This is a genomic window from Nitrincola tapanii, from assembly GCF_008368715.1.
GTDB classification, from domain to species: domain Bacteria; phylum Pseudomonadota; class Gammaproteobacteria; order Pseudomonadales; family Balneatricaceae; genus Nitrincola; species Nitrincola tapanii.
On the sequence record NZ_SMRS01000005.1, the window covers coordinates 173,015 to 230,685 of the forward strand.

General features: G+C 51.7%; 53 protein-coding genes (2 of these 53 running past the window's edge). 42 read left to right on the top strand and 11 right to left on the bottom strand.

Annotated features, from left to right (window positions below; all coding sequences use genetic code 11):
- Positions 1 to 155, top strand: the 3' portion of a protein-coding gene (gene orn / locus E1H14_RS07940) for an oligoribonuclease (protein WP_149390918.1). 388 nt of this gene lie to the left of the window's left edge; only the last 155 of its 543 coding nucleotides appear in the window; its start codon lies off the left edge, out of view; its stop codon occupies positions 153 to 155.
- Here orn and queG read toward each other — a convergent pair.
- The gene (gene queG / locus E1H14_RS07945; RefSeq protein WP_149390919.1) at positions 109 to 1,221 is read right to left on the bottom strand and encodes a tRNA epoxyqueuosine(34) reductase QueG; all 1,113 of its coding nucleotides are present in this window, start codon (positions 1,219 to 1,221) and stop codon (positions 109 to 111) included. The genes orn and queG overlap by 47 nt on opposite strands.
- Positions 1,222 to 1,358: 137 nt before the next feature.
- On the opposite strand from queG, the gene E1H14_RS07950 reads away from it, so the two are divergent.
- The 11 genes from E1H14_RS07950 to E1H14_RS08000 all read left to right on the top strand — a co-directional run bounded on the left by E1H14_RS07950 (position 1,359) and on the right by E1H14_RS08000 (position 14,074).
- Entirely contained in the window at positions 1,359 to 2,876 is a 1,518-nt protein-coding gene (locus tag E1H14_RS07950) for an NAD(P)H-hydrate dehydratase (protein WP_149390920.1), read from the top strand.
- Positions 2,873 to 3,355 (top strand): tRNA (adenosine(37)-N6)-threonylcarbamoyltransferase complex ATPase subunit type 1 TsaE, encoded by a 483-nt coding sequence (tsaE, locus tag E1H14_RS07955; protein WP_149390921.1) that lies wholly within the window; start codon positions 2,873 to 2,875, stop codon positions 3,353 to 3,355. Before E1H14_RS07950 ends, tsaE begins: the two co-directional genes overlap by 4 nt.
- A 54-nt stretch (positions 3,356 to 3,409) precedes the next feature.
- Positions 3,410 to 4,846, top strand: a complete 1,437-nt coding sequence (locus tag E1H14_RS07960; protein WP_327436777.1) for an N-acetylmuramoyl-L-alanine amidase — start codon at positions 3,410 to 3,412, stop codon at positions 4,844 to 4,846.
- 24 nt (positions 4,847 to 4,870) lie between these two features.
- Positions 4,871 to 6,724, top strand: coding sequence for a DNA mismatch repair endonuclease MutL (gene mutL, locus E1H14_RS07965; protein ID WP_149390923.1), 1,854 nt, complete (start codon positions 4,871 to 4,873; stop codon positions 6,722 to 6,724).
- Entirely contained in the window at positions 6,725 to 7,651 is a 927-nt protein-coding gene (gene miaA / locus E1H14_RS07970; RefSeq protein WP_149390924.1) for a tRNA (adenosine(37)-N6)-dimethylallyltransferase MiaA, read from the top strand.
- A gap of 126 nt (positions 7,652 to 7,777) precedes the next feature.
- Positions 7,778 to 8,017, top strand: coding sequence for an RNA chaperone Hfq (gene hfq / locus E1H14_RS07975; RefSeq protein ID WP_149390925.1), 240 nt, complete (start codon positions 7,778 to 7,780; stop codon positions 8,015 to 8,017).
- Positions 8,018 to 8,026: 9 nt separating this feature from the next.
- Positions 8,027 to 9,331: a ribosome rescue GTPase HflX gene (hflX, locus tag E1H14_RS07980; protein WP_149390926.1), complete on the top strand. Its 1,305-nt coding sequence runs from the start codon at positions 8,027 to 8,029 to the stop codon at positions 9,329 to 9,331.
- 65 nt (positions 9,332 to 9,396) lie between these two features.
- On the top strand, positions 9,397 to 10,599 hold the full coding sequence (gene hflK / locus E1H14_RS07985) for an FtsH protease activity modulator HflK (RefSeq protein ID WP_149390927.1): 1,203 nt from the start codon (positions 9,397 to 9,399) through the stop codon (positions 10,597 to 10,599).
- Entirely contained in the window at positions 10,600 to 11,472 is an 873-nt protein-coding gene (gene hflC / locus E1H14_RS07990; RefSeq protein ID WP_149390928.1) for a protease modulator HflC, read from the top strand.
- A 98-nt stretch (positions 11,473 to 11,570) separates the two neighbouring features.
- The gene (locus tag E1H14_RS07995) at positions 11,571 to 12,743 is read left to right on the top strand and encodes an ATP phosphoribosyltransferase regulatory subunit (protein WP_149390929.1); all 1,173 of its coding nucleotides are present in this window, start codon (positions 11,571 to 11,573) and stop codon (positions 12,741 to 12,743) included.
- A gap of 38 nt (positions 12,744 to 12,781) precedes the next feature.
- Complete coding sequence (locus E1H14_RS08000; protein WP_149390930.1) at positions 12,782 to 14,074, top strand: adenylosuccinate synthase; 1,293 nt, start codon at positions 12,782 to 12,784, stop codon at positions 14,072 to 14,074.
- Positions 14,075 to 14,302: 228 nt separating this feature from the next.
- Here the strand turns inward: E1H14_RS08000 and E1H14_RS08005 are convergent, their stop codons facing one another.
- Positions 14,303 to 15,103: an inositol monophosphatase family protein gene (locus tag E1H14_RS08005; protein WP_149390931.1), complete on the bottom strand. Its 801-nt coding sequence runs from the start codon at positions 15,101 to 15,103 to the stop codon at positions 14,303 to 14,305.
- Between the two features lie 132 nt (positions 15,104 to 15,235).
- Here E1H14_RS08005 and trmJ point away from each other — a divergent pair, with 132 nt between their 5' ends.
- The 11 genes from trmJ to E1H14_RS08060 all read left to right on the top strand — a co-directional run bounded on the left by trmJ (position 15,236) and on the right by E1H14_RS08060 (position 24,739).
- Positions 15,236 to 16,009 carry a tRNA (cytosine(32)/uridine(32)-2'-O)-methyltransferase TrmJ gene (gene trmJ, locus E1H14_RS08010; protein WP_149390932.1) on the top strand — a complete coding sequence of 258 codons (774 nt, stop codon included), beginning with the start codon at positions 15,236 to 15,238 and terminating at the stop codon, positions 16,007 to 16,009.
- Positions 16,002 to 16,829: a serine O-acetyltransferase gene (gene cysE, locus E1H14_RS08015; RefSeq protein WP_235017423.1), complete on the top strand. Its 828-nt coding sequence runs from the start codon at positions 16,002 to 16,004 to the stop codon at positions 16,827 to 16,829. The genes trmJ and cysE overlap by 8 nt, the downstream gene beginning before the upstream one ends.
- A gap of 82 nt (positions 16,830 to 16,911) precedes the next feature.
- Positions 16,912 to 17,412, top strand: coding sequence for a Fe-S cluster assembly transcriptional regulator IscR (iscR, locus tag E1H14_RS08020; protein ID WP_149390934.1), 501 nt, complete (start codon positions 16,912 to 16,914; stop codon positions 17,410 to 17,412).
- Between the two features lie 32 nt (positions 17,413 to 17,444).
- Positions 17,445 to 18,602: an IscS subfamily cysteine desulfurase gene (locus E1H14_RS08025; protein ID WP_149391007.1), complete on the top strand. Its 1,158-nt coding sequence runs from the start codon at positions 17,445 to 17,447 to the stop codon at positions 18,600 to 18,602.
- Positions 18,603 to 18,631: 29 nt separating this feature from the next.
- Positions 18,632 to 20,068, top strand: a complete 1,437-nt coding sequence (sufB, locus tag E1H14_RS08030) for a Fe-S cluster assembly protein SufB (protein WP_149390935.1) — start codon at positions 18,632 to 18,634, stop codon at positions 20,066 to 20,068.
- Positions 20,069 to 20,106: 38 nt separating this feature from the next.
- Positions 20,107 to 20,856 carry a Fe-S cluster assembly ATPase SufC gene (sufC, locus tag E1H14_RS08035; protein WP_149390936.1) on the top strand — a complete coding sequence of 250 codons (750 nt, stop codon included), beginning with the start codon at positions 20,107 to 20,109 and terminating at the stop codon, positions 20,854 to 20,856.
- A complete protein-coding gene (sufD, locus tag E1H14_RS08040) occupies positions 20,856 to 22,151 on the top strand; it encodes a Fe-S cluster assembly protein SufD (protein ID WP_149390937.1) in 1,296 nt (431 codons plus the stop codon). The genes sufC and sufD overlap by 1 nt, the downstream gene beginning before the upstream one ends.
- Complete coding sequence (locus tag E1H14_RS08045) at positions 22,144 to 23,391, top strand: cysteine desulfurase (protein ID WP_149390938.1); 1,248 nt, start codon at positions 22,144 to 22,146, stop codon at positions 23,389 to 23,391. Before sufD ends, E1H14_RS08045 begins: the two co-directional genes overlap by 8 nt.
- A 20-nt stretch (positions 23,392 to 23,411) precedes the next feature.
- A complete protein-coding gene (locus E1H14_RS08050; RefSeq protein WP_149390939.1) occupies positions 23,412 to 23,771 on the top strand; it encodes a HesB/IscA family protein in 360 nt (119 codons plus the stop codon).
- A 14-nt stretch (positions 23,772 to 23,785) separates the two neighbouring features.
- On the top strand, positions 23,786 to 24,307 hold the full coding sequence (gene sufT / locus E1H14_RS08055; RefSeq protein ID WP_149390940.1) for a putative Fe-S cluster assembly protein SufT: 522 nt from the start codon (positions 23,786 to 23,788) through the stop codon (positions 24,305 to 24,307).
- A gap of 12 nt (positions 24,308 to 24,319) precedes the next feature.
- Entirely contained in the window at positions 24,320 to 24,739 is a 420-nt protein-coding gene (locus tag E1H14_RS08060) for a SufE family protein (RefSeq protein ID WP_149390941.1), read from the top strand.
- Positions 24,740 to 24,769: 30 nt separating this feature from the next.
- On the opposite strand, the gene E1H14_RS08065 is transcribed toward E1H14_RS08060, so the two are convergent.
- Positions 24,770 to 25,048: an EscU/YscU/HrcU family type III secretion system export apparatus switch protein gene (locus tag E1H14_RS08065; protein ID WP_149390942.1), complete on the bottom strand. Its 279-nt coding sequence runs from the start codon at positions 25,046 to 25,048 to the stop codon at positions 24,770 to 24,772.
- Positions 25,048 to 27,279, bottom strand: a complete 2,232-nt coding sequence (locus E1H14_RS08070; RefSeq protein WP_149390943.1) for a flagellar hook-length control protein FliK — start codon at positions 27,277 to 27,279, stop codon at positions 25,048 to 25,050. The genes E1H14_RS08065 and E1H14_RS08070 overlap by 1 nt, the downstream gene beginning before the upstream one ends.
- A 177-nt stretch (positions 27,280 to 27,456) precedes the next feature.
- On the opposite strand from E1H14_RS08070, the gene ccmA reads away from it, so the two are divergent.
- The 11 genes from ccmA (at position 27,457) to ligA (ending at position 38,689) form a co-directional block, all read left to right on the top strand.
- Positions 27,457 to 28,095 (top strand): cytochrome c biogenesis heme-transporting ATPase CcmA, encoded by a 639-nt coding sequence (gene ccmA / locus E1H14_RS08075; protein WP_149390944.1) that lies wholly within the window; start codon positions 27,457 to 27,459, stop codon positions 28,093 to 28,095.
- Positions 28,092 to 28,829 (top strand): heme exporter protein CcmB, encoded by a 738-nt coding sequence (ccmB, locus tag E1H14_RS08080; protein WP_149390945.1) that lies wholly within the window; start codon positions 28,092 to 28,094, stop codon positions 28,827 to 28,829. The genes ccmA and ccmB overlap by 4 nt, the downstream gene beginning before the upstream one ends.
- Before the next feature lie 6 nt (positions 28,830 to 28,835).
- Positions 28,836 to 29,597, top strand: coding sequence for a heme ABC transporter permease (locus E1H14_RS08085; protein WP_327436778.1), 762 nt, complete (start codon positions 28,836 to 28,838; stop codon positions 29,595 to 29,597).
- Between the two features lies 1 nt (position 29,598).
- Positions 29,599 to 29,778 carry a heme exporter protein CcmD gene (gene ccmD, locus E1H14_RS08090; RefSeq protein ID WP_149390946.1) on the top strand — a complete coding sequence of 60 codons (180 nt, stop codon included), beginning with the start codon at positions 29,599 to 29,601 and terminating at the stop codon, positions 29,776 to 29,778.
- Positions 29,775 to 30,236: a cytochrome c maturation protein CcmE gene (ccmE, locus tag E1H14_RS08095; protein WP_149390947.1), complete on the top strand. Its 462-nt coding sequence runs from the start codon at positions 29,775 to 29,777 to the stop codon at positions 30,234 to 30,236. The genes ccmD and ccmE overlap by 4 nt, the downstream gene beginning before the upstream one ends.
- Before the next feature lie 2 nt (positions 30,237 to 30,238).
- Complete coding sequence (locus E1H14_RS08100) at positions 30,239 to 32,218, top strand: heme lyase CcmF/NrfE family subunit (RefSeq protein WP_149390948.1); 1,980 nt, start codon at positions 30,239 to 30,241, stop codon at positions 32,216 to 32,218.
- 13 nt (positions 32,219 to 32,231) lie between these two features.
- Positions 32,232 to 32,774 (top strand): DsbE family thiol:disulfide interchange protein, encoded by a 543-nt coding sequence (locus E1H14_RS08105; protein ID WP_200834064.1) that lies wholly within the window; start codon positions 32,232 to 32,234, stop codon positions 32,772 to 32,774.
- Positions 32,771 to 33,277 (top strand): cytochrome c-type biogenesis protein, encoded by a 507-nt coding sequence (locus tag E1H14_RS08110; protein ID WP_149390949.1) that lies wholly within the window; start codon positions 32,771 to 32,773, stop codon positions 33,275 to 33,277. The genes E1H14_RS08105 and E1H14_RS08110 overlap by 4 nt, the downstream gene beginning before the upstream one ends.
- On the top strand, positions 33,274 to 34,545 hold the full coding sequence (gene ccmI, locus E1H14_RS08115) for a c-type cytochrome biogenesis protein CcmI (RefSeq protein ID WP_149390950.1): 1,272 nt from the start codon (positions 33,274 to 33,276) through the stop codon (positions 34,543 to 34,545). Before E1H14_RS08110 ends, ccmI begins: the two co-directional genes overlap by 4 nt.
- 73 nt (positions 34,546 to 34,618) lie before the next feature.
- On the top strand, positions 34,619 to 36,307 hold the full coding sequence (zipA, locus tag E1H14_RS08120; RefSeq protein ID WP_149390951.1) for a cell division protein ZipA: 1,689 nt from the start codon (positions 34,619 to 34,621) through the stop codon (positions 36,305 to 36,307).
- Between the two features lie 27 nt (positions 36,308 to 36,334).
- Entirely contained in the window at positions 36,335 to 38,689 is a 2,355-nt protein-coding gene (ligA, locus tag E1H14_RS08125) for an NAD-dependent DNA ligase LigA (RefSeq protein ID WP_200834065.1), read from the top strand.
- 19 nt (positions 38,690 to 38,708) lie between these two features.
- Here ligA and E1H14_RS08130 read toward each other — a convergent pair whose 3' ends face one another.
- Genes E1H14_RS08130 through ampD form a run of 3 tightly spaced genes read right to left on the bottom strand, consistent with a single transcriptional unit; the run spans position 38,709 to position 41,895 of the window.
- Complete coding sequence (locus E1H14_RS08130) at positions 38,709 to 39,350, bottom strand: CBS domain-containing protein (RefSeq protein WP_149390953.1); 642 nt, start codon at positions 39,348 to 39,350, stop codon at positions 38,709 to 38,711.
- Positions 39,351 to 39,402: 52 nt separating this feature from the next.
- A complete protein-coding gene (gene mnmC / locus E1H14_RS08135) occupies positions 39,403 to 41,325 on the bottom strand; it encodes a bifunctional tRNA (5-methylaminomethyl-2-thiouridine)(34)-methyltransferase MnmD/FAD-dependent 5-carboxymethylaminomethyl-2-thiouridine(34) oxidoreductase MnmC (RefSeq protein ID WP_149390954.1) in 1,923 nt (640 codons plus the stop codon).
- Between the two features lie 18 nt (positions 41,326 to 41,343).
- Entirely contained in the window at positions 41,344 to 41,895 is a 552-nt protein-coding gene (gene ampD / locus E1H14_RS08140; protein WP_235017424.1) for a 1,6-anhydro-N-acetylmuramyl-L-alanine amidase AmpD, read from the bottom strand.
- A gap of 63 nt (positions 41,896 to 41,958) precedes the next feature.
- On the opposite strand from ampD, the gene nadC reads away from it, so the two are divergent.
- Positions 41,959 to 42,804 carry a carboxylating nicotinate-nucleotide diphosphorylase gene (gene nadC / locus E1H14_RS08145; protein WP_149390955.1) on the top strand — a complete coding sequence of 282 codons (846 nt, stop codon included), beginning with the start codon at positions 41,959 to 41,961 and terminating at the stop codon, positions 42,802 to 42,804.
- Positions 42,805 to 42,900: 96 nt separating this feature from the next.
- Here the strand turns inward: nadC and E1H14_RS08150 are convergent, their stop codons facing one another.
- Positions 42,901 to 44,745 carry a flagellar brake protein gene (locus E1H14_RS08150; RefSeq protein ID WP_149390956.1) on the bottom strand — a complete coding sequence of 615 codons (1,845 nt, stop codon included), beginning with the start codon at positions 44,743 to 44,745 and terminating at the stop codon, positions 42,901 to 42,903.
- A 175-nt stretch (positions 44,746 to 44,920) separates the two neighbouring features.
- On the opposite strand from E1H14_RS08150, the gene E1H14_RS08155 reads away from it, so the two are divergent.
- The 7 genes from E1H14_RS08155 to eutC all read left to right on the top strand — a co-directional run bounded on the left by E1H14_RS08155 (position 44,921) and on the right by eutC (position 54,828).
- Positions 44,921 to 46,777: an ATP-binding protein gene (locus E1H14_RS08155; protein ID WP_149390957.1), complete on the top strand. Its 1,857-nt coding sequence runs from the start codon at positions 44,921 to 44,923 to the stop codon at positions 46,775 to 46,777.
- A 33-nt stretch (positions 46,778 to 46,810) separates the two neighbouring features.
- The gene (locus E1H14_RS08160; protein WP_200834066.1) at positions 46,811 to 48,160 is read left to right on the top strand and encodes a sigma-54-dependent transcriptional regulator; all 1,350 of its coding nucleotides are present in this window, start codon (positions 46,811 to 46,813) and stop codon (positions 48,158 to 48,160) included.
- A 295-nt stretch (positions 48,161 to 48,455) separates the two neighbouring features.
- Complete coding sequence (locus E1H14_RS08165; protein WP_149390958.1) at positions 48,456 to 50,660, top strand: TRAP transporter permease; 2,205 nt, start codon at positions 48,456 to 48,458, stop codon at positions 50,658 to 50,660.
- Positions 50,661 to 50,672: 12 nt separating this feature from the next.
- Positions 50,673 to 51,125, top strand: a complete 453-nt coding sequence (locus tag E1H14_RS08170) for a universal stress protein (RefSeq protein WP_149390959.1) — start codon at positions 50,673 to 50,675, stop codon at positions 51,123 to 51,125.
- Positions 51,126 to 51,254: 129 nt separating this feature from the next.
- Entirely contained in the window at positions 51,255 to 52,280 is a 1,026-nt protein-coding gene (locus tag E1H14_RS08175) for a TAXI family TRAP transporter solute-binding subunit (protein WP_200834067.1), read from the top strand.
- Between the two features lie 331 nt (positions 52,281 to 52,611).
- The gene (locus E1H14_RS08180; RefSeq protein WP_149390960.1) at positions 52,612 to 53,997 is read left to right on the top strand and encodes an ethanolamine ammonia-lyase subunit EutB; all 1,386 of its coding nucleotides are present in this window, start codon (positions 52,612 to 52,614) and stop codon (positions 53,995 to 53,997) included.
- A gap of 12 nt (positions 53,998 to 54,009) precedes the next feature.
- A complete protein-coding gene (gene eutC / locus E1H14_RS08185; RefSeq protein ID WP_149390961.1) occupies positions 54,010 to 54,828 on the top strand; it encodes an ethanolamine ammonia-lyase subunit EutC in 819 nt (272 codons plus the stop codon).
- A 132-nt stretch (positions 54,829 to 54,960) separates the two neighbouring features.
- On the opposite strand, the gene E1H14_RS08190 is transcribed toward eutC, so the two are convergent.
- The 3 genes from E1H14_RS08190 to E1H14_RS08200 all read right to left on the bottom strand — a co-directional run.
- Positions 54,961 to 55,560 carry a 3'-5' exonuclease gene (locus E1H14_RS08190; RefSeq protein ID WP_149390962.1) on the bottom strand — a complete coding sequence of 200 codons (600 nt, stop codon included), beginning with the start codon at positions 55,558 to 55,560 and terminating at the stop codon, positions 54,961 to 54,963.
- Positions 55,561 to 56,237: 677 nt separating this feature from the next.
- Positions 56,238 to 57,251, bottom strand: coding sequence for an Rpn family recombination-promoting nuclease/putative transposase (locus E1H14_RS08195; RefSeq protein ID WP_149390963.1), 1,014 nt, complete (start codon positions 57,249 to 57,251; stop codon positions 56,238 to 56,240).
- 242 nt (positions 57,252 to 57,493) lie between these two features.
- On the bottom strand, positions 57,494 to 57,671 hold the 3' portion of the coding sequence (locus E1H14_RS08200; RefSeq protein WP_149390964.1) for a hypothetical protein. 101 nt of this gene lie beyond the right edge of the window; only the last 178 of its 279 coding nucleotides appear in the window; the start codon falls outside the window, past its right edge; the stop codon is at positions 57,494 to 57,496.

Genomic DNA, 57,671 nt, shown 5'->3' on the forward strand with positions numbered 1-57,671 from the left:
ATCTAGATGTGAGCACATTAAAAGAGCTGGCTAAACGCTGGAAGCCAAGCATCATGGACGGTTTAAAGAAAAAAGGTTCACATCTGGCTTTGGATGATATTCGTGATTCTATTGAGGAGTTACGTTATTACCGTCGTCATTTCCTGCGTCTCTAACCTTGTTGCTGAGTTGATCCAGCGCCCAGTGAATATGTTCACGCACCAGTTCGGAACAGGTGTCTAAGCGTTTTCTGAGCGCTTCTACAACCTGCTGGCCGCCGCGGCTGTTGCCGAGCGCAACCGCAAGATTGCGTTGCCAACCCTGGTAGCCGGTGCGGCGAATGGCAGAGCCCTCGGTATGTTTGAGGAAGGTCGGTTCATCCCACTCCCATAACGTCAGAAGATCAATGTCATCGAGTTGATGGCGTGGATGAAAGTCAGATTCAGAACTGTGCTGTGCAAAGCGATTCCACGGACAGACCAGTTGGCAGTCATCGCAGCCAAAGATACGATTGCCCATTTTGGCACGTAGCGGTTCAGGGATGCTGCCAGGATGCTCAATAGTGAGATAAGAGATGCAGCGGCGTGCATCCAGTACATAGGGCTCAGGGAAAGCTTGAGTAGGGCAGATATCTAAACAGGCTCGGCACTGACCACAGTGGCCGCGTGTCTGTGGCGGATCGATGGGTAGGGGAAGATCAATAAATAGCTCCGCCAAGAAAAACCAAGATCCGGCCTGGCGATTGAGTAGTAGTGTATGTTTGCCGATCCAGCCCAGTCCTGCATTGCGAGCGATTGGGCGTTCTAGTACCGGTGCGCTGTCGACAAAAGGACGAAAGGAGATGGGGAGGCCTTCTTGCGCAATACGTTCAGCTAATTGACGCAAACGCTGGCGCAAGAGTTTGTGATAATCGCGTCCGAGTGTATAACGAGCGATATAGGCTTTACTCGGTTGTTGTAACAGGCTGAGGGTTTCAATGCCTGGGGTGAGGTAGTCCATCCGCAGGCTGAGGATGCGTTGTGTGCCTGGATGCAATTGTTCAGGATGCAATCTAAGCTCATGGTTCTGCTCAAACCAGCGCATCTCACCATGCATACCTTGCTCCACCCAGCGTGTGAGCGCAGGGCCTTCTGCTGCGACCTGAGTGTGGGTGATGGCGCACTGCTGAAAACCCAACTCCTGTGCCCAGGTTTTGATTTTTTGCGCCAGATCAAACAAGTATTCAGGTGAGAGGTCAGACATGGAAAAATCTGTTTGCCCTTGCCAGTTAAGTGTCAAAATAAAAAATGAACCTATGAGGTGTAGGTCGAGCTTGCTTGCCCTTAGCACACCCAGATCGCGCAGAAAATTGATTGAGTATGCGCTCAAGGAGTTAAAGTATGGCCGTCAATCGACAGCTTTTACCCACCGCATTATACACCGCTGAGGCTTGTCGTGCCTTGGATCGTGCCGCCATCGAACGTTTCCAGATTCCGGGCTTTCGTTTGATGCAGCGTGCGGGTCACGCCGTATTTTCGGAAATTTGCCAGCGCTGGCCAGAGGCTAGAAGCTTGACGCTACTCTGTGGGCGCGGCAACAACGGGGGGGATGGTCTGATTGTCGCTGGATTGGCCCTGCAGCAGGGTTGGCAGGTGCAGGTCGTAACCTTGTTAGAAACCTTTGAGTATGCGGATTCACTGCAAGGTGAGGCGTTGGAAGCTTGGCGTTGGGCCAGTTCTGTGGGGGTCGTGGCGCAGACTTGGCATAGTGGATGTGAGTTCAGCGGTGAGTTGATTGTGGATGCGCTCCTGGGGATAGGGCTAACGGGCGAGGTGCAAGGCACGGCACGAGAGGCCATACAGCGCATGAACGCCGTTTCGCGCCCAGTGATTGCTGTGGATATTCCATCGGGTCTGTGTGCCGATACGGGAGGCGTGTTAGGGGTTGCAGTAAAAGCCAGTTTGACACTCACCTTTATCGGTCTAAAACCCGGGTTGTTGATGCATCAGGGTGTTGATCATGTCGGGCAGCTGCTATTTGATGCTTTGCATCTACCTGATGAACTCTATGAAGATATTCCAGTCAGTGCTTTTCGCACCGACATGGAAGATTTAGCGCACACGCTTTTGCCGCGAGCGGCTTCAGCACACAAAGGAAATTTTGGCCATCTGCTGGTTGTGGGTGGCGATTATGGTTTGGGCGGTGCAGCGCTCTTGGCTGCAGAGGCTGCGTGTCGAAGTGGTGCCGGATTAGTCTCTCTAGCCACACGTCCGGAGCATGTGTGGGCATCCTTAGCGCGTCGGCCTGAAGTCATGGCGCGTGCGGTAAGTTCGGGGCAGGATCTAGAACCTCTGCTCGCCTTACCGAGTGTGCTGCTTATAGGGCCCGGTTTGGGACGAGGGGCTTGGGCTGATCAGATGATGCAAAAAGCGCTGACCTTCCAAAAGTCTATGTTGTTTGATGCCGATGCGCTGAGACGTTTGCCGGAGAGGGAGGTTTTTGCCTCTTCTCGGCGCTGGGTGATGACCCCGCATCCAGGCGAAGCGGCTGAGTTGCTGGGGATGAGTGTGGAAGCGGTGCAGGCGGATCGTTTTGCCGCGGTGCGTGAGTTGCAAAGACGCTTTGGTGGCGTGGTGGTGTTGAAGGGCGCGGGCAGCCTGACCTTTGATGGGGATGCGATGCATTTATGTTCTGCCGGGAATCCTGGAATGGCTGTGGGCGGCATGGGCGATGTACTTTCCGGTATCATTGCGGCGCTGATGGCACAGGGGTGTAAACCCATTGATGCCGCACGGTTGGGGGTATTTGCACATGCTGCGGCCGGGGATCTCTGTGCGCTGGATGCGGGGCAGAGAGGTTTGCTGCCGAGCGATCTCATCGCTAAAATTCGTGAACTTTTAAATGCAGGGCTATCATGATCGATACGTCAATTGAGCAGTATATTGCCGCGGATACCGAAGCGACCGAAGCGTTTGGACGTCTGTTGGCGGAGTCGGCATCCGCCGGTGCATTCATCTTCCTGCACGGTGACTTGGGAATGGGTAAAACCACGCTCTGTCGTGGCGTACTGCAAGCTCTGGGGCATAAGGGAGCGGTGAAAAGTCCGACCTATACCCTGGTTGAGCCTTATGAGTTGGCGACACAGCAAGTGTATCACTTTGATCTTTATCGCTTGGGGGATCCGGAAGAGCTGGAGTTTTTGGGGATTCGCGACTATCTGGGTGCCGAGGCGCTATGTTTGATTGAGTGGCCGGAAAAGGGTCGAGGTTGGCTGCCAACGGCAGATTTGGAAATTACTTTGTCCCCGTATGCTGAGGGACGTTTGATAAAATGGTCAAAAAACACTCAAAAAGGGTGTATGATTGCCGATAGAATCAGCAATAAATTGAACGGGTAAGCGCAGAAAGTGAATGTAAAGATTCGATATCTGTTAGGGTGCATAAGTCTGGCGGTGAGTCTGCTTTTGCTCGCCTTGCCGGCCTGGGCGGATATAGTCGGTGCGCGCACTTGGCTAGCGCCGGATAATACACGTTTGGTGTTCGATCTGAGTGGGCCGGTAAAGCATAAATTGTTTACCCTGCCTAATCCGGATCGTATTGTGCTGGATATCGAAAAAGCCTCATTGAAAACGACGCTAAATGGTTTGCAGGTCGACAATAGCCCGATTCAAGGGATTCGTCACAGTAATAATAATGGAACCCTGCGAGTGGTTCTGGATCTGCGTGATCCCCTGACTCCAAGTAGTTTTACGCTCCCACCGAATGATCAATATGGCCATCGCTTAGTGGTGGATCTGCCGACTCCGCAACGCCTTGCGACACCACCGGCACAAGCTCAAGCCCAGGCCTCGATGCCCAGTGATGAACGTCCGGCTAATGCTGCCAATGCTCAGGCAGCGAACTCAAGTGGTAGTAGCACGCCGGTCGTTGCATCTGCTTCAGCCCCTACGCAAACACCAGCGCCGGCAAAAAATAATGCGGCACCCGCGGGTTTGCGTGACATTATTATCGCGATCGATCCGGGTCATGGGGGGGAGGATCCCGGTGCTATCGGACCAACTAAAACACGTGAGAAAGATATTGTTCTTGCTATCGGGCGCGAGTTAAAGCGGATTATCGATGCAGAGCAGGGCTATCGTGCAGTGATGATCCGTGATGGTGATTACTTCATCAGCCTGCGTGATCGAACCGCTAAGGCGCGTCGTGCAAATGCGGATCTCTTTGTCTCCATTCATGCTGACGGTTGGACCAGTCCGAGTGCCCGTGGCGCTTCGGTTTGGGTGTTGTCTGAGCGTGGTGCCAGTAGTGAGATGGGTCGTTGGCTCGCCAGTCGCGAGAATCAATCTGATCTGATCGGGGGAGTGGGCAGCGTCAGCCTAGAAGATAAAGATGCGGTCTTGGCCAGTGTGCTCTTGGATATGTCGATGACTGCCAGCCGTACGGGCAGTCGTGATGTGGCCAGTGTAATCCATAAGAACATTGGTCAGTTTGCGCGGATGCACAAGCCAGATGTTGAGATGGCCGCATTTCAGGTATTGCGCTCTCCAGATATGCCTTCGATCTTAGTCGAAACCGGTTTTATTACCAATCCCCAAGAGGAAGCTCAGCTAAAAAGTAGGGATTATCAGGTGAAAATGGCGCAAGCGATTCACCGTGGAATTACCAGTTACTTTTGGCAACGGCCACCGGATAAAACTTGGGTGGCCTGGCGCAAATCTCAAGGTCAGGTGTTAGCGGGCGTGGACCGTACGCATCGTGTACAACCAGGGGATACTCTCTCTATTATTGCAGTACGTAACGGTGTGAGTGTTGCGGCGCTGCGTCAAGCTAATCGGCTCAACGGTGATCAGATACGTGTCGGGCAGGTCCTGCGTATTCCAGCCAGTTGATCGCCTGTGACGGAATGCCTCTGAGTGAAAACGCCTTCTCCTATACGTTTATTGTCGGCGCAACTGGCGAACCAGATAGCGGCCGGTGAGGTCGTTGAACGACCGGCATCTGTTGTTAAAGAACTTCTGGAAAATAGCTTAGATGCGGGAGCCACCCGGATTGATCTTGAGGTGGAACAGGGCGGCGTACGTCTGATTCGCCTGCGTGATAACGGTGTGGGGATCGCGCGTGAAGATTTGGCCTTGGCGCTGAGCCGGCATGCGACCTCAAAAATACAGGTATTGGATGACCTGGAAGCGGTGAGCAGTTTGGGATTTCGGGGTGAAGCGCTGGCCAGTATCAGTTCTGTGGCACGCTTAACCTTGACCTCGCGCACGCCTGAGCAGTCGGAGGCTTGGTCAGTGCGAGTCGAGGGGCGAGATATGGAACCCAGCCTTCAGCCTGCTGCTCATCCCCAGGGCACCAGTGTTGAGGTTAAAGACCTGTTTTTTAATACCCCAGCACGGCGGAAGTTCTTAAAAACGGAAAAAACTGAGTTTGCTCATCTCGAGGAGGTGGTCAAACGTTTAGCACTGAGCCGTTTTGATGTGGGGTTTTCGTTGATGCATAACGGTAAAACACTCTATCAGCTCAAACCTGCGCTGACTGAGATGGAGAAGGAGCGCCGTCTGTCTCAGTTATTGGGTGGGCACTTCCTAGAACATGCGCTGGTGATTGATATGCAGGCGGAGGCTTCAGGATTGCGCCTGTCGGGTTGGATGAGTCGTCCCACACATTCACGCAGTCAGCCCGATCAACAGTATTTTTTTGTGAATGGTCGGATTATTCGTGACAAGGTGGTAAACCACGCGGTGCGTCAAGCCTATCAAGATGTTTTGTTTAATGGCCGACATCCTGCCTTTGTGCTGTTTTTTGAACTGGACCCGGCGACCGTGGATGTGAATGTGCACCCGACCAAGCATGAGGTGCGTTTTCGTGAGAGCCGCTTGGTACATGACTTTATTTACCGTTCATTGTATCGCGTGATTGCAGATCTGCGGCCGCAGGATCAGGTGGTGTCTGCGAGTCTGCCGCTGCAAACCTTGCCTGGAGCGTCCCTAGATAGTCCTGTCTCCGCGCCGACATCGATGCCGATTCAGCAGCAGCCGATGCGTTTTGCCGCTTTGAATTCGAGTTCGGCGTCTGAGCCACGCAGTGGCCAGGCAGTGCATGAACAGATTCAGCGTTATGCGCAGCTTTACCCGAGTACAGCCTCTGTGACGCAAAGTGCTGAAGTGACGGTGAGTGCTGAGATCCCGCCATTAGGATTTGCTTTGGCACAACTCCACGGGATCTATATTTTGGCGCAAAATGCACAGGGCCTGATTTTGGTAGATATGCATGCAGCACATGAGCGCATCGTTTATGAGCGGATGAAGCAGCGTTTGGTCAATGAACGCTTGCGCAGTCAGCCTTTGTTGGTGCCTTTGAGTCTTCAGGTCAGCGCGACGGAAGTTGAGCTGGCGGAGCAGCATCAGCCACTCTTTCAGCGTTTGGGATTTCAGTTGGCTGTTTTGGGTGAAGAGACGCTTGCTGTGCGTGAGGTGCCGGTTTACTTGGCACACTCTGATATAGACGCTTTGCTGCGCGATGTGCTCTCTGATCTGCGCGAACAGGGCCAAAGTTTGCGTATTGAGCAACACATCGATGCTCTTTTGGGGACTTTGGCTTGCCACGCGGCGGTACGCGCCAATCGGCAGCTGACGCAGGCGGAAATGAATGCTTTGCTGCGCGATATGGAATCGACTGAACGCAGTGGTCAATGTAATCATGGTCGCCCGACTTGGGTGGCGGTGAGTTTGTCTGAGCTGGATAAGCTTTTTTTACGAGGACAGTAGGTGTCAAACCAGGAAAAACCGCTCGCCATTTTTTTGATGGGCCCTACCGCATCTGGGAAAACCGATCTGGCCCTCGCGCTGGCCGATCATCTGCCAGTGGACCTGATCAGTGTTGATTCGGCTCTTGTTTATCGAGATATGGATATTGGCACAGCAAAACCGGATGCGCAGACGCTTGCGGCCTATCCACATGCCTTAATTGATATTCGTGATCCCAGCGAGACTTATTCGGCCGCTGATTTTTGTCAGGATGCTCAGGGCTTGATCCAGAAAACGCTGGCGCAAGGGCGTATCCCGCTCTTAGTGGGCGGTACTATGATGTATTTCAATGCCTTGCAGCAGGGGATGGCTGATCTACCCCAGGCAGATGCCCAGGTCAGACAAACTTTGTTGGATAAAGCGGAACAAGAAGGTGATGCGCAGGTCTATGCTGAGCTGCAAGCGGTCGATGCGATGACTGCGCAGCGCTTGCAGCCAAGTGATCGTCAACGTGTGCATCGAGCTTTAGAGGTTTATTATTTAACCGGCATCCCTCTGAGTCAGCATTTTGCTCAGCAGCAAGAGCAGACATTGCCTTTTCGAGTTCTTGCGCTGGGTTTGTTGCCGGATAACAGAGCCTGGTTGCATCAGCGTATTGAACAGCGCTTTGATCTGATGCTCGAGCAGGGATTCGAAGAGGAGGTCAAACACTTGTATCAGCGCGGAGATTTGCATCTGGGGATGCCCTCTATTCGTTGCGTAGGTTATCGCCAGATGTGGCAGTATTTGCAGGGTGAACTGAGTTTCGATGAAATGCGCTATAAGGGAATCGTCGCGACTCGGCAATTGGCGAAGCGACAGTATACTTGGTTGCGAGGTTGGCCAGAATTGCAGGTTTTGCAGGGCAGTCCTGAGAATAACCTGAAGAACGCCTTGCAGTTAGTCTAGGCAGGCGTTGTATAATAAAATGGATTGTGCTTAAAAAAGACGACTTTAGTCTTAGGGTGAAAACGCTGAGTGCAATTCGACAACAATTATATTAACTGACTGATTTTTTCAGTGAAGGAGTTAGCAATGTCAAAAGGGCAATCGTTACAAGACCCTTATCTGAACGTACTGCGCAAGGAGCGGGTTCCGGTTTCCATCTTTTTGGTGAACGGTATCAAACTGCAAGGACAGATTGAATCCTTCGATCAGTTCGTCATACTGCTGAAAAATACAGTAAGTCAGATGGTCTATAAGCATGCCATCTCTACCGTTGTGCCATCGCGTCCGGTTAAATTGCCGATGCCGGAAGATAAACCTGAAGAGTGAGTAGTCTGATTGTTTTTTGATCGCCCCGAGTCTGGTGAACGTGCCATCCTGGTACATATTGATCTGGCCTCGGAGGCCAATTCTGAAAACCCGCGTGAACTCGAAGAGCTTGCTTTATCGGCAGGCGCTGATCCGGTTTGTTTTTTAACAGGTAGCCGCTCAGATCCAAGTCCAAAATTTTTTCTAGGTAAAGGAAAGGTCGAGGAGTTGGCTGAGTTGGTGCGCCTGTATGAAGCGGAAGTAGTGATCTTTAATCACGCCCTAAGCCCAGCGCAAGAGCGCAATCTGGAGCGCGAGATTCAGTGTCGTGTGCTCGATCGTACCGGTTTGATCCTAGATATATTTGCTCAGCGTGCGCGCACCCATGAGGGTAAGCTGCAGGTCGAGTTGGCTCAGCTTGAGCATATGTCGACGCGTTTGGTACGCGGTTGGACGCACTTAGAGCGTCAGAAGGGGGGCATAGGTCTGCGCGGCCCCGGTGAGACTCAGCTGGAAACCGACCGTCGTTTATTGCGTGCGCGGATTAAAGCGATTCTGAAACGTTTAGATAAAGTGCGTAAGCAGCGTGATCAGGGACGACGTGCGCGTAAGCGCGCTGAAGTGCCGACTGTATCTCTGGTTGGTTACACCAACGCAGGTAAGTCGACGCTGTTTAATAGTCTGACGTCAGCTCAGGTGTATGCGGCTGATCAGCTGTTTGCAACGCTCGATCCCACGCTGCGCAAAATACAGCTCGATGACGCAGGGCCTGCAATTCTGGCCGATACTGTGGGCTTTATTCGCCATTTACCGCATAAATTGGTTGAGGCTTTTCGAGCGACTCTACAGGAAACATCTGAGGCGACCTTGCTTTTGCATGTGATCGATGCAGCAGATGAAGAGCGTCAAGAGCATATCGAACAGGTGAATGATGTCCTAACTGAAATCGGTGCGGATGAAATTCCTTGTTTGCTGGTCTACAACAAAATTGATCTGTTGGAAGGTTTGGCGCCGCGTATCGATCGCGATGATCAGGGAATTCCGGAACGTGTTTGGTTGTCTGCGCACACCGGCGCTGGAACCGAGTTGCTCTTACAGGCAATTAACGAGCGTCTGGCAGAGGATGTGTTTGAGGATACCTTGCATCTAGGTCCGTCTGATGGCTCCTTAAGAGCGCAGCTTTATGCACGTCAGGCTGTGGTAAATGAACACTTTGATGAAGATGGGCGTATCTCATTGCATGTGCGCTTGCAGACAAAAGACTTCCGTCAACTATTGAGTCGATTGCAGATTCCTTCGGAACGATATTTGCCTGCTGTGGTCGATTTCGACTAGCAGTTGCAAGGGGCGTTTGCGCTCCCTAAAATTTCACCCCTAAAAATTGATAAGCGGAGAGCACTATGGCCTGGAATGAGCCTGGCGGGAATGGCAAAAACCATGACCCCTGGAGTGGCGGCGGTGACAAAAATCCCGGCGGTGGTAAACGTGGTGGCGAACAGGGTCCACCGGACCTAGATGAGGCGTTACAAAAGCTTCAGGATCGTCTGAATGGCCTATTTGGTGGCAAGGGTTCTGGTGGTAGCTCAGGTGGCGCTTCAGGTGGCCACAAGGGTAGCTTCAGTTTGGTCGGTATCGTTGCGGTCTTGGCCTTAGTGGTCTGGGGCGCGATGGGCTTTTACACCGTCGATCAACAAGAGCGTGGTGTCGTGTTGCGCTTAGGTAAATTCCATTCAACGGTCAATCCGGGTCTGCAGTGGAATCCGCCTCTGATCGATGAGGTGACCAAGGTGAATGTCACACGTGTGCGTATTCACGATCACCGTGCTTTGATGCTGACCGAAGATGAGAACATCGTAGATGTGGATATCAGTGTGCAGTATATCGCTGAAAATCCAGAGTTCTTTATGCTGCGTGTGCGCAGTCCTGAAGAGAGTTTAGCTCAGGCGTCGGAAGCGGCCTTGCGTCAGGTAGTCGGCGGATCAGAAATGAACTCGATTCTGACAGAAGGGCGTCAGGTGATGGCGATTGCTGTACAAGAGCGCCTGCAGCGTCACATGGATACCTATGAAACGGGTCTTCGTATCGCAGGTGTGAACGTGCGAAATGCCCAGGCACCGAGCCAGGTTCAGGATGCATTTGATGATGTGATCAAAGCGCGTGAGGATGAACAGCGTTCTAAGAACGAAGCTGAAGCCTATGCCAACAGTGTGGTACCTGAAGCACGTGGTATCGCTCAGCGTATGCTGGAAGAGTCCAACGCTTATCGTGAAGAAGTGGTGGCACGTGCCAACGGTGAAAGTCAGCGTTTCTTAGCCTTGCTGTCTGAGTACAAAACTCAGCCGGAAGTGATGCGCGAGCGTCTCTATATCGACATGATGCAGGCTGTCTTGTCTAACAACCCGAAAGTGTTGATGGATATGGAAGGTGGCAACAACATGATGTTCCTGCCTTTGGATAAACTGATGGAAGGTCGTGCAAGCAATCCAGCCGCCGGTAGCAGTCGTTCTAGTAGTGATGCGAACCTGCGTCAGCTCAATGATCAGATGGCCGATCAGTTGCGTTCACGCAGTTCACAGCCCAGTAATCTGAGGGAGGGTCGATAAATGAAACCTAATTCAGTTGTGGTGCTGATCGTTGCTCTGATTGCTGTCTGGTTAGTATCTGAAAGTGTATATATCGTGAAGGAAACCGAGCGTGCGGTAAAACTGCGCTTTGGTGAAATTGTTGAACCGGATATTCAGCCGGGTCTGCACTTTAAGATTCCTTTTGTGAATACGGTGCGTAAGTTCGAAGCGCGTTTGATTACGATGGACTCACGTCCGCAGGCTTTCTTAACCTTGGAAGCTAAGCGTTTGATCGTGGACTCCTTCATCAAATGGCGTATCAAGGACGTTGAACGTTACTACACCGCGACCTCAGGGGATGAGAATCGTGCCAACAGCCTGCTGGCATCTCGTATCGAAACTAATCTGCGTAACCAGTTTGGTGAGCGTACCTTAAACCAAGTGGTTTCTGGTGAGCGTGAAGAGTTGATGGATCGCGTGAATCGCAGTCTGAGCCAGGTGGCGGAGCGTGAGTTGGGGATTGAGATCGTTGATATCCGTATCAAGCGAATTGACCTGCCAACAGAAGTTTCGGCTTCGGTTTATGATCGTATGCGTTCTGAGCGTCTGCGTTTGGCGCGTGAGCTACGAGCGCGTGGTTTGGAACTGGCAGAAGGGATTCGTGCGGATGCGGATCGTCAAAGAACCGTTATCACCGCAAATGCCTTTAGTGCTGCGGAAATTATTCGAGGTGAAGGTGATGCAGAGGCGGCAGCGATCTACGCGCAGGCTTTTGGTCAAGACCCTGAATTCTATTCCTTCTTCCGTAGCCTAAACGCTTATCGTGAAGCCTTCCGAGGTACGGGCGATGTGCTGGTGTTGGAACCTAATAGCGAATTCTTCCGCTATTTAAAGGATCCGATCCGACGTTAAGCCCTGAGCATAAAAGCAGGTGCCCAAGCGGCCTGCTTTTATGCTAAAATCGCGTAACCGGGTTGAGCCCGGTTTTTTTGTGACAAGAGGAATCGTGCATGGCGTTGGCCGATAGATGGTTGCTGCCCGAAGGTATCAAAGAGCTTCTACCTCCAGAAGCACGACAGGCGGAGTTGATGCGTCGTCGTTTGCTGGATTTGTACAACACTTGGGGCTATGACCTGGTCATGCCGCCATTGGTAGAGCATCTGGAGTCCCTGTTGACAGGAACCGGCCATGATCTCGATCTGAATACGTTTAAACTGACAGATCGTATGAGTGGGCACACCTTGGGTGTGCGTGCCGATATTACGCCGCAAGTGGCGCGTATCGATGCGCACCGTTTGCGTACACAAGGGCCAAGCCGCTTATGTTATTGCGGTTCTGTGCTGCATACTCATCCAGCCAATATGCTCGCCAGCCGTAATCCGTTGCAGATTGGTGCGGAGTTGTATGGGCATGCGGGTGTTGAGAGTGACGCTGAAGTCATCTCTTTGATGCTTGAAACCCTTCTCTCGGTTGGTATTCAAGGGTCTTTAACCCTTGATCTAGGCCATGTCGGTGTTTTTCGCGCCTTAACTCGGCGTGCCGGTTTGAGTGGTGAGCAGAGGAGTGCGTTTATCGATCTTCTGCAGCGTAAGGCTTTGCCGGAAATTACGCCCTTTGTCGCAGGATTAGGGTTGGATGCACAGTTGAGTGCTCAGCTCATCCAGTTAGCGCGCCTAAACGGTACGCTGGCGTGTTTGGATGAGGCCTTAGAACTGTTCTGTGATACACCGGAAGCGGTCGCTGCAATCAAATACCTGCAAGCGCTGGCTGCGCGTTTGGCGCAGCGCCATCCCGGTTTGGGCTTTTATTTTGATTTATCTGAGCTGCGCGGCTATCACTATCATACGGGTGTGGTGTTTGCGGCTTATACGCCTGCTTACGGGCAAGCCTTGGCAAAAGGCGGTCGTTACGACGAGATAGGCCAGGATTTTGGTCGTGCACGTCCTGCGACCGGCTTTAGTGCCGACCTGAATACTCTTTTGGATGTTGCCGGCCTGCGTGCCGAATTGGAATCCGCAGTTTTGGCGCCCGATCAGCAGGATGCGTCTTTGCAAGCTAAAATCACTGAGCTGCGCAATCAAGGTCAGCGTGTGATTCAGGCTTTGGATAATGAAACGCTGCCAGCCGGTTGTGATCGCCGATTGGTATTACGCAATCAGGAGTGGGTTCTTGCCCCTCTTTGATCCGTTTAACTCTTATTTAATAAGCACTTGAGACAGCAATGGGTAAGAACGTCGTTGTACTGGGCACCCAGTGGGGTGATGAAGGAAAAGGCAAGATCGTAGATCTGCTCACCGAAAAAATTGCAGCCGTCGTGCGCTTCCAGGGCGGCCACAACGCGGGTCATACACTGGTGATCGATGGTAAGAAAACCGTCCTCCACTTGATTCCCTCAGGTATTTTGCGTGAAAACGTGCTGTGTCTGATTGGTAATGGTGTGGTTCTGTCTCCTGAGGCCTTGCTGAAAGAGATCGCGCAGCTGGAAAGTAACGGTATTCCAGTCAGTGAGCGTTTGCGTTTGAGTCCGGCTTGTCCGCTGATTCTGCCATGTCATGTGGCCTTGGATCAGGCGCGAGAACTGGCGCGTGGTAATGCCAAGATTGGTACCACAGGGCGCGGAATAGGTCCGGCCTATGAAGACAAAGTGGCTCGCCGTGGTTTACGTCTGGGGGATATTCGTGATCCTCAGCGTTTTGCGACCAAGTTAAAAGAGGTGATCGCTTATCACAACTTTATGCTGCAGGAATACTACAAAGTTGATCCCGTCGACTTTGATCAGGTTTTGGCTGAATGCATGAAGATGGCTGAAACCTTGCTACCGATGATCGCTGATGTGACAGCTATTCTGCATGATCTGCGTCGCCAGGGTGCCAGCATCATGTTTGAAGGCGCGCAAGGTTCTCTGTTGGATATCGACCACGGTACCTATCCTTATGTGACCTCTTCGAATACCACTGCTGGCGGTACTTCCACAGGTAGCGGTTTTGGTCCCTTATATCTGGATTATATTCTCGGTATTACCAAGGCCTACACTACACGTGTAGGGGGTGGTCCTTTCCCGACTGAGTTACATTGTGATACGGGTAAGCGTTTGGCTGAGCGGGGTCATGAGTTTGGTTCAACCACAGGGCGTGCACGTCGTTGTGGGTGGTTTGATGCGGTGGCGCTGCGTCATGCGATCGAGATCAACTCAATATCCGGTATCTGTTTGACTAAGCTGGATGTTTTGGACGGCCTGGATGAAATCAATATCTGTATCGGTTATCAGGATCAGCAGGGTCAGCCTTTGACTTCTTTGAGTGGTAGCGAAGATTACGAAGCAGTGGTGCCTGTATATGAAACGGTACCTGGCTGGCAGGAATCTACGATCGGTGCACAGTCACTTGAAGCGCTGCCTGAAAATGCCCGTGCCTATATCCGTCGTTTGGAAGAGTTAATGGCCACACCTGTGGATATTATTTCGACAGGTCCAGACCGTAACGAAACGATCGTTCTGCGCGATCCGTTTAACTGATTTGATCAATCGAGTGGCTCGGCCCGATTGCTGAATATCAGCAGTCGGGTTCGCAGTCAGATTCGCAGTCAGATTCTGAACCGCACTGTTTAGATGATAGAAAGTTTCTGATCAAGACAGTATTGGATTCAGCGCATACGAGTCTAGGCAAAGATTACGCACAAAAAAGCCCCGGTTCACTCTGCTTGGCAGAGCTTCCCGGGGCTTTTTTGTTGATTTTTTTCTGGATTAAAGCAGGGGCTGCAGTGTTTTGAGCAGAGCTTTAAAGATTTTCGGATTACCTGCGACCAGTTGGCCTGTTCTCAGATGCTGGTTGCCACCACGGAAATCACCAACTAAACCGCCGGCTTCTTGAATCAGTAAAATGCCTGCTTCTTGTTCCCATTCGTTTAATCCGGCCTGGAAAAAACCATCGAGGCGACCGGCTGCGGTATAGGCTAAATCCAAAAGCGTTGAGCCGCTGCTGAAGGTGTTGCCTGAGCTCTGAATGACTTCTGCAATCATGCGCTGATGCTGGGCAAAGACTTCTTGCTGGCCTCGGCGGTGGTGATAACCACTCGCAATCAGAGCGCCATTTAAGTTTTTCAGGGGGCTGACGCGCAAGCGACGACCATTGAGTTGTGCGCCGTTACCGCGACTGGCTGTGAACTCTTCGCCGGTGATCGGGTTGATGATGAGGGCGTGCTCAAGGCGCCCTTGAATACGGCCGGTTAAGCTAAGTGCAAAAATCGGCAGGCCATTTGAGAAGTTTTCTAGGCTGTCGAGCGGATTGATTTGCCACTCGCAAGGGTTGGGGCCTTCGCCAATCGCCTTGTGTAATCCACTGAATTCGCCGCGCAGCGTGTGGTGCGGATAGGCCTTTTGCAGGGTGTGGACGATGGTGCGTTCTGCAGCAGTGCAGGTTTCCGCAATAAATTCGGCAACGCCGCTTTGTTCAGATTTAATCAGATCCAAGCGCTCCACGGCGCGAGTGACCTGTTCCCCGGCAAGACGGGCAGCACGAAGTGCGATATTAACTATCGGTTGCATCAGTAGACGTCCACAAATTGTTCAAGAGCAAACGCATATTATACTGAACTGCTGAGGTGTTATCCATGAATGCACCTTAAATTCAATATCTGCTACTATTACCGACTTTATTTTTGCCGGTTCCGAGGCAGTATGCTCGAAAATATACGCATAGTTCTGGTTAATACCACGCACCCAGGCAATATTGGGGCGGTGGCGCGTGCGATGAAAAACATGGGCCTCAGTGATTTGTGTCTGGTGGCGCCCAAGCTCTTCCCACATGAAGAGGCGGTGGCACGTGCGTCCGGTGCAACAGATATTCTAGAAGCGGCCCATCAAGTGGATTGCTTGGAGCAAGCGATTGCCGATTGTGATCTGGTGGTAGGGACGAGTGCTCGCGGGCGCCATATACCTTGGCCGCTGTTATCGCCACGCGAATTAGGTGGTGTGGCGACGAGCTTGCAGCCCGGAAAGCGCTTGGCGGTCGTTTTTGGTCGTGAAGACCGGGGGCTGACGAATGAAGAGCTGCATCTTTGTCATCATCACGTCCATATTCCCACTAATCCTGAATTTAGCTCTTTAAATGTGGCCGCTGCTGTTCAGGTGATTGCCTATGAGTTGCGTGTTGCGTTGGTGGAGCAGGTGACGACACAACCACCACAATGGGGCGCGCAGTGGGACATAGATCTAGCCAATTCCGACGAGTTAGAGCGTATGTTTGCGCACTGGGAAAAAACACTCGTGGCAACAGAGTTTCTTGATCCAGAGAATCCACGTCAACTAATGGCGCGACTGCGTCGCTTATTTTTGCGAGCCTTGCCCGACAAGGTAGAAGTGAATGTGATGCGGGGTTTCTTGCGAACCGTGGATGAGAAGCTTGCGGCCAGTCAGAGTGCGCAGTCTAAGGGAGGTCAAGCCGATGTTTGAGCGTATGCGTGAAGATATTCGCTCCGTTTACCATCGTGATCCAGCAGCCCGCAACGCCTTTGAAATCATGACGGCCTATCCAGGTCTGCACGCTGTCTGGTGGCATCGCTTGGCGCATGCTCTTTGGTTACGTGGTTTTAAGTGGCTGGCGCGAATGGTCGCTAATCTGTCACGTCTGATGACCGGCATTGAAATACATCCGGGTGCCCAAATTGGTCGACGTTTTTTTATCGATCATGGGATGGGAGTCGTGATCGGTGAAACCGCAGTCGTTGGTGACGATGTTACGCTTTACCATGGTGTGACCCTGGGGGGAACTAGTTGGAACAAGGGTAAGCGTCATCCAACACTAGAAGATGGTGTGGTGTGTGGTGCGGGCGCCAAAATACTGGGGCCGATCACCATTTCAGCGGGCGCGCGCGTCGGCTCCAATGCCGTGGTGACTAAGGATGTGCCTGCGGGGGCAACCGTTATCGGGATTCCAGGGCGTGTGGTGAAACGTAGTGAAGAGCCGAGCGAGGCGCAGTGTGAAGAGGTACGTCGTAAGATGGCGGATAAGGTCGGTTTTGATGCCTATGCAGTGAGTAGTGAGGTGTCCGACCCCGTTGCACATGCTATCCGCTGCTTATTGGATCACCTACACGCGATGGATAAAAAGGTCGATACGATGAGTCAGGTGTTGTGTCAGTTGCGTCCTGAGTATTGTGATGAGCGCTTGCCCAAATTGAAAGATGAGGACTTCGAAGCGGCGGTAGATGAAGTGAGTGATCCGGCCCCAGAAACTGATGCGTTGGTGGCACGATCTGAAAAGGTTGAGTAAGTTAGTAGGTTAAATAGTTGACTGTTTTTATCGGGTTTAGCATAATTCCCTTTCTAAGCTTGTGCGATCTAAGAGGTGAGTGATGCGATTAACAACCAAAGGACGTTACGCAGTGACGGCGATGCTCGATCTGGCCTTGCATGAAGGCAAGGGGCCTATCAGTCTTGCAGATATATCTGAGCGACAGGGGATCTCTCTGTCTTATCTTGAACAGCTTTTTGCCCGTTTGCGTCGTAATGACCTTGTGTCCAGCGTGCGTGGTCCAGGCGGTGGCTATCAATTAAAGCGCAGTCAGGCTGAAATCAGTGTGGCTGAAGTCGTCGACGCGGTGAATGAAACAGTGGATGCCACGGGCTGTAATAGTCGTGGTGACTGTCAAAGTGGTGAAGTCTGCCTGACACATCATCTTTGGTGTGATTTGAGTAAGCAGATTCACAATTTTTTAAGTGGAATCACCCTGGCAGATCTTGTGCAACGCCAGGATGTGAAGCGCGTAGCGAGTCGTCAAGATCAACGCCATCTTGAGCAGATGATTGCCAGCAGCCGTGAACCTAATCTTAAAGTCGCGAACGGTGTGGGCTAAGCGCCTCGGGAAAATAAGAACGTAAGGCTATGATTAAACGCCCCATTTACCTTGATTATGCCGCAACAACGCCGGTCGATCCGGTGGTAGCTGATGCCATGATGGCTTGCCTAACGTTGGATGGCAACTTTGCTAATCCTGCGTCACGCTCACATCTTTATGGTTGGAAAGCTGAAGAGGCGGTTGAGCTGGGTCGTCAACAAGTTGCCGATCTGATTGCTGCGGATCCACGTGAGATCGTTTGGACCTCGGGTGCGACAGAAGCGAATAATCTGGCCATTAAGGGTATCGCCCAAGCGCATGCAAAACGTGGCCGCCACCTCATCACCTCAAAGATTGAACACAAAGCGGTCCTGGATTGTTTTCGTTATCTGGAAACTCAGGGTTTTGAAGTGACCTGGCTGCAGCCGGATGCCGAGGGTGTGATCGCGGTGTCGCAGTTAGAGGCGGCTTGGCGTGAAGACACTCTGTTAGTGTCCTTGATGCATGTGAACAATGAGCTGGGTAGCATCAATGATATAGCAGAGCTTGGCGCTTGGTGTCGTCAACGTGGTGTCTTTTTTCATGTGGATGCGGCACAAAGTTTTGGCAAGTTGGCGATCGATCTGCGAGAGCTGCCGGTTGATCTAATGTCTTTCTCCGCCCATAAAATCTATGGCCCTAAGGGTGTTGGAGCACTTTATGTTCGTCAACAGCCGCGTGTGCGCTTAGAGGCGCAGATACATGGTGGTGGTCATGAGCGTGGTATGCGCTCAGGGACTTTACCCACGCATCAGATCGTGGGGATGGGAAAAGCGGCACAGATTGCCGGCCAAGTCAGGGTGGAGGAGCAGGCACGGATTGCCGCTTTGCGTCACAGGTTTTGGGCGGGTATCCGTGATCTGGCGGCCGTGCGCTTAAATGCCGCAGAAGACAAAGTGTTGCCTGGAATCTTGAACCTTGCGGTGGCCGGTTGTGAAGGTGAGCATCTATTGATGGCGCTGAATCAGTTGGCCCTGTCTACCGGTTCGGCCTGTACATCGGCCAGCCTGGAACCAAGTTATGTGTTACGTGCCATTGGACTGGATGATGCCCTAGCACATGCTTCTTTGCGTATGAGTTTTGGGCGTTTTACAACGGAAGAAGAGATAGATTTTGCGATCACCCATTTTCGTCAAGTGGTGACGCAGCTTAGCCGTGTCACGGCTTGAGCGAAGCATTTAAGAGCAGGGGTAGGGTTATGTCTGAACAGGTAGAAAAATTAATCAGGAAAGAGTACTCAGCCGGTTTCCATACCGACATAGAGTCCGAAACTTTGCCACCTGGTCTCAATGAAGAGGTCATACGTTTTATTTCAGCTAAAAAAGGTGAGCCGGAGTGGTTGCTGGAGTGGCGTTTAAAAGCATTTAAAGTTTGGCAATCGATGCAAGAGCCCGATTGGGCGCATGTGACTTACCCTAAGATCGATTTTCAGGCCATCTCCTATTATTCGGCACCAAAAAGCTTAGCGGATCGTCCCAAAAGCCTGGATGAAGTGGATCCCGATTTGATCGAAACTTACAACAAGTTGGGTATCCCTCTGCATGAGCAGGAGATGCTGGCCGGTGTTGCGGTGGATGCTGTATTTGATTCGGTTTCTGTGGTCACAACCTTCCGTGAAAAGCTGGAAGAGGCGGGTGTTATCTTCTGCCCGATCAGCGAAGCTGTGCACAAGTATCCTGATCTGGTGAAAAAATATCTGGGTTCCGTGGTGCCTCAGCGTGATAACTATTATGCCGCCTTGAACTCTGCTGTCTTCTCAGATGGTTCGTTTGTTTACATCCCCAAAGGGGTGCGCTCACCCATGGAGCTGTCGACCTATTTCCGTATCAATGAAATGAACACGGGACAGTTTGAGCGTACTTTGATTATTGCGGATGAAGGTGCTTACGTCAGTTATCTAGAGGGCTGTACCGCTCCGCAGCGCGACGAAAATCAGCTGCATGCTGCGGTGGTGGAATTGGTCGCGCTGGATAATGCAGAAATTAAATACTCGACCGTACAGAACTGGTACCCAGGGAATGAAGAAGGTAAGGGTGGCATTTATAACTTCGTGACGAAGCGAGGTATTTGTCATACACGCGCTAAAATCTCCTGGACGCAGGTTGAAACCGGTTCTGCCGTGACCTGGAAGTACCCCAGTTGCATTCTGAAAGGCGATTACAGCATCGGTGAGTTTTACTCCGTGGCGCTGACCAATAACTTCCAGCAGGCCGATACCGGAACCAAGATGATTCATCTCGGTAAACACACCAAATCGACCATCATTTCCAAAGGGATTTCGGCCGGTCAGAGTCAGAATGCCTACCGAGGTTTGGTACGTATGGGACCTACTGCCGAAGGCGCACGTAATTACACGCAGTGTGATTCGCTGCTGATTGGTGATCGTTGTGGTGCGCATACCTTCCCTTATATTGAAAGCGCACACCCGACGGCAGTGGTGGAGCATGAAGCCACCACATCGAAGGTGAGTGATGATCAGATGTTCCTCTGCCAGCAGCGCGGTTTGGATGCCGAAAAAGCAGTCTCTATGATCGTGAATGGTTTCTGCCGAGAGGTGTTTAAGCAATTACCGATGGAGTTTGCGGTGGAAGCCGGCAAATTGCTGGAAGTGAGTCTTGAAGGCTCCGTAGGTTAAGGCCTGCTAACAGATATTTTGAGATGGATAATATTAAGATGTTAAAAATTAAAGACCTGTGTGCAAGCGTTGAAGAGAAAGCGATCCTGCGTAGTCTGAATCTCGAAATTAAGCCGGGTGAAATTCACGCGATCATGGGCCCAAATGGTGCCGGTAAAAGTACCCTGGGTAACGTTTTAGCAGGCCGTCCCGGTTATGAAGTCACCTCGGGTAGTGTGGAACTCAAGGGTCAGGATCTGCTGGAGATGGATCCGGAAGTGCGTGCCCGTGAAGGGTTGTTCTTGGCATTTCAGTATCCAGTCGAAATTCCAGGTGTGAGTAATATGGAACTGCTGAAAGCGGCGGTAGATGCCAAGCGTCAGCATGAAGGCAAGTCTGAACTCTCAGCGATTGAGTTTATGAAGATGGCGCGTGAAGCTTGCAAAGCCGTGAGTCTGGATCAGAGTTTTCTAAAGCGCGGCGTGAACGAAGGCTTCTCCGGTGGTGAGAAAAAGCGTAATGAGATCATGCAGATGATGCTGCTGGAGCCATCGCTTTGTATCTTAGATGAAACCGACTCAGGTCTCGATATTGATGCCTTGCAAGTGGTAGCGAATGGCGTCAATGCCATGCGCAGTGAAGAACGCAGCTTTATTGTGGTCACGCATTATCAGCGTCTACTGGATTATATTGTGCCGGATTTTGTGCACGTTCTGGCGCATGGCCGTATTGTTAAATCCGGTGATAAGTCTTTGGCTTTGGAACTGGAAGCTAAGGGTTACAGCTGGCTTGAACAAGAGGTGCTCTGATGAGTGAATTTCAAATCCAGAGTGTCGCGTTAGCGAGTCAGCAGACCGCTCCCGCTTGGTTGTCTCATTTGCGTCAGCAGCAAACCGAAACTTGGCAGGCAGCCGCTTGGCCTGGTCGTAAGACGGAAGCTTGGCGTTATACCTCGTTGGCACCCTTAGAGAATCAGACTTGGCAGCTGGCACAGGCTTGCAGTGCTGAACTGCCGGATGACCTTGTTTTATCCGATGCGCTGCGTGTTGTCTTTGTGAATGGACACTTCTCGGCACAACTGTCCGATCCACTCCCTCAGGGTGTGACGCCTTTTAGCCGCGCGCAGCCTGAAGAGCAGGTACTTATTCTGGCCGGGCTCAATCAAACCCTGGTGGCAGATAAGCATCTGTTTGCATCCCTCAATGGTGCTTTGCTTAACGATGGTCTTTGGTTGCATCTTGAGCCAGGCCAGCGTTTGGCCCAGCCTATCTATCTTCTGCATCTGCAGACAGCGCAGCAGGAGGGTGAACTGGCTCCTGTGCGCATACTGGTGCAGTTGGGACAGTCTGCTGAAGCCACCTTGCTGGAAGACTACCGTGTCCAGGCACCTGGCATCAGTGCGGTCTCTGCCGTGACAGAGTTGCAGTTGGGTGCGAATGCCTCCTTGCAGCATTATCGTTTGAACCTAGAGGAGGAAAACCATCTTCACCTGGGTTCGGTACATGCCACGCTGGCTGCTGATGCCCGCTTGCAAGGTTTTACCCTAGCCAGCGGAAGTCGCCTTAAGCGTTTAGATTATCACCTACGCCATCTTGGCCAGGGAGCCGATCTGAAACTCCAGGGGATCTATCTGCCCAGGGGTAATCAACGCATCGATTACCATACAGAGGTTGAGCATGTGGTGCCGCATTGCACCACAGATGAAGTGTTTCGTGGTGTGATTGCCGACACGGCAAAGGCCTGTTTTAACGGTCGTATCCATATCCATCCGCAGGCGCAGAAAACCTTGGCTGAAATGAGTAACCGTAATCTACTCACTTCCCCCCGTGCCGAGATCAATACTAAACCGGAGTTGGAAATCTACGCAGATGATGTGAAGTGTGCACATGGTGCCACGGTCAGTCAGCTGAACGATGAAGCACTCTTTTATATGACCAGTCGAGGTATTTCCGCTGCCGAAGCACGTGTGATGCTGAGCTTTGGTTTTGTCAATGAATTGGTAGAGGGTTTGGCACTGGAAGAGCTGCGTGTTTGGTTGCGTCCAAAAATTGCGGCCATTTTTGCTCAGACCTCGTCCTTAACACGGCATCTGATCCATGACTGAGTTAGCGCCCATCGCAAGCCGTTTTGATGTTGAGAAAGTCCGTGCAGACTTTCCCATACTGCATCAAAAAATCAACGGTCAGCCGTTGGTGTATCTGGATAATGGTGCCACCACGCAAAAGCCACAATGTGTGATTGATGCGCTGGTGCATTTTTACAGCTGCGATAACAGCAATGTGCACCGGGGTGCACACACCTTGAGTGATCGTGCGACGGAAAAGTTTGAAGCCGCACGGCAGCGGGTGGCCGATTTTATTGGCTCACCGAGTGCACGGCAGGTGATCTGGACACGTGGTACTACGGAGAGCATCAATCTGGTGGCAGCCAGTTGGGGACGCTCTCAGTTACAAGCAGGGGATCGTATTCTGGTGTCGCAGCTTGAACACCATTCCAATATTGTGCCTTGGCAGCTCATTGCGGCAGAGAAGGGGGCGCAGGTTGAACCTATCCCTCTAACTTCTGCCGGTCAGGTGGATTTGGCGGCTTTTGCACAGATGCTGGATGCGCGCGTGAAAATGGTTTCCGTGGCTCAGGTTTCCAATGCTTTGGGAACCATTAATCCGGTGCAAGAGATGATTACTTTAGCACATCAGGTCGGTGCCAAGGTGATGCTGGATGGTGCTCAAGCTATCAGCCATGGACTGACTCAAGTTCAGGCATTGGGCTGTGATTTTTATGCTTTTTCAGGCCATAAACTCTTTGGTCCGACAGGCATTGGCGTGCTTTGGGGTAAGGCGGAACTGCTCGAAGCCATGCCGCCTTGGATGGGTGGCGGAGAGATGATTGAGAGTGTCAGCTTTGCCGGCACAACCTTTAATCAGATTCCGTTTAAATTTGAAGCCGGTACCCCCAATATTGCCGACGCGATAGGTTTAGCCGCGGCGATCGAATACCTGCAAAGCTTGGATAGTGAAGCGCTTCAAGCACATGAGCAGGATCTACTGGCCTATGCTCAAGCCCGAGCGGCTGAGTGTGCAGGCATGCGGGTGATTGGTACCGCAGCAGAAAAAGTCAGTGTGCTGAGCTTTACCCTGGAAGGAGTGAATCCAGCCGATCTAGGCATGTTGCTCGATCAACAAGGGATTGCCGTACGTACAGGCAGTCATTGTGCTCAACCGGTGATGGAGTTCCTGGGTTTGGCCGAGGGGACAGTGCGCGCCAGTTTCAGCTTCTACAATACGCGTGAAGAGATAGATCGCTTGTTTGCAGCGATTGAGAAAGCGCGTGAATTTCTTCTTTAAGTCTTTGCGAGGTAGGCATCATGTCCGTTGAAGCCTTTGATCCGACTCAGCAGGTCGTAGAAGTGCTCCCCGCTGCGCTCAAACATTTTCGTCAGCAGCTGCAAGGCCATCCATCCGCGCAAGCGGTTCGATTAAGTGTAAAACCCAGCGGTTGTTCGGGTTATATGTATGTACTGGATTTTGTTGAGCGTGCAGAAGAGGGCGATCTGCAGTGTCAACTCGATGCAGAGGTGGCTTTGTTGATCGATCGTAACAGCCTGTCGATTGTACGCGGCACGAGCATCGATTACGTGCGTGAAGGGATTAACCGCCAAGTGAAATTTATCAATCCGAACGCCACCAGCGAATGCGGTTGTGGCGAAAGCTTTACAGTGAGCTAAGCATGGAAAGACGAATGCTGGTGACACAAACGGATTGTCCGGCACGTATTGTACCGGCTGGAACGCCTGTCACGATTCCTAAGGATACCTTTGTCACCCTGACCCAGTCTCTGGGAGGTAACTATACCCTAACTTGGCACGGCCAAATGGTACGTGTTGATGGTACCGATGCAGCGGCCTTGGGCTTGGAACCCGAGCGATTAGAGTTCCCAGAGCCGGAATCCGACCAGATTCTGGAAGAGCAGGTTTGGGATGCATTACGCACCATCTATGATCCAGAAATACCGGTGGATCTGGTGAATTTAGGATTAATCTATTCTGTTCAATTGAATCAGCAGACCAAGCGCGTCGATATACAAATGACGCTCACCGCACCTGGCTGTGGCATGGGGCCCGTGCTGGTTGGGGATGTTGAGTATCGTGTCGCCAAGGTGCCCAATGTTCAGGACGTAAAGGTTGAACTGATTTTTGATCCCCCCTGGCAACGTGACATGATGAGCGAAGAAGCGCAGTTGGCAACGGGCATGTTTTACTGATTTGAGGTGGCTATGACGGATTTTGGTGTAGAGGTAACGGCTGACGAGATCGTTGAAAATCTAGGTTTCTTTGATTCCTGGGAGGATCGTTACCGTTACATTATTGATTTAGGTAAAGAGCTGCCGCCATTGGATTCCGCCTTCCAGGTTGAGGCCTATCAGGTAAAAGGTTGTCAGAGTTTGGTCTGGGTTGTGCCTGAATTTCATGAAGGGCTGCTGCATTTTCAGGCAGATAGTAACTCGCATATTGTGAAAGGGTTATTGGCAGTGGTTTTAGCGGCTTACAACGCCAAAGCACCGAGTGAAATTCTGGCGTTCAACATTGAAGACTATTTTACTCAGCTGAATCTGATTAAACACCTGAGCCCCAGCCGGGGTAACGGTTTGCGTGCGATGGTACAACGTATCCGTGATTTGGCGGCGCAGGTATAAAGCAGTTTTACTCCCTTCTAAGCCCTGAGATCAGGGCTTTTTCTCCTCTTTTTTCAAGTTGTAAGCAAAGGCAATCACTTCGGCAATAGCCTTGTAGAGGGCTTCAGGAATCTCTTCGCCGAGTTCTAAGCGGATGAGTACCTCTAATAACTCTGGGCTTTCGTGAATATGCACATCATGCTCTCTTGCCAGAGCAATGATTTGTTCAGCAATCAGTCCCTTACCCTTGGCAACGATTTTGGGTGCACCGCCCTGGGCGGTGTCATATTTCAGCGCGACAGCGCCGGCGGGTGGGTCGGTTTTATTCATTAGGTATGCAGATCTACTAAACGTTTATTTAAGGGTAACAGATCGGGTTGTTGACGTTTGCCTAGATGTGCATGCATCAATTCGATTTTAAAGCCTTTGTCGGTTAACTCTTGGCCAAAGCTCTGCAAACGCTCACGAATTAAGGCTAAGGTGGGGGCTTGCTCAGCCCAGAAACGTGCCGTTAATTCCCATTCAGCTTTTAAGCTCACTTCCGCATCCAAGGAGCCTTGCTCCTCCAACTCAAAATGCAGGCGTACATGCCAAAGTGTCACACTTTGTCCTTGTTCATCGCGATGACGCTCTTCAGTGATACGCAGCTCAGCATTCTCCAAATGGTTGCCCTGCTGAATGGGCAGGTCTAGGCGATAGTGGCGCTCCTGTCCGCCATCGGGCAGATCGCGCCAACGCTGGAGGCTGCTAATCTGGGCTGCTGTACTTCGGGCGAGTAAGGCACGTACCAACTGGTTGAGTTCTTCACGCGCAACACTCGGTAGTTGATCACCGATCTTTAACAGTTGTCCCAGTTGTTGCTTTAAGTCCGGTTTGTCGAGTTTGCCAGGATTTTGCAAGAGACGTGCTTCACTCAACAGACCGCCTTGTTGCAGATTGCGTGCGATGGCGGCAGGGGCTTCCTGGCTCCCAGGCTTAACACTAAATAGGCGTAACATCGATTCCACCATTTGATTGAGGGCAGAGTTACGTAGGCTGTCGGCACGAGAGCTGAGCTGTTGTAACTGATTGAGGCCATCCGCCAAAGGGATCTGAATCGGTAGGAGTTCACGCAGCGCTTGCTGCATCGCGACTTGTGCTTGATAGGCTTGAGTCAAAGGCGGTGCGGGGGGCGTAATGCTGAGTTGAAACTGCCCCGTCTCACTGCGGCTAATCTGTACTTGCTGGCCGGCCTGTAAAGGACGTGGGCTGATAAATTCAATCACCTGGCCGTTGACCAAAACATGAATCGGAAACCCCTGAGGGCGTGCATTCGGAGTCAGCGCGCTCAGTGCGGCGGGAGGGGGCGGTGTGAGCTGAGTCGTTTCGGCTCTTATGGATGCCGACTGGGTCGCAGGATTCGTGGCGGAATGCGCGGTTGTTTGAGTGGTTGTCTGAGTGATTGTGGTGTTGCGACTCAGTGCACTTGCCTCTGTAGGGGCTGGAGTGCTGGCTGAGGCAGAAGCCAGTGGGGTGGCCACCGATGCAGCGATTTGGCTTGCACTGCTTGAGCTGGCACCACTTGGAAGGGGGGCGCGTACTGAACTCTCGGCTGATGTTGAAGCGGTGGATGTCGAAGCAGGCGTTGCGCGTAAGCTCTCCGCGACCGTCTGAGTATTTCGAGCTTGTTCGCTATGGGTGCTTGGTTGAGCGCTGCCTGAAGCGGGATTGGCGTTACTACTGGGTGCTGCAGGCTGGGCCGGGCTGCTTGGATTAGATGTGTTCGATGCCGACGTGGCGGGAGGACTTGCGTTGGCTGCAGAAGGAGAAATCGGACTGCTTACTTGTCCACGTCCATCCACTGGGGGTGTGTTACCGCCTTGTGCGTTGGTGTTCAAAGGTGTGCCGCTCATAGCGGCTGTTGTCTGCCCAGATGGGATCGAAGTGGCTGTCCCCTGAGTGCCGGGAGTCAAGGTTTGTGGGGTGTTGGTGTTGGAAGTGCCAGGATTCCCTGTGCTTAAATTGGAAGCCGCTAAATTGCGCGTTGTTAAATTCAAAGTCGCCGCATTTTGAGAAGTGGAGTTTTGTGCACCGGAATTCATTAAGGCTGGGTTTTGTAAGGCTTGAGCGTTTAAGGCTTGCGCAGCTTGAGGTGTGACGAGCAATCCCGGCAGTGCATTGTTGCTGGGTAAGTTATTGAGTAGGGCAGGGATGTTGCCGGCAATACGCAATAAAAAGCCTTCGGCGTTGGCACGTGCTGCGGCGGGGCTGGTGCTTGTGGCCGTGGGTTGGGCTCCACCAGGCAGTGCATTGAGGCTGGCGCGAACACTGCCCGATGCATCACGACTCAGTTGCAGTTGGCTGCCTTCTGGTAGTGGTCGGTTAGAGACCAACTCAATCATGCGCCCTGAGACTTCAACCTGGATACGAAAGCCTCCTCCTTGTGCGCTATTTTCACTGACACTTCGTACCCAGCCGCTGGTCTCACGACCGGCCGGCAATAAGCGGTTAAGCTCTTGAGCACTGCTGGAGGCCTGAGTATTCGCAAGGCGCACAGATTGTACATTCAGTTCATTCAGCATGGTTGAGGATGACCTGGCAAATTGAGTCTGCAACGAAAAGCCGCTGGTTACACTGACGCAGCTCGATCGATCAGTTTATAATGCGGCGCTTATGTTATTTGTCGGCGGCTTGTCCCATAGGTTTATCACAAACTTTGTGGCTTGTCCTTAAGCTAACCTGCGCGTTGCGAGGCTCCTGTGTCTGAGATCCTTCTTGAGGTTGAGAAGCTGTTCTGTGAACGCGATGATCGTGTGCTGTTCAGCGACTTATCATTTCAGGTGCAAGCAGGCGAGTTGGTGCAGATTGAAGGCCCCAATGGCAGTGGTAAAACCACGCTTCTACGGATTTTGAGTGGCCTGTCGCGCCATTTTGAGGGTGAGATACGTTGGCGTGGGGTGCCGCTCGCCGATGATCTGCCCGCTTATGCACGCGAGTTGCTCTATTTCGGCCACCAGGCGGGAGTCAAATCACTTTTAACGCCAGAAGAGAATCTGCGCTGGTACGCTGCCTTGGATACAAGCATTGATCTGGAGCAGATAGATCAGGCTTTGAATGCCGTAGGCTTAAAAGGCTTTGAAGATGTGCCTTGTCACATGCTATCGGCTGGCCAGAATCGACGTGTCAGTTTAGCGCGGTTGTATCTGAGCCAGGCTCGGCTGTGGATTCTGGATGAGCCTTTTACCGCGATCGACAAGCAAGGGGTGGCAGCGAAAGAAAACGTGTTGTTAGCCCATGCCCAAAGAGGTGGTATTGTGATTTTAACGACCCATCATGAGCTGAATCTAACTCAACATGTGCGTCGTATCCACCTGGATGAGCACTCAGGAACTTCATGAATAATAAAGCGACTAATGCCTGCCACCTGCCGGAGCTGAAATCAGGAGAGATCAGTTTTCAGCCCGGGCGTATTTTTTGGGCAACTCTGGTGCGAGAGTTGAATCTGGCGCTACGTCGGCGCAGTGACCTGATTAATCCTCTCGTATTTTTCTTAATGGTGGCGACGCTCTTTCCGCTTGGAGTGAGCCCGGAACCTAGTGTGCTATCGACCTTGGCCCCTGGAGTCGTTTGGGTGGCCGCCTTGTTGGCGACTCTGCTGTCTTTAGATAGCCTTTTTCGTTCCGATTTTGATGATGGTTCTTTAGAGCAGATGCTGTTGAGCCCACAGCCTCTGTTTGTGGTGGTGCTGGGAAAGGTCTTAGCACATTGGTTGTTGACCGGTTTGCCACTCACCTTGATGGCACCTCTGTTGGCTGTGATGTTGTTTTTGCCCGCTGAAGGCATGTGGGGGTTGATGCTCAGTCTTTTATTGGGCACCCCGACTCTGAGTTTGATTGGTGCCATAGGTGCCGCCTTGACCGTGGGTTTACGTAAAGGAGGCGTGCTCTTGTCTCTGCTGGTACTGCCTTTATACATCCCGGTTCTGATTTTTGGCACAGCGGCAGTGGAAGCGGCTGTAACAGGTTTGCCTTTAGGTGGGTTTTTAGCGCTACTCGGCGCGCTCTTGGCCGCAGGTTTGGCCTTATCACCTCTGGCTATTGCTGCCGGTTTACGTATTTCTGTGAGTGGGTAATTGACTATGGCTGGAAAAAACTGGATGCCGCGCTGGTTCTATCAGTTAGCATCACCACGTTGGTGCTATCAGATCACTGGAAAGCTCCTACCGGGTTTTGCGATTGCGGCATTATTGCTGATCGCGGTGGGGACGGTCTGGGGCTTGGCTTTTGCTCCGCCTGATTATCAGCAAGGCAACAGCTTTCGTATCATCTATCTGCATGTGCCGACAGCCTATATGGCACAGTCGATCTATATGACCATGGCGATTGCAGGTGCGGTAGGCCTGATCTGGAAAATGAAGATGGCCGATATGGTGCTGAAGTGCTGTGCTCCGATTGGCGCTTGGCTGGCCGTTCTGGCCTTGGCGACGGGGGCTATCTGGGGGAAGCCGACCTGGGGTTCCTGGTGGGTTTGGGATGCGCGTTTGACCTCAATGCTGATTCTGTTATTTCTGTATTTGGGGGTGATTGCATTGAACTCTGCGATTGAAAGTGAGTCTACAGCCGCACAAGCAACGGCTGTGCTGGTCCTTGTGGGCTTAGTGAATATCCCGATCATCAAGTATTCCGTGGACTGGTGGAATACTTTACATCAGCCTGCCACCTTCAAGGTGACTGAAAAACCTGCTATGCCAGTGGAGATGTGGATGCCACTACTATTGATGGTGATAGGTTTTTACGCATTTTTTGCCGTTGCACTCATGTTACGTCTGCGTAACGAAATCCTGCGCCGTGAGCGGCGTGCCGGTTGGGTGCGTGAGCTTCTGCAGCAACAGAGAGGTTAAGGTGAGTTTCAACACATTTGCTGAATTTCTAGCGATGGGTGGACATGGACTCTATGTCTGGAGTTGTTATGGTCTGGGGTTGGTGGTGCTCCTTTGGTTGATTGCGACCCCCATGCTGCAACGTCGTCGTTTGTTATCGGATCTATCCCGCCGTTTGCGTCGAGAGGAGACAACACCATGAATGCTGCCCGTAAACAACGCTTGTTGATTGTCCTGATGATCCTTCTTGGGGCGTCTGTTGCGGTCGGTTTGACCGCTTATGCCTTGAGTCAAAACATTAATCTTTTTTATTCGCCGAGTGAAATCCATTCCGGTATGGCACCGAAAGATACGCGTATTCGTGCCGGCGGAATGGTGGTTGAAGGCAGTATCCGACGTGACACGAACAGCTTAAAAGTCGAGTTTGATATTACCGATTATGCACAATCCACAACGGTACAGTATGTGGGCATACTGCCTGACCTGTTCCGTGAAGGGCAGGGAATTGTGGCTCAGGGCATGCTCAATGAGGAAGGGAAGCTGATTGCTTCTGAAGTCCTAGCCAAACATGATGAAAACTATATGCCACCTGAAATCGCAGAAGCCTTGGCGAAAGCCGGCAAAATGCCAGGCATGCCCGCAGCAGCTAAGGAATACTAAGCATGATCCCTGAGTTAGGTACTTATTCCACGATTTTAGCCCTGTGCTTGTCTTTGGTCTTGTCTGTGGTGCCGATGATCGGTGCTCATACTGGCAATAAGCTTTGGGTGGATTATGCCCGCCCCCTGGCAAAAGGGGTGTTTGCTTTCTTGACTCTGGCAATGCTTTGCCTGGGGTATGCATTTTTGACTGATGACTTTTCGGTCGTCTATGTCGCTAACGGCTCCAATACCGCCTTACCTTGGTACTACAAAATCAGTGCGATCTGGGGTGGGCATGAAGGCTCCTTGCTGTTGTGGGTCTGGATTCAGGCTTTCTGGACGCTTGCTGTGGCGATTAAAAGCCGCAATCTGCCTCTAGATATTATTGGTCGTGTATTGGCGGTCATGGGTATGATCACGTCCGCATTCCTGCTGTTTATTCTGTTCACTTCGAGCCCATTTGATCGCTTCTTACCGAACTTCCCGATGGAAGGGGGGGATCTTAACCCCTTGTTGCAGGATTTTGGTTTGATTGTGCATCCACCCGCTTTGTATATGGGTTATGTGGGCTTGTCAGTGGCCTTCTCCTTTGCGATCGCGGCGTTGCTCAGTGGTCGTTTGGATGCCGCTTGGGCACGTTGGTCACGTCCTTGGACAAATGTGGCTTGGGCGTTTCTTACTTTAGGGATCGCCTTGGGGAGTTGGTGGGCCTATTACGAATTAGGCTGGGGCGGTTGGTGGTTCTGGGATCCAGTTGAAAACGCATCCTTGATGCCTTGGTTGGTGGCAACGGCTCTGATTCATAGCTTAGCGGTGACAGAAAAGCGCGGCGTGTTTAAAAGCTGGACGGTGTTACTGGCGATCTCGGCCTTCTCCTTGAGTCTTCTGGGTACCTTCCTGGTTCGTTCGGGGGTGTTGACCTCAGTACACGCCTTTGCCACGGATCCAGAGCGTGGGCTCTTTATTCTGGGTATGTTGATTTTTGTAATCGGTGGGTCTTTGCTGCTGTATGCGATCCGTGCAGGTTCGGTGAAAAGCGAATCAAGTTTTGCGCTTTCTTCGCGTGAAACTCTTTTGTTGATCAATAATATCTTGTTAACAGTTTCCTGTGCGATGGTGCTGATCGGTACTCTGTATCCGTTGGTGATGGATTCGTTGAATCTAGGCAAGATCTCAGTTGGACCTCCGTACTTTAACGCGTTGTTTGTACCCCTGATGGCACTCATGTGCATCTTCCTGGGATTGGCTTCAGTGAGTCGTTGGAAGCAAACCCCCTTGCGCCTCTTTGTGCAACAACTCTGGTTACCGGGCGTTTTAGCCTTAGTTGCTGCTTTTGTCAGCCACGGCTTGTACAACTCCGCTTTTGAACCTTGGGTGCTCTTAGGTTTATTCCTGGCCTGGTGGATCGTTTTCTGCTGGTTGCGTGATTTCAGCAACCGTTTGCGTCAACGCGGTGTGATGAGTGGTTTGTTGCGTCAGAGTCGCAGCTACTACGGTATGTTGCTGGGGCATCTGGGTGTGGCCGTGTTGGTGGTTGGTGTGGCCATGGTGGTCTTGTTTGTTGAGCATCATGATGCGCGTATGGGGCCTGGAGATGAAGTCCAGTTCCGTAACTACACCTTTATTTTTGATGGCGCACGTCATGTTGAAGGCCCCAATTATATCTCGGATATGGGGCGTATTCGGGTTCTGAAAGAGGGTCAGCCCTATCGCATTATGTATCCTGAAAAGCGTGTCTATACGGCGCGGGGGATGGTCATGACGGAAGTTGCATTGGATCCAGGCTTATTCCGAGATCTTTATGTTGCGATGGGTGAAGAGTTGGATAACGGGGCTTGGGCGATCCGTATGCAGTATAAACCCTTTGTGCGCTGGCTCTGGTTAGGTGCTTTGTTTATGACCGCAGGTGGTTTGTTGGCTGCATCCGATCCGCGTTATCGCAAACAGGCGCAGCGTGATGCTCAGGCAGCTATGCCTGCTCAAGCGTCTCAAAGCTCATAACGAGGAGATGAAGATGCGTAAATGGTTAGTCTTTACCCCTCTGGCGATTTTCCTGGGTATGGGGGTGTTTCTGCTACAGGGGTTGTTTAATGATCCACGTGTGCTGCCTTCAGCACTGATCAATAAGCCTTTTCCTGAGTTTAACTTGCCCTCACTCTATGAGCCGGAAACACGTTTAACTCAGGATGACCTCAAAGGCGAGGTCGCCCTCCTGAATGTTTGGGCGACCTGGTGCCCCACCTGTAAAGAAGAGCATGAGCAGCTCAACAGAATTGGTTTGCAGGAAGGGGTCACTATCTATGGGCTGAATTATAAGGATGATCCTGAGCTGGCGCGTGAATGGCTGGCGCAATATCTCGACCCCTATGCCAAGGTGATCGTCGATGCTGATGGGCGCTTAGGCTTGGATCTGGGTGTCTATGGGGCACCGGAAACCTATATTCTCGATGCGCAAGGCGTGATTCGTTACCGTCATGTCGGAGAGGTGAATGAGAAGGTCTGGCAGAACCTAAAAGGTTTGATGCAAGCCATCGCAGCAGAAGGGGATGAAGTATGAAGTGGGGAAGTTTGCTACTCCTGTTGATGCTCGCTTGGCCCGCCTTAGCGATTGAAAGTTATGACTTCTCTACGGCCGATGGCGAGCGTCGTTACAATCAGATGGTACGTGAACTACGTTGTCCGACCTGTCAAAATCAGGCAATCTCAGATTCCGATGCACCACTGGCTGCCGATTTACGCCGTGAAGTTCATCGCATGATTGAAGAAGGGTACTCGGACGATTACATCCTTGAGTTTATGGTCAATCGTTATGGTGACTTTGTGCACTATCGTCCACCTTTTACTTCGCAAACCTGGATTCTTTGGTTTGGCCCCTTGGTGCTTTTGGTGTTGGGTGCTTTGGCCGTGTTGCGGATCGCGCGTAACCGTCATATCACGCCTGTTGAAGTCAAAGCCCAACAGCAGGAGTTGCCCTCGGCACTTAGCCCTCAGGAGCAGGCGCGTTTACAAGCCCTGTTAAAAAGTGCTCCCCAGGAAACGCAGCAGGAAACTAAGTCATGATCTCTCTTTGGTTGGGTATAGCCCTCCTTACCCTGATTGCTTTGGCGATCATTTTTTGGCCTTTGGTAAAAAATCGTCGTCATCAGAACGATGAACCGGAAGTGGATCGTCTTCAGCAAAATATTCAGATTTTTCGGGAGCGTTTATCTGAGCTGGAAAGAGAAAGAGATATCGGTACCCTGACCGATGAGCACTTCATCGAGCTCAAAACCGAATTGGAGCGTAGCCTCCTGATCGATGCTGAAAATCAGGGATACTTCTCGCCGCGCTTAGTGTTAGGGCGCGCGCAGCTGATCAGCATCATCTTGATTGCGCTGATCCTGCCGACTGCTTCGTTTGGTCTGTATTCTTATTTAGGCCGTGCAGATGACTTAGCGCGTTCGCAGTGGATGCAAAGCTGGGACAATCCTTTTGCACAAGAGGAGCTTAATCTCTCCGAAGCCTTGGCTCGCCTCGAGTCAGAGTTGGAGCAACGCCCTGAGAATCCGGAAGGTTGGTATCTGTTGGCGACAACACGTATGAACCTAAATGCATTTGATGCCGCAGTTGAAGCCTTTCAGCAGGTATTAAAATATTTACCGGAGAATACACCCGAGTATCCAGCCGTAATGGGGCAGTTGGCACAAGCTATGTTCTTTGCCAGTGCTGGGGAGATGACCGCAGCGATTGAGCAGCAATTGCAAGCGACACTGCGCCTAGATGCGAATGAAGTGACCTCCTTAGGGATTGCAGGTATTGCTGCGTTCGAGCAAGAGGACTATGTCGGCGCCATTACCTACTGGGAACGTGCGCTGACGCGTGCCGAAGGTCAGGCCGCCGAATCCTTAAAAAATGGTATTGAGCGTGCACGTGCTGCGCTGACAGGGGTGGCTGTTGATGAGCAAGCAGTTACTGACTTAGTCGAGGCTGAATCTGAAGCGATGGCCGCGCTGAGTCTGTATTTGGATTTGGATGAGTCGATCTTGACTGAAATCACTGCTGATCAGAGCGTGTTTGTATTTGCGCGTCCGGTTGGAGAGCGTATGCCGATTACGGCAATGCGCTTAAGAGTTGCGGATTTACCGACAGAGATACGCTTTGATGATCGCAACAGCATGTTACCCGATGTACGTCTTTCTGACTTTTCTGAAGTGGATGTCGTGGCCCGTATCAGTGCTAGTGGACAACCAGAAGAAGGGCCGGGTGACTTCAAAGGAACCCTGAGCAGTGTTAAAGTCAGCACTGATACAGCAGTGATGCGTTTGCTGATCAGTGAGCGGGTTGAATAATTCAAGCACCGGGTGTGTTTCAGGTTCAAACCGTTAAATCAACAGGATAACCAGCTGGGGAAACATCAGTATCATGGAGTTCAGTCTACGGGAGTGGCTAATTGTCGGTGGCGTGATTCTGATCGCCCTGATCCTCTTTGATGGCTGGAGACGCATACGCGCCAATCGTAATAAGTTACGCTTGGATATTGATAAAACCCTATCGGAGCTGAGCGAGGATGAGACTCGTCCTATCGTGAATCCCGAGCTGCCTAATGGCGGCGCACGCGTGCGTCGCAGTGTGGAAACCGCAGCGGTTTCTTTACAGGGCTCTTTGCAAGGGTTAGTTCCGAAAGAACCCAAGATTACGCGTGTAGAGCCTGAGTTTAACTATGCGCCTGAGGCCGTCGAAGAAGCAGCTGCGAGTTCTGCAACACCCGTCGCGCTGGATGCAGGATTCGAGTCAACTCAAAGCGAACAGGCCGAGCACGCTCCTCTCCCGTCCGCAAGTGCTCCCATCACCGAGCGCGCAGATCTTGCGACAGAAACTGAAGATATCCACAGGCTGCAAGCGGAGATGGAAGCTGAGTTAGAGGCTCCATCGATTGCACAAGTAGAGTCTCGTTTTGCGCCTGAGCCCGCTGTTGCTGCGCAAGATGAGCCATCCGATCCCGTCAAGCTGGAAGCGGTCGCTGATCTGAATTTGGAGATCGATGAGCGTCTTTCGGATCCGTTTGTGCCTGAGTCCGAACCTGTCACTGTGTCCTTGCCTGTGGCGGACGCTGCGCAGGTGGAAGACGATGAGGAAGAAGAGCTGCCTGAGCTTGATCCGCTATTTGATGAGATTCCAGAAACCTTGCCGACGCCAAAATCAAATAAGAGTAAAGTACGTGCCTCCACTGAAGACACTCACCCGGATATGTTTGAGGGGATCAATCTCCCTCTGGATCTCGACAAGCCGGTGGCTGAAATGGTCAACTCGGGTGCACGGCGTGCGCGTCGTAAAACACATGAAAATCCATCCTTTAGCTTACCTCTAGAGACAGAGCTGCCGGAAATTGCCAGCGCAGAGGCCCTAGAAGCTGAGCTGAGCTTTGCCCAGCCGGAAATAACGCCACAGGCTCTAGCTAAGCAAGAGCCGAAGATAGACACCTTGCAGCAAGCTTCTTTGATTGATCTTGAATTGCCAGGAGATGAAACCGCGTTAGATCCAATCGGAAGCCGTACAGCTTCGCAACCGCCTGGATTTGAGTTGACACAAGAAGACTTGGCTGGGCCGGCACCGGAAGCCGCGCCGCCAGTTGCCCGCACGCAAAGCAAAAAAGCTATAGATGAATTACCCGATCCGGAAGAAGTTTTGGTCATCACGGTGGTCGGGCGCAATCGTCAACTCTTAGATGGACCACGTTTACAGCGTGTGGTCGAAGCCTGTGGGATGGAGTTTGGCGACATGTCGATTTTCCATCGCTTTGAAGATAAGCACCCAGCGGCAGCTGTGCAGTTTAGTATGGCGAATGCCGTGTCACCGGGTACTTTTGATTTGACTGCGATGGAGACTCTGGAAACACCTGCCGTCTCTTTCTTTATGTCGATGCGTGAGCCTAAAGATGCGATGAATGCGTATGAGTGTATGCTGGCTACCGCAGAAACTCTGGCACGCCATCTCGATGGTGATCTTCTCGATGAAGATCGTTCTGTGATGCGTGAGCAGACTAAAGAACATTACCGTCAGCGTATCCGTGATTTTGAGATGGCTAATCGCCGCGCTCAGCGCCAGCGTTAATTCGCATCTATCAGCTAGAAGATCATGATGAAATCAACTCCTGCCGAGCAGATTGCTCAGTTATGTGAAGAGCTTGCTCAGCACAACTACCGCTATTATGTTTTAGATGCCCCGAGTATTCCCGATGCGGAATATGATCGTCTCTTCCAGCGCTTACAAACACTGGAAGCTGCCCATCCCGAATGTGTGCGCTCAGATTCACCGACCCAGCGAGTGGGTGCTAAACCGGATTCAGGTTTTGCTGAGGTGGTGCACGAACTGCCCATGCTGTCTCTGGATAATGCATTCAATGATGAAGATCTGGCGCATTTTGTGCGTCGTGTCTGTGAGCGTTTGCAGATGGATGAACAGCATTTGTGGATTACGGCTGAGCCTAAACTGGATGGGATTGCGGTCAGTTTGGTGTATGCACATGGCCAGCTGGTGCGTGCCGCTACCCGTGGTGATGGCAGCACGGGAGAAGATATCACGCTGAATATACGAACGCTGCGCAATTTGCCTTTAAGGCTGTTAGGGCAGGGTTGGCCGGATTGGTTGGAAGTGCGTGGTGAAGTCTATATGCCTCAAGCAGGTTTTGAAGCTTTAAATGCACGTGCTCGTGAAGCCGGTGAGAAAACCTTCGTGAATCCACGTAATGCGGCAGCGGGTAGTCTAAGGCAACTGGATCCTGCGGTGACAGCACAACGACCTTTGCTGTTTTGTGCCTATAGTACCGGTTTGGTGCAGGGTGGCGAGCTGCCGACGAGCCATCAACAGAGTCTAGAACTGTTGCAAAGCTGGGGGCTGAAAATCAACCCGGAAATGCAAAGGTTGCAGGGGTTGGAGGCCTGTCTTCAGTATTATCAACAATTGGCCGCAAAACGTGCTGATTTGGGGTATGACATCGACGGCATCGTGTATAAGGTCGATGATCGTCAGCAGCAACAAACCTTGGGTTTTGTAGCACGTGCACCCCGTTGGGCGATTGCCCGTAAGTTTCCCGCACAGGAGCAGGTCACGCGCCTGAATAAGGTGGAGTTTCAAGTCGGACGTACCGGCGCGATTACGCCGGTTGCCCGCTTAGAGCCTGTATTTGTGGGCGGTGTCACGGTGAGTAATGCGACGCTGCACAATATGGATGAGATCGCCCGCTTAGGGATTATGGCCGGTGATCAAGTGATCGTGCGCCGCGCTGGAGATGTTATTCCGCAGATTGCGGGTGTAGTCCTGGAAGCCCGTCAGGGCAATGAGGAGCCCATTCATCTACCGGCAGCTTGTCCAGTTTGTGGCTCTGAAATAGAGCGTGCACAGGTCAGTCGTCATGGCCGGCAACAAAGCTTTGGTGCTGTGTATCGTTGTGTCGGGCGCTTAGCCTGTGCGGCTCAGGTAAAACAATCCCTCCTGCATTTTGTCTCGCGTCGAGCCATGGATATTGAGGGATTGGGAGATAAAAATATCGAGCAACTTGTGGATCGTGGCTGGGTCAAGTCACCCGCCGATCTTTATCGGCTGCAAGTCGAAGATTTCCTGCAGTTAGAGGGTTTTGCTCAGCTCTCCTCGCAAAATCTCTATGAGGCGATTCAGGCCAGTAAAACGGTGAGTTTGGCGCGTTTTATTTATGCGTTGGGTATTCCTGAGGTGGGCGAGGAAACGGCACGTGTTCTGGCGCAGGGCCTGGGTTCTTTAGCGCGTGTGCGGGTGGCACAAGAGCCGCTACTCAAGTTGTTACCGGATATTGGTCAGGAGGTGGCCGCCGAAATCGTGCATTTTATGCAGGATAGCCATAACGCCCAGGTCTTAGATGCGTTGTTGGCCGCCGGTGTAGAACCTGAAGCCGTGACGGAGCCGTGCGCGCCGGGTTTAGGTAGGATCGATTTAGAAACCTTTCTGGTGCAGTTAAAAATTCCTGCCGTGGGGCCGACAGGTGCTGCACGCTTAGCTCAATCCATTGATGAAGTGGACACATTCCTTGCTTTAACACCGGCAGAGCTGGCTCAGATTCCGGGCTTGAATAGCAAAGCGCAACAGAGCCTGCGCCAGTGTTTAAGTGATGCGCAATGGCGTGCACAGACACAAGCTTTTTATCAACAGTTGCAGGCGTTTGGTTTCTGGCAGCGCCCAGATCAAGCGCTCGCCCTTGAGCCTAGCGCAGGTTTAGTCTTACAAGGACAAACCTGGGTGTTAACCGGAACACTCAGTCAGATGACGCGAGATGAAGCTAAAGCACGCTTACAAGCGCTCGGCGCTAAAGTGAGTGGCAGTGTGTCGGCAAAAACTCAGTGTGTTGTGGCCGGTGAAGCAGCCGGCTCTAAGTTGAGTAAAGCGCAGGCGCTGGGTGTTTCCATTCTGGATGAGGCGAGTTTTCTAGAAAAACTTAAGCTTTGGGAAGCGGAGCAGGCCTGAAGGCCTCTAATGTTGAGAATCAGGCCCAGCTTTCGACTTGAGCATCGTTGATCAGTAATCGCACCAGATCCGTGCGTGAGATGATTCCGAGTAGTTCATTGCGCTCGCCGATCACCGGAATGGCACCAATCGGATACTGCACGAAGATGCGTGCAATCTGTGAAATCTCGGTATCATTAGTGGCTACCAAGATCTGCTTCTGATACACCACGGCTACCGTGACGGTGGAATCCGTTCCATGCAGTAGCACGTCTTGGCGCGAGAGTAAGCCTAGGGGTTCTTCCTCTTCATTAATCACAACCAGATGTGCGATGGCGTGCTCTTCAAGTAAGGCCCAAGCCTGGCGGAGTGTGTTAGCAATCCCCGTGGTATGTACCGGAAACGTCATAATTTGCGAGGCTTTGAGTGTTGGCCGAGGCTTAGGTTTTCCCGCTTTACTGGCTTCTTCATAAGCAATTTGTGCACTGCCGCTGGGGGCACGTTTCGGTACATCTGTCTCTAAACGAATTAGGCCAGAGGTGGAGCCTTGCAATTGATCCTCAAAGCCAGGGGTCGCATTGGCATTTTTGGATTCCGTCAGGCCTTCGACCCCGCGCGGTTTGAAAATAGAGCGCAAGGGGGTCTGAATGCGGTTACCCTGATCTATGATAATCAACGACATATTAAACTCCTCTGCCTACCTATGAAGTATATCGGCCTTTAGCTGAAAAGCATTAAATTCGCCGCCGAATCAAATCGCGCAAAATAAACCGATTGGGGTCCAGACGTTGTGCCAGGTGTCGTGGCAGGGGCCAAGCGAGATCTAACATTTGTGCGGCCAGTAACTCAGCACTTAACAAGCAAGTGGCTAATCCCTTTGAACCATGCCCAAGGCTAACATACAGACCTGGTAGTAAAGGTGCCGGGCCGGAAATGGGCCAGTTTGCATCGGTACGTAGACGTGCGTATTGCGTCAAGTAAGCTGAATAATCACCCACTTGACCGACCAGCGGCAAGTAATCGGGTGTGGAGCTGCGAAAACTGACGCGCCCAGAAAAGGTTTTTGGATCCAATCCCGCGAACTCGGGCAAGACCTGCGTCAGTTGTTGCAGGTTGCTGAGATGATCCGCGTCCCGCAAATTCGGCTCTGCTTGGTGCAGGTCAAAACTGGCTCCAAAGCAGTAGTGGCCCTGCCAAGCGGGAGAAATATAACCCTCTCCACAGATCACCTGGTTGAGTTCGGGTAATCCTTGGGCGGCTACTTCACTGGTTTGGCCACGAATGGCTTTTAACGGCAGGTGCGCAAGCACAGAGAAGTGTTTCGCTTCTGTGGCATTGCACAAGACAAGGTGCGTGGTGCTCCAGCGGTGTTCGGGGGTGTGTAACTGCCAAACCTGTTCACTGGCCAGCCAGTTGACATCTGTAACAGGGCTGTTGAGATGTAAATGAATTCTGGGATGCTGCAATAAAAAGTGACAAAACGCTGGAGGAGACACCCAGCCGGCCTCTGGAAAAAATAGACCGGGAGAGAGGATGTTGCGTCCAGTCAGAGTTTGGATCTGCTCGGCAGACAAAAAATGAACTAGGCGTGGGTCATAGACTGGCGTTAACTGCGTTTGTCGTTCAACTTCTTGAGCGGAGTTGGCCAGTTGTAATAAACCACTGAGGTGAGAAAAGGCTTGGGCTTCAGGCCCTAACGCACGTAGATAGTGGCGCATCCAGCCTAAACCTGTCATTTGTATTTGACTGGCCGGTGTCGGGCGAAGAGGTGGTTTGACAAACAGAGCACCCTGTCGGTTGCCCGATGCGCCCTTAGCAATCTGTGCTGCGGCTTCTAGAAGATGTACCTCTATGCCGCGTTCTGCGAGTAGGCGTGCTAGGGTGGCTCCGGCTAAACCGGCACCGACAATCACCACCTCACGCGGTGGTGTTGCGACGGCTGATGAATGGGTTTCGGGCCAGTAGGCGCACAACATTTCGCGCTTGCGCCCAAATCCCTTACGCTTTTCGACCACAAATCCCGCTTCTGTAAGATGCTGACGGATGGGCTTAGCGACAGTAAAGGTCGCGAGCGTGCAGTTTGGACGACTTAAACGAGCGAGATGTTGAAAAACACTGGCTTGCCACATCTGTGGATTCTTAGCGGGGGCAAAGCCATCTAAAAACCAGGCATCTACCCCCCCTTCGAGTTCGGGCAAGGTGTCGACTAAATCACCCAAGATCAAAGTGATCAGTACGCGGCCTTGGTCTAAAAAGAGTCGATGATAACCTTCTTGTAACGGCGGGTACTGGGCTAAAAAATCTTCCAATATGTCCGTAGCAGAAGCGACTTGACTTAATGCTCGGCGCATATCTTCTAGGCTCAGAGGATGTTTTTCAAACGAGATAAAATGCAGACGTGCCTCAACCGGCGCAATCTCGTGCCACGCCTTTCGTGCGACAAAAAAGTTGAGGCCGGTGCCAAAGCCGGTTTCGGCAATCACAAATTCCTGTGTTGGTGCTAAGTGCGCAAAACGCTCTCTGAGATGATTGCCCTGAATAAAGACATGCTCACTCTCTGCTTCACCCTGATTAAAATTAAAATAGATGTCATCAAACTCGACTGAGCGGGGTTGTTGATCTTGCCAGGTGAGTTGGGCAGGCGTGAGGCGGCTCATGAGGCAGATTGATCCTTGTTAAGCTAAAGATTGCAAATATCGATCCCAATCAAACGCAGGTCCTGGATCGGTTTTACGTCCCGGCGCGATATCACTGTGACCTGTGATACGTTGTGGATTCAATTCTGGATAGCTGTCCATTAACGCTTGGGTGATTATCTGGAGCTGTTGGTATTGTCTGGATGTATAGGCTTGATCATCACAACCTTCGAGTTCGATACCAATGGAGAAATCATTACACTGCTCGCGTCCTTGAAAGCTGGATTGTCCCGCATGCCAAGCCCTTTGATCAAAGGGTACAAACTGCACGACGGAACCTTCACGACGGATGAGAAGATGTGCAGACACGTGCAACCCCGCGATCTCCTGAAAATAAGGGTGGGCTTGCGGATCCAGGCGATTGAGAAATAAATCCTCAATATAGGGTCCTCCAAACTCACCGGGCGGTAGGCTAATGTTGTGGATCACTAACAGAGAGATCTCACCCTGAGGCCGCGCATTAAAATTGGGGGAAGGGCGGAAGTCTGCTTCAAGCAGACGATGGTCACGGATCTTGGGATTCGCTGGCACAGTCGGTTACCGCTGGTTAAAATGCTGAACTATCTTTTAACATCATACCTGAAGCCCTAATTCATGTTGACACTTGAACAGCTGCAACCTGCAATCCTTGAAAATGTCCGTGCTGCACTGGCGGAAGATGTCGGTACGGGAGATATCACGGCCGATTTGATCCCACCCACTGATCTTGCACGTGCACGCGTGATAACGCGTGAGGCAGCGGTGGTTTGTGGGCGCGCTTGGGTGGATGAGGTTTTCCGGCAAGTGGATGCGCGTTTGCATCTGGACTGGCAGGTTCAAGATGGAGATGTCGTGGTCCCCGATCAGTGTTTATTTGAAGTGGAAGGGGCCGCACGTTCCCTTTTGACGGCGGAAAGAGCGGCTTTGAATTTCCTGCAAACCCTATCGGGCACGGCGACCTTGAGTCGTGATTATGCTCAGCGTGTCGCTCATACCGGCGTGCGTTTACTGGATACACGTAAAACCCTGCCAGGGCTGCGTTTGGCGCAAAAATATGCGGTCAGCTGTGGTGGCTGCTTTAATCACCGTATTGGCTTATATGATGCCTTCCTGATTAAAGAGAATCATATCCTAGCTTCGGGGGGTATCGCTCAAGCGGTTTCGCGTGCCCATCAGATGCATCCCGGTAAACCGGTTGAGGTGGAGGTGGAAAGTTTTGAGGAGCTGGAGCAAGCCTTAGAAGCCGGTGCAGACATTATCATGCTGGATAACTTTACCCCTGAACAGATGCGTGCCGCCGTAGCGAAGACGTCAGGACGGGCGAAGTTGGAGGCTTCTGGGAATATCACCGATGCGACCTTGCTGGATTACGCTCAAACCGGAGTGGATTTTATCTCGATTGGCGCCTTGACCAAGCATTGTCGTGCCATTGATCTGTCGATGCGTTTGCAGCACCTTTAAATCAGAGGGTGCTGGGCGGAAAGGTTCCTTTACAGAACTCTTTATAGGACCTTTTACAGGACCTTTTATAGGACCACGGACGAGGACGGCAGCGCACTAGTGCTCGGTGCGCAGAGCCGGTCGCAGCAAATCCAAATCCAGATCATAGAGCTGTGGATGGCTGGAGCCGAGAATCTCTAAGCCACTCTCTGGCAGGTAGAGGTCGCGTGGCGGGAGGTGGGTGTGTTGATCAAGCTGATACACACGCCGAAGATGCAAGGGCAGGCCGTCTTCATCCTGGCGCATTACCAGAGCCAGGCTTTGATCGCTCAGTTTCACCAAGCTGCCAAGAGGATATTTGCCCAGCTGTCGCCACAAAAACTTGACGCTCCCACTGTGATACTTCTCTGGCTGTTGCAATAAATGTCTGAGGCCGGCTAAGGGATGGTAGATGAGATAGCCTTTCTTCTCGATATGGCTGAAGCGATCCAGCGCATTGATACAGGCGCTGAGTTTACCGATTTTAGACAGATGATCCCCCGCCAGTCCTTGTGGCCAGCCTTCACCATCTAAAAGCTCATGGCTTTCTGTGACAATTCTGAGCGCTTCAGGAGTGATGTCACGACACTCTTTTAAGGCTTCGACTAAACGTTGGTGGGCCTTGCGTAAGGCCTGTTTTTCCTCTTCCGCAGCCAAGCCCGTTTGGTAGGTTAAACCTCCAGGGAGCAGACTATAAGCCAGATCATGACAGAAGCCGCCCAGGATTAAACCGGTCAGGGTGGGTGATTGCACTTGATCGGGATACTGGCGCGCCACCACATCCACTAACAGGAGTGCCACACTTAAGCTGTGATCAAAGAGAGGGCTTTGTCGATCACGTCGGAAGCGTTGAATCAATAAGGCTTGGCGATCCTCTTGCCAGGCACGTAAGAGTTGATCGGTCGCATCCAGTGCTTCGTTTAGAGGTAAGGTTTGTCCGGCACGGAATTTTACCGCCAGATGTTTAATGGCGATGATGCCGGCATCGTAGGCCCGTTGTGGCTGAACAGGCGCTTGTGTGCGTGATTTTTTGGTCGCTTCAGGGCTAGGTGGGGCTTTCTCAGCGTTTGTCTCAGTGGTTGCAGCCTGCTCAGTAGCCTCAAGATCCGGCTTCATCTCGGCCAGAATAGTCTGACGTTGAGGAATAAAAAGAGTGGGGGTGCCTTCTAGCGTACCCTGACGCGAGAAATGAATAAAATCACGTTGTAGATCCCCGACTACGCGGTTTAACTGCTGGCGTTGGTGCGCTGAAGGATCGTCAAATTGACAGCCTAGGTAAGAGAGATTCTTGTCGGCTAGATACTCCAAGCGTAAGGGTTGGAGCTTGAGTTCAAAACTTTCACCATTGGGAAAACACAGTAGCAGGCTTAAAGGTTGAGTCAGCACGGCCTCACCTGCAGGTAATTGCCCGCTAAATTCAAGTCGACAACCTTCGACGGAGAGATCACGTAAGCGCCCGGTCATTTTCTCGGTCACTTCGTTTTGTAAATGCGCAATAATATCGAGTAGGGGGCGTACAGGGGCACGGTAGGCGCGCCGTCTTTGCAGATAAAAGACCTCTTCTGGCCAACTGGCTCGGTATTGCAGCTCACCATTCGCTTCAACATGGCTAGTGAGCGTCAGATCAGGGCAAGTTAGGCGGCAACCGTTATGGCGGGTAATGAGTGTGACCAAACGATTGGCCAGGAGGTGACGGCGGTTTTCCGGTAAGGGCGGATCAAATGCCAGATAACCCTCTTCCAGATTTACCTCATTGAGATAGGCGGTTAAAGAGTAGGGCGTGTCAGCCGGTTCCAGTGTGAGTGCGGTAATGCGCTCCGAGACTTGCTTAAGCATCGAAGAGATCTCACGTTTTGCCTGGATGCGTTCCCCTTCTGGTTCCGGCTTAGTGTTTGAAACAATTTCCAGTTCTGGCTTGTCCATTGTGCCTTCCTCTTGATATTTCGAGAGTTTAGCAAATATTCTGAGGTTATAAATCTGTTATTTTCTGCTTTTTCTGTTTTTATTGAAGGCTATTCTGGTACTAAAACTGAATCTCAAGGCCAGAGACGTTACACTGCAAAGTTTAGCGCTATATTGATCTTTTTGAGACCTACTCATGTCGACGCCCTTAAATCCCAGTCTGCGTTTAGATTCGCCCATTTTGCGGGTAGGCATCCTGCTGACGTTGTGTCTGTTATTAGGTTTAATTGTGTGGCAAGCGGCATTTTTCAGTCGCTCACAAGCGCTCTCTGAGTTGGAGCGTAAGGTGGATGCTGATCTAACGCGTTATTTGATTAGCGTGCAGCAGAAGCTCGATCGTTATAAAGATCTGCCGCAGTTGTTGTCGACCTTTTCCGATATGGCCAGCATTTTGCCTTATCCTGAAACTGAGGCCGAGCGTTTGCGTGTGAATCAGATGTTGGAGCAGATGAATCGTATTTTGGGGGCGACCGATACGTATCTGATGAACAGTGAAGGTTTGACGATTGCCGCCAGTAATTGGGGTTTGCCGCACTCTTTTGTCGGTGGCAATTTCAGTTTTCGGCCCTATTTTCAGATCGCGATGCAGGGGCGAGCGGGGCAGTATTTTGCGTTGGGAACCACTTCACTGCAGCGTGGTTACTTCTTTACCTATCCGATCTATGCCGAGGATGAGATTGTCGGTGTGGTGGCTTTAAAAATAGATGTGAATGATGTCGAGGACTACTGGAGTGACCCGCTACAGGATATTCTGGTGACTGATGAGGATGAAGTGATTTTTGTCTCTACCCGTCCAGAATGGAAATTCCGCACTCTGCGTCCCCTGTCGGCAGCCGATCTGCAGCGTATTCAAGCCAGCCAGCGTTATATTAATCAAACCCTTGAGCCTCTGGCTCTGACACAACGCGTCAGCTTGAGTGCGCATAAGCAGATTATCGAGCTGTTAGAGCCTTCGGCCACTCGGGGCCAGGCGATGGAGGCACGCGGGGCCGAGTCTTATCTGAAGATGACTCGTGCTATACCGGATACGGATCTGCAGGTCTCTATTTTGGCTAATCTGCGCCCGGTAGAGCAGAAGATGGTGTTAGCCGCTTTGCAGGCGGCCTTGGTCTATCTGCTGATCTGCCTGAGTGCTTGGATTGTTTGGTCACGCTATCGTTTACGCCTAGAGCGTGAGGCCTATCAGCTGCGTGAGCACCGCGCTCTGGAATCACGCGTGGAGGAGCGCACGCGTGATCTGCGTGAAACCAACGAGCGCTTGTTGGAGGAGATCCAGCGCCATGAAAATACCCAGAATGAATTGATTCAAACTGCCAAAATGGCCGTTCTGGGCCAGATGGCGGCCGGTATCAACCATGAGTTGAATCAGCCGCTTACCGCCATTCGCCATTATGCAGATAATGCTCGAGAGTTTTTGGAGCGTAACCGGTTACAGCCGGTGTCGGAAAATCTTCAGGAGATCAGTGCGCTGACGGAGCGAATGGCTAAAATCATTCATCCTTTGAAAGAGTTTTCCCGCAAGAGTGCCGGTGAAAATGAGATCCTCTGTTTAAAGGCGGTGCGTGATGGCGCCATGTCGATCTTGTCTGGGCGCTTGCGCAAAGAGGAGGTAGAGGTGAGTTGGCCTGAGCGTTTGGAGGAGGTGTATGTTCTCGGCGATACCTTGCGTCTGGAGCAGGTGTTTGTGAACCTCTTGACCAATGCCAGCCATGCGATGGATGCTCTACCGACTAAACGCATTGAGGTACACCTCAGTGAAGATGCTGAGTATTACTGGGTACACTTCCGTGATTTTGGTCAGGGTATTCAGGAGTTAGAGCGTATTTTTGAACCCTTCTACACGACCAAGGCAGTCGGTCAAGGATTGGGTTTAGGTTTGCCGATTTCACAACGGATCGTGAACTCTTTACAGGGCGAATTACGTGCCATCAATCACCCTGAAGGCGGTGCAGTGTTTAGTTTAGGCTTGCGTAAAGCGGTGATGCCTGAGTAAAAAATCAGTGATTAATTGAGGACGCTCCTGACCATGCTCCATCCTGTACTCTTGGTTGATGATGAAAAACATGTGCGCTTAGCGGCGGGGCAAACGCTGGATCTGGCCGGCTATGCCGTACAAACCTGTGCAGAAGCCAGTGAAGCCCTAAGTCAGATACATGAGGATTGGCCAGGGGTCATCATCACTGACATCAATATGCCGAAGATGGATGGCTTGGAGCTGATGCGCCGCGTGCAAACTATTGATCCCGATCTGCCGGTGATTCTGATTACGGGGCAGGGGGATATTTCCATGGCGGTTCAGGCGATTCGTGATGGTGCCTACGATTTTATCGAAAAGCCTTTTGCTTCAGATCTGTTACTGGATGTGGTTAAGCGGGCTTTGGAAAAGCGTACTTTGACTCTGGAAAACCGCCAACTGCGTTGGGAGTTGGAAGCACAGAGCGCACCCGGTCCACGCATCTTGGGAAAATCGGTGAAGATGCAGCAGTTGCGTCGGCTCTTGGCCAGTGTCGCGGACACCTCAGCCGATCTTCTGCTGATGGCTGAAACCGGTTGTGGTAAGGACTTGATTGCACGTTTTATTCATGAGCACAGTGCACGTCAGGAAAAAAACTTTGTCGCGATTAATTGTGGCGCGGTGCCTGAAGCTTTAATTGAAAGTGAGCTTTTTGGGCATGAAGCCGGTGCTTTTACCGATGCACGCAGTCGTCGCATTGGTAAACTTGAGCATGCGAACGGCGGCACACTCTTTCTCGATGAAATTGAAAGCATGCCGATGTCTTTGCAGATCAAATTACTGCGCGTGCTTGAGGAGCGCCAGATTGAACGCTTAGGCTCGAATCAAATTATCCCCTTGGATCTGCGTGTGATTGCAGCCAGTAAAGCCGAATTGCGTGAGTTGTGTGAAGCGGGGCAGTTTCGTGAAGATCTCTATTATCGTTTGAATGTGTTGCGGGTAGAGATTCCGCCACTGCGCGAGCGTAAAGAAGACATCCCTCTTCTGTTTCAGCATTTTGCCCTGGTGGCTTCGGTACAGTATGGGCGTGAAGTATTGCCTCTCTCGGCAGAGCGCATGCATCGATTGATGTTGCACGATTGGCCCGGAAATGTACGTGAGTTGCGCAACCTGGCGGAGCGTTATGTGCTTTTGGGTGAAAGTTGTACATTTGATTTTGATAATCGTCCGATCACGCAAACCAACACCTCACCGATGGGATTACATGAGCAGGTTGAGCATTTCGAAAAAACGCTGATTCAGACTGAACTGGCACGCCATGGTGGCTCGATCAAAGACACCCTGGACAGCCTAGGGTTGGCGCGTAAGACGCTGTATGACAAGATGCGTAAATATGATTTGGATAAAAAAGATTTTAAATAAATCGATCTGTTCCAAGCTTTGGCTTCGATTCCAAAGCCTTTCATCACGGTTGCCAGGTGTTTGATCTGCTGGATGGGTGGAGTTCCACCCATCTTTTTTCTGCTCTGGGTGAACTTCCTCTCATTTCTCTCTCTTTCTCCTATTTTCCTTTATAAAAAATCATTTTAAAACATAGTGTTGAGTCTATTTTCTGGTTTTGGCATAACCTGTGCTTAGAAGGAGTATCGCGACACGTAGATGGATGCGTGTTGATAACTATAAATCCAAATGCGCTATACGCCTTCTGAGGTACACCATGTCTGAAACCGATAAATCCCTCGATGCGCTCAGTCCACAAGAGCGTGCGAAGCTCAAAGAGCTGATGGAGAAAGACGCGAAGTCGGAACGCAAACTTCAGGGTTTTTGGAAGCTCTTAGTTGCCGCGCTCGGCGCTTCCATGGTTCTGATTTATTTCTACGGTGCGGGTTTTAAAGCCCTCAGCACTCAGTATCACCTGGGTGTGTATGTATTGATCACCTTCGCACTGGTTTTCCTGCTGTATCCAGCCGGTAGTCGCCCTATGGCGATGTCGCTCTCGGTACTAACCGGTTTTTTACTCTCGCTGCTGCTGAGCTGTTTCTGGGTCTATGAGTCTCCTTATGCCCTTTACCAGCAGGTAATGTTGCTGAAAGAAACGGCAGAGTATGACGGTTGGTCATTGGCCTTGTCTCAGGATCTAGGCGAGCTCTATTGGGTGGCGTTACTCACCCTGCCTTTTGCGGCACTACTGCTGCCTTTAGATCAGTGGTTAGCGAAACGCTTTACCCATGCACCGACGATGAGTGATGTGATCCTGTGCGTCATGGTCAGCGCGGCGGTGATCTATTGGATCAGCCAGTTTGAAAAGCTTAACTACCGCGCAGGGGCTGAGCATGAGCTGGATTATCTAGTCAGTATGGTCGGCTTACTCCTGTCTCTAGAAGTCTGCCGCCGTGTGTTGGGCTGGTCGATCACCTTGATTGGTTTGGGGATGTTGGCCTTTGGTCTGTTTGGCCCTTATTTGCCAGAGTTGTTTGCACACCGTGGTTTTAGCATCGAGCGTCTTTCAACCTCGTTATTCTTGACCACCAATGGTGTGTTTGGCGTCATGGCCAGTGTCCTGGCGACCTATGTGATTTTGTTCATTTTCTTTGGTGCCTTTTTGCAGAAATCCGGTGCTGGGAAATTCTTTATTGAACTGCCCCTTGCACTGGCCGGCCGCTCCGCAGGTGGCCCGGCTAAGGTGGCGGTTATTTCATCGGCACTCTTTGGTTCGGTTTCCGGAAGTGCGATTGCGAACACTGTTTCGTCGGGTGCTTTTACCATTCCTATGATGAAACGTGCCGGCTTCAAACCACAAGTCGCAGGTGCGATTGAGCCTGCGGCTTCTATAGGTGGGATGTTCTTGCCGCCGATCATGGGAGCGGGCGGTTTCTTGATGGCGGAACTCACCGGCACGCCTTACTCCACCATCATGGTTCTGTCGATTGGACCGGCCATCATCTACTTCCTGTCGATCTTTATGATGGTTCACTTTGAGGCGAAAAAGCACAACTTGATTGGCACACCGGGTGAAATGCTGCCGCATTGGAAAGAAGCTTTAAAAGCCGGTTGGTACTTTGCCTTACCGCTGGTCATCATCACCGTGCTGCTTTTATCGGGTCGATCGGCCGGGAATGCTGCTTTCTGGGCGATGTTGTCCTGTATTGCCGTGAGCTGGGTGCGTAAAGAGACACGCATGGGCCCCAAAGAGATCTGGGAAGCGATTCAGATCGGCGCGCGTAATACCCTGATTGTGGGCGCAACCATGGGGGTAATAGGGGTGATTGTTGGGGTGATCTCACTGACCGGAATGGGTCTGAAGTTCTCCGACCTGATTATCTCTATGGCCGGTGGTAGCCTCTTTTTAGCCCTGGTATTGGTGGCTTTGGCGTCCTTAGTGCTGGGGATGGGAGTGCCGGTGACGGCTGCTTATCTCATTGTGGCAGTGTTGGCCGTGCCCGCTTTGGGTGAGTTTGGTGTCGCGGTGATTGCCGCCCATATGATTGTGTATTGGCTGTCACAAGACTCTAACATCACGCCACCTGTCTGTGTGGCGGCCTATGCGGGGGCAGCGATTGCCGGATCGGATCCTTGGAAAACCGGTTGGACGGCATTCAAGTTTGCCAAGATGCTCTACATCATGCCGCTGCTGTTTGCCTTTGTTCCGGCCATGTTGCTCGATGGCTCCTTGACCGAAATCCTGATCGCTTATAGCTCGGCGGTGATGGGAACGATCGCCTTCTGTGCCTTTGCGATCGGTTATGTACGGCGCAAAACCACGCCGGCGGAGTGGGTGCTGTTAGGGGCCGCCACTCTGGCACTTTATTGGCCGAGCCTGATCTCGGATGCCGTGGGCCTAGCCCTGGTGGCTTTGGTCTTCTGGTTGCAGCGTGATGCTCGCCCAGCGCAACCGCTCACCCCCTCTTCAGTCGTGTCTTAAGGAGTCCGTGTTATGGCGTTGTATCGCACCCTTTTATTGGCCACCGATTTCTCTGAAGCCTCCGACTGCGCTGTGCTGCATGCCCTGGAGTTGGCGCGCTTGTCGGGCGCACGTTTGCATGTCTTGCATGTGATCACTGAGCTGACCGATAAGCGTCGTCGACGGTTACCGGCGGAAGTGATGGAGGTGTTTGCGCGGGAAGTGGAAGTGCATGCCATTGAAGATATGAAACATTTTTGTCAACGCCATCTGGCTGCTGCCAGCGCAGAGGGTATTGACGTGACAACGGATGTTGTCATCGGACGTAGTGAAGAGGAGATCCTGCGTCAGGCCAAAGATCAAACGGTTGATCTCATCATCTTGGGCACTGCGGGGCGGACTGGAATTGAAAAGGTTCTAGTCGGTTCTACGGCTGAGCGTGTGATACGCGCAGCCGAGGTGCCCGTTTTGACGGTCAGAGTTTGATTTGTTGTAAGGCTTCAGCCTGTTTGGAGCCTGCTGGGTGGATCCGCCTTGGTAAAGAGGAGCTTTCTGAGCGCGGATTGACTTAAGCAAAAATGCTTGCTCATCATAATTACAAACGAGGTAAACCTTATGTTCACAAAACCGATCTTAAAAAAACAGAGTTTTAAAAAATCTTCCGGTTTCCTGGGTATGGCTGCGGCAGCGGTTGCGGCTATTTCCCTGACTCTCGCACCGGTTGTCAGTGCCCAGTCGGTTCAGCGTTTGGCCTTCTCCGGTGGGCCGGATGGCGGAACCTTCCAGTTTTTTGCCAACGGCATTGCCACCCATCTATCGCGCAATCTTGAGCGTGTGGATGTGTCTAACATGGCTTCTGCAGGATCCGTGGAGAACCTGCGTCGTGTGAACTCGCGTGATGCCGATTTTGGGATTGTCTATTCAGGTGATCTCTATCTCGGTGCTCAGGGTCAATTGACCGAAGACACACGTCAGTACCGTAATGTTCAGGCCATCTCTTATATGTTTGGTGCACCTGCGCATCTCATCGTCTTGGACAATGCCGGCATTACCGATGTGGCTCAGTTGGCTGGTAAAAACGTTGCGGTTGGCCCTGCAGGTTCAGGCGCGGCGGCTTCAGCGCAGCGTTTTTTTGAAGGTGTGGGTTTGTGGGATAAGATCAATCCGCAGTATATCGGTTATAACCAAGGTGCTTCGGCACTGGGTGACCGTCAGATCGACGCACTCTGGGTTTTTGCCGGTTTCCCGAATGCATCCGTGATTCAGGCGGCGACCAGCAACCGCGTACGTTTGCTGCAAGTTCATGAAGCCGCTGAAAAAGGCACACTGTTCCAGGATCATCCTTATTATGCACAAGTGACCATTCCAGCCGGAACCTATCCAAACGTTAATTATGATGTGGTCACCATTCAGGATTCGGCTTTGTGGGTAACGGGCCGTCATATGTCAGAAGCAATGATTTATGACATGGTCAGCAAGGTCTACTCAGAGGAAGGTTTGGCGTTTATGCAAACGGTTTCGAGCGCGGCTTCGGCTATGACCGTGGAAGGTGCTCTGGAGGGGATTGTGAATACTGTCCACCCAGGAGCGGCTAAATTCTGGAAGGAAAAGGGCTTAACTCTGACCGACGCGCAGAAGTAACTTTTACACTTAAATCCTAAGACGCTAACGCCTCGCTTGTTCAAGTTGAGGCGTTTTTTTGCGCGAAGTTTTTTATCTTGGCCGCATCCTGGTGCAAGGGATCGAGCTTCAGCCACTTTTTAGCCACTTTTCAACCGCTTCATTTCGCCTCTGAATTTAGAGCCTTCCTTTTTTGAGTTTTTTGCCTCTGTGCGTTCAGCGCTATCCGATGCAATATCAGCGAGTTACCTTGAGTAAGCGTGACAGAGGGCTTTAAAGCAATAAGTTAAGCTATTGGCATGAATTTTTCATTCCTTTCAAGAAAATTCGTTTCCGATGTCAAGGCAAGGCCATGGGCTATCAAACCTCTCTAGGCGGTACCGGCTACCGATTCAATGATCTTAAAACCCTCATGGCGAAGGCTACACCGTTACGTTCAGGTGATTGCCTAGCGGGTGTGGCGGCGACTGATGCACGAGAGCGGGTGGCGGCTCAAATGACCCTCGCCGCAGTGCCGCTGAAACGTTTTCTTCAGGAGGCCCTGATTCCCTATGAGGAAGATGAGGTCACACGTTTGATACTGGATCGTCATGATGCGGAGGCCTTTGCTCCGGTTGCGCATTTAACAGTCGGTGATTTCAGAGATTGGTTGCTTTCCGAACAAGCCACCTCCGCAAGCTTGCGCAATCTGGCATCGGGTTTAACACCTGAGATGGTCGCGGCTGTCTCAAAAATCATGCGTATTCAGGATCTGATTCGGGTGGCTCAGAAGATCGAGGTGGTGAGTGCTTTTCGCAATACATTAGGCTTAAAAGGCCGGTTATCCACCCGTTTACAACCGAATCACCCTAAAGATGATCCTGCAGGGGTGGCTGCCAGTCTGTTAGACGGTCTGCTCTATGCTAATGGTGATGCTGTGATCGGCATCAATCCGGCGACCGATAACTATCATGCAGTGACGCGCTTGATGTGTTTGCTCGATGAAGTGATTCAACGCTATGAGATTCCAACTCAATCCTGCGTTTTAACCCATGTGACGACACATCTAGAAGCCATCAATCGTGGTATGCCTGTGGATCTTGTCTTCCAATCGATTGCAGGAACCCAGGCGGCGAATGCAAGCTTTGGTGTGTCTTTGTCGGTGTTGCAGGAAGCACAGCAAGCGGCATTGGCCTTAGGGCGTGGGACGGTGGGCAATAATGTGATGTATTTTGAAACCGGTCAGGGTAGTGCGCTGTCTGCGAATGCCCATCATGGCTTAGACCAGCAAACCTGTGAAGCACGTGCCTATGGAGTCGCGCGGCATTTTTCGCCTTTATTGGTGAATAGTGTCGTCGGTTTTATCGGCCCTGAATATCTTTATGACGGTAAGCAGATTATTCGTGCCGGGTTAGAAGATCATTTTTGTGGAAAACTGTTAGGCCTGCCGATGGGGTGCGACATCTGTTACACCAATCATGCGGAAGCGGATCAGGATGATATGGACATGTTGCTGACGCAGCTGGCGGTGGCGGGAATCAATTTCATTATGGGGATCCCTGGCTCCGATGACATTATGCTCAATTATCAAACCACTTCTTTCCACGATGCTCTTTATGTGCGCAAGGTGCTGAATAAGGCGCCTGCCCCGGAGTTTGCGACTTGGCTGCAAAAGATGGGGATTATGGATGATCAGCACAATCTTTTAACGGGTCATACTCTACCCAGTGCCCTGGCTCATTTACAGGCTAAGTTGTGAAGGAGGGATGCGATGTCGGACTTTAATCAAGCGCTAGTCACACCAAATATTTGGGCCAGTTTAAGACGTCATACCCCAGCGCGTATCGGCTTGGGGAGAAGTGGGGTGAGCCTACCTACGCAGGCTTTATTAGAGTTCCAATCGGCTCATGCTCAGGCGCGTGATGCCGTGAAATTACCCTTGGATATTCAGCAGTTGCAGCAGGATCTAGCTGAGCAGGGCGTGCCGAGTCTTAGATTGCATTCACAAGCGAAAGATCGCAGCCTGTATCTGCAAAGGCCGGATTTGGGTCGGCGTTTGGATGCGGATTCTGCCGCCAAGCTAAAACGCCTAGCGACCCTGCCTGGGCTCCAACACAATAGGCGCCAGGTCGTGGTGGTGATTGCAGATGGACTGTCTTCGACAGCGGTACAGCAGCAGGCAGTCCCCATGTTGCTCGCGATTCAATCAGCTCTTCAGGCTTTGAGTATCACGATTTCTAGCGTCTGTGTTGTTGAGCAAGCACGCGTGGCTTTAGGGGACGAGGTGGGTGAGTTATTGGCAAGCCAAGCCGTCATCCTGCTAGTGGGCGAACGACCGGGTTTGAGTTCACCGGATAGTTTGGGCATCTATTATACCTATGCCCCAAGAGTCGGTTTAACCGATGCGGCACGTAATTGTATCTCGAATATTCGACCCGGGGGACAGAGTGTCGAAGAGGCGGCAACTAGACTGATCTGGCTGGTGAAGGAGTCTTTTACACGAAAACTCTCAGGAGTGGCGCTTAAAGACCAATCGGGAGGCTCTGATGCCCTAGAGGTTGCGCAGGGGCGGAGTTTTTTATTGGAGTGAAAGGTCGGAAGTGGTTTGTTAGTTATGTTTGTAGTGATCAGCGCAACCTCTAGGTTTTCTACTTCAAGAGTTATGCCATGCAAGCTGGCTGTTGAGCGCTAGTTATCAGAACTGAAGCGCGGTAATAAGCTCTCATTTTTCAACACCATCAGTCCGCGCCATAATTGCTAGTGACCAATCCATTTGCGGGAGCAATCTGGCCATATTCCGAGCATCATCAATACCTCGGTGCGGTTGGCCTTCGAATGTCAGGGCGTGAAACTTAAGAGCCGCTCCTAAGCCGTTGTGCTTGCGCTCGCCAGTGGTCATTTTCCAGAGGCTCTTTAGGTTAAGATGAGGCAGTCTCATGAAGGTAGGCATGCAGTCTTCACGTGCAGATTGAGCCGCGATATGACGCCTGTCATAGTTGCCCCAACTGGCCCACAGCCTGAGATCCGGCCAGGAACGGAGCCAAGCATCGACTTCGGGTACGACCTCTGCAAAAACGGGCGCTTGATCGACCATCATCTGTTTAATCGAGGTCAGCTGCTGACAGAATGGACTGAGTATTGGGTTGATCTGTGGCCGAACCAAAAATGAGCGACTTTCCAGTATCACCCCAGCGCACGTTGCCACCACACAACCTAACTCAATGATTTCCATTTCATGGACAGATTGGCGTGATCCAGATGGAGCGATTTGGTTTTCCCAGCAGGTGGCTTCCAAGTCCACGATAAGTATCGCCTGTTGCATCGGCTCCTCCTCTATCGTCTTAGGTTTGGAGATGTGGCGACAGATTCACGTGCAAACTAGAGTGGGCGTTAGCTGTATAGGATCTGATTTGAATTCATTCAGCTATAAATTAAAAAGGCAGACCGGTAAGTACCTGATCCGCCTTCTAAAATTTGGTAGCGGGGGCTGGATTTGAACCAACGACCTTCGGGTTATGAGAATGAAGAAGCTAATGTCCCGTATCAGTTATAATTCCCTTAAAGTGACGTAAAATCAGCATGTTGTGTGGGTCGTGCGCGATGTGGTCTCTGGTTTAATACTACTTTTCATCACTTTTCGACAATTGGTTTTGTCACAAATTGAAAAGGTGTTTTTACACATGAAATGACCTTAGGTTGGCAGGTCCGAGGGGGAGTCGAGAAGTGCTCAATGGTCCTGAGCCAGTCAAGGAGTTCAGTGAGCAGTGGCTTGATGAGGTGCTCACAGTGGTATCTGCGTGCCTGTTAGGAATGTAGCGCATGATATGACTGAACACATGCGCATGCAGCCCCTATGTCCAATGAGGGTCACAGCTGCTCAAGTTTCAGGCCCACGCCCAAGCGGCTGAGGTGTAGCCTTGAAAGGACGTCGTTATGTCTCAACATCTGGCCGTAGCGGTAAACTATATACTGCATCAGTCGAGTCGGCTGGCATGCCAGTCAGTGCTTACCCATCAGTACTTCGAGACCATCGGCTGTCAGTACACCTTTCGTCCAGGCATCCAGCTGAGAGGCATCAGCTTGATTTATCAGCTGAGCCACCCAATCAGGCAGGCTACCAAACTTCAATTCAAGCAAAGCGAGGGCTGTTTCACGCATTGTCTCCATGCGACCTTCCATGCGGCCTTCCATCCGTCCACGTTGGACCCCGATTTGCTCCCCTTGAAGGCGCTCTTTCTTGACCAGGTTTTCCAAGTTCTCGGCTAACATGTCTTTATCCTCGACTAAGCTGTTGAGCTGTTCCAGGTTCACATCCGCGCCCAAACGGCTAAGGTGGCGCTTGATCCAGCGAGTGACGATCTTATCCACCCGATCCTTGTGAGGATCAGCCTGAATGATGGCGACTATGCGGTCTACGGCACGCTGCAATGACTCCCAGCTGTCACCGGCATTCTCGACGCTGAACATCCCGCTCAGCGGTGTGGGATGAAGCCCTAGTTCTGCGTCGCTGTAGCGGCCTTCATCCACCAGATAGTAACGCAGATGCGGCTGATAGACTCGCAGAAACGCAGGTGGTTCCGGCTGCACCAGATCATAGATGTCCTGCTTGGCCGTCCAGCGCTGCGAGCCGTTATACAGAACGATTGGCAGCACCGGTGGAAGTCCCTGGGAGGGGGTGGTGTCCTTGTGCTTCAACAGATGATCGTAGAAGCAGGCCACATAGTGCATCAGCCGGATCGGCATGCTCCTGTCGACCTGAGATTGAAACTCCAGCAGGATGTACAGGTAAACCTGTTGGGTGACACCGTCCCAGGTCACTTCGACCGACCAGACCACATCCTCGAACTTCTCCTCGAACAAGGGCGTGATGTAGTTACCGCTGTGGTTTTTCAGTGTACTGAAGTCCATGATCTGCGCAATCTCGGATGGCATGAAGCCTTCGATCAACTGCTGAACGAACTCTGGGTAGCTGAAGACCTCTTTATAGCCGGTATCGTGATGCTGACTTGCCATGGTGACTCCTGTCTGAACACTGATCAGTCTATCACAGAGGTTTGGTGTGAAAGGAGTGATAGTTTTTGCTCTTCTTGCGTCATCAGTCGCTGATGGGTCATCAGAATGGCGAAGCCAGGCTGCATATCATGATCCTCTGGACTCTGTGGGCTGGGCGTTCAATCCTGCACGATCAGCCCCGGTCTGGCCGCCACTGATGATCATGTTGAGTGTCATGGTCGTTATCCTGGGTGATCGATTGCTCAGTGCAGGCTCTCTACTGAAATGTAGTCATTGGGGCGCAGTGTTCTGATGGCTTGGGCACCGGCGCCACTCAAACAGAGCCTGGCTACTTCGCGGGTCATATAAAAATGATGACAGCTGTACTCCCTGCCCAGAGTACGGTAACGACTGCCACCCAGTGTGATGAAGTCGGTTTTC

Coding starts and splice junctions, on each gene's coding strand:
- E1H14_RS07995 (WP_149390929.1), top strand. CDS start 11,571: ATGGCGTTGGCCGATAGATGGTTGCTGCCCGAAGGTATCAAAGAGCTT.
- E1H14_RS08165 (WP_149390958.1), top strand. CDS start 48,456: ATGTCTGAAACCGATAAATCCCTCGATGCGCTCAGTCCACAAGAGCGT.
- trmJ (WP_149390932.1), top strand. CDS start 15,236: ATGCTCGAAAATATACGCATAGTTCTGGTTAATACCACGCACCCAGGC.
- E1H14_RS08170 (WP_149390959.1), top strand. CDS start 50,673: ATGGCGTTGTATCGCACCCTTTTATTGGCCACCGATTTCTCTGAAGCC.
- tsaE (WP_149390921.1), top strand. CDS start 2,873: ATGATCGATACGTCAATTGAGCAGTATATTGCCGCGGATACCGAAGCG.
- E1H14_RS08045 (WP_149390938.1), top strand. CDS start 22,144: ATGACTGAGTTAGCGCCCATCGCAAGCCGTTTTGATGTTGAGAAAGTC.
- E1H14_RS08060 (WP_149390941.1), top strand. CDS start 24,320: ATGACGGATTTTGGTGTAGAGGTAACGGCTGACGAGATCGTTGAAAAT.
- E1H14_RS08005 (WP_149390931.1), bottom strand. CDS start 15,103: ATGCAACCGATAGTTAATATCGCACTTCGTGCTGCCCGTCTTGCCGGG.
- hflC (WP_149390928.1), top strand. CDS start 10,600: ATGAAACCTAATTCAGTTGTGGTGCTGATCGTTGCTCTGATTGCTGTC.
- iscR (WP_149390934.1), top strand. CDS start 16,912: ATGCGATTAACAACCAAAGGACGTTACGCAGTGACGGCGATGCTCGAT.
- E1H14_RS08155 (WP_149390957.1), top strand. CDS start 44,921: ATGTCGACGCCCTTAAATCCCAGTCTGCGTTTAGATTCGCCCATTTTG.
- E1H14_RS08110 (WP_149390949.1), top strand. CDS start 32,771: ATGAAGTGGGGAAGTTTGCTACTCCTGTTGATGCTCGCTTGGCCCGCC.
- E1H14_RS08160 (WP_200834066.1), top strand. CDS start 46,811: ATGCTCCATCCTGTACTCTTGGTTGATGATGAAAAACATGTGCGCTTA.
- E1H14_RS08195 (WP_149390963.1), bottom strand. CDS start 57,251: ATGGCAAGTCAGCATCACGATACCGGCTATAAAGAGGTCTTCAGCTAC.
- E1H14_RS08150 (WP_149390956.1), bottom strand. CDS start 44,745: ATGGACAAGCCAGAACTGGAAATTGTTTCAAACACTAAGCCGGAACCA.
- hflK (WP_149390927.1), top strand. CDS start 9,397: ATGGCCTGGAATGAGCCTGGCGGGAATGGCAAAAACCATGACCCCTGG.
- E1H14_RS08105 (WP_200834064.1), top strand. CDS start 32,232: ATGCGTAAATGGTTAGTCTTTACCCCTCTGGCGATTTTCCTGGGTATG.
- cysE (WP_235017423.1), top strand. CDS start 16,002: ATGTTTGAGCGTATGCGTGAAGATATTCGCTCCGTTTACCATCGTGAT.
- zipA (WP_149390951.1), top strand. CDS start 34,619: ATGGAGTTCAGTCTACGGGAGTGGCTAATTGTCGGTGGCGTGATTCTG.
- sufD (WP_149390937.1), top strand. CDS start 20,856: ATGAGTGAATTTCAAATCCAGAGTGTCGCGTTAGCGAGTCAGCAGACC.
- ccmE (WP_149390947.1), top strand. CDS start 29,775: ATGAATGCTGCCCGTAAACAACGCTTGTTGATTGTCCTGATGATCCTT.
- E1H14_RS08000 (WP_149390930.1), top strand. CDS start 12,782: ATGGGTAAGAACGTCGTTGTACTGGGCACCCAGTGGGGTGATGAAGGA.
- ccmB (WP_149390945.1), top strand. CDS start 28,092: ATGAATAATAAAGCGACTAATGCCTGCCACCTGCCGGAGCTGAAATCA.
- ccmI (WP_149390950.1), top strand. CDS start 33,274: ATGATCTCTCTTTGGTTGGGTATAGCCCTCCTTACCCTGATTGCTTTG.
- ligA (WP_200834065.1), top strand. CDS start 36,335: ATGAAATCAACTCCTGCCGAGCAGATTGCTCAGTTATGTGAAGAGCTT.
- E1H14_RS08050 (WP_149390939.1), top strand. CDS start 23,412: ATGTCCGTTGAAGCCTTTGATCCGACTCAGCAGGTCGTAGAAGTGCTC.
- E1H14_RS08100 (WP_149390948.1), top strand. CDS start 30,239: ATGATCCCTGAGTTAGGTACTTATTCCACGATTTTAGCCCTGTGCTTG.
- sufC (WP_149390936.1), top strand. CDS start 20,107: ATGTTAAAAATTAAAGACCTGTGTGCAAGCGTTGAAGAGAAAGCGATC.
- E1H14_RS08070 (WP_149390943.1), bottom strand. CDS start 27,279: ATGCTGAATGAACTGAATGTACAATCTGTGCGCCTTGCGAATACTCAG.
- sufB (WP_149390935.1), top strand. CDS start 18,632: ATGTCTGAACAGGTAGAAAAATTAATCAGGAAAGAGTACTCAGCCGGT.
- E1H14_RS08130 (WP_149390953.1), bottom strand. CDS start 39,350: ATGTCGTTGATTATCATAGATCAGGGTAACCGCATTCAGACCCCCTTG.
- E1H14_RS08180 (WP_149390960.1), top strand. CDS start 52,612: ATGGGCTATCAAACCTCTCTAGGCGGTACCGGCTACCGATTCAATGAT.
- nadC (WP_149390955.1), top strand. CDS start 41,959: ATGTTGACACTTGAACAGCTGCAACCTGCAATCCTTGAAAATGTCCGT.
- mnmC (WP_149390954.1), bottom strand. CDS start 41,325: ATGAGCCGCCTCACGCCTGCCCAACTCACCTGGCAAGATCAACAACCC.
- E1H14_RS08065 (WP_149390942.1), bottom strand. CDS start 25,048: ATGAATAAAACCGACCCACCCGCCGGCGCTGTCGCGCTGAAATATGAC.
- E1H14_RS08085 (WP_327436778.1), top strand. CDS start 28,836: ATGGCTGGAAAAAACTGGATGCCGCGCTGGTTCTATCAGTTAGCATCA.
- hfq (WP_149390925.1), top strand. CDS start 7,778: ATGTCAAAAGGGCAATCGTTACAAGACCCTTATCTGAACGTACTGCGC.
- queG (WP_149390919.1), bottom strand. CDS start 1,221: ATGTCTGACCTCTCACCTGAATACTTGTTTGATCTGGCGCAAAAAATC.
- E1H14_RS08190 (WP_149390962.1), bottom strand. CDS start 55,560: ATGCAACAGGCGATACTTATCGTGGACTTGGAAGCCACCTGCTGGGAA.
- E1H14_RS07950 (WP_149390920.1), top strand. CDS start 1,359: ATGGCCGTCAATCGACAGCTTTTACCCACCGCATTATACACCGCTGAG.
- sufT (WP_149390940.1), top strand. CDS start 23,786: ATGCTGGTGACACAAACGGATTGTCCGGCACGTATTGTACCGGCTGGA.
- eutC (WP_149390961.1), top strand. CDS start 54,010: ATGTCGGACTTTAATCAAGCGCTAGTCACACCAAATATTTGGGCCAGT.
- E1H14_RS08175 (WP_200834067.1), top strand. CDS start 51,255: ATGTTCACAAAACCGATCTTAAAAAAACAGAGTTTTAAAAAATCTTCC.